Source organism: Micromonospora sp. NBC_00858 (genome assembly GCF_045207365.1).
GTDB lineage: Bacteria > Actinomycetota > Actinomycetes > Mycobacteriales > Micromonosporaceae > Micromonospora.
On the sequence record NZ_CP108828.1, the window covers coordinates 7,546,229 to 7,603,899 of the forward strand.

Consider the following 57,671-nt stretch of genomic DNA (forward strand, 5'->3'; position numbering starts at 1 on the left):
CCCGGTCACCCAGATCGCCGCGGTCACCGAGCGGCCCGAGGCGGTCGTCGGCACGCACTTCTTCTCCCCGGTGCCGATGATGCAGCTCTGCGAGTTGGTCCGCGGCTACAAGACCAGTGACGCCACGCTGGCCACCGTACGGGCCTTCGCCGAGGAGATCGGCAAGACGGTCGTGGTGGTCAACCGGGACATCGCCGGCTTCGTCACCACTCGGCTGATCTCCGCCCTGGTGGTGGAGGCGGTCAAGCTGGTCGAGTCCGGCGTGGTGTCCGCGGAGGACCTGGACACCGCCTGCCGGCTGGGCTTCGGGCACGCCATGGGCCCGCTGGCCACCACCGACCTGACCGGCGTGGACGTGCTGCTGCACGCCTCGAAGAACATCTACACCGACACGGCGGACGAGAAGTTCTTCCCGCCGGAGCTGCTCCAGCGGATGGTCACCGCCGGCGACCTGGGCCGCAAGACCGGCAAGGGCTTCTACACGTACTGAGCGGGACATGGAAAGGGGGCGGGCGCCGTGCGCGCCCGCCCCCTTTTTCAGCGTCAGCCGTCGCGCTTGGTGGTCCAGCGGAAGGTGGTCAGGCAGAGCACCAGGCCGATCACGCACCACAGGGCCAGCATCAGCGCGACCCGGCCCAGCTCGAACGAGCCGCCCGGCTCCTGGGCGCCGAAGCTGGACGGCAGGAAGACCGATCGCAGCCCCTGGCACATCCACTTGAGCGGGAACAGCGCGGCCAGCTGCTGCATCCAGGTGGGCAGGTCGGTGAAGATGAAGAACACGCCGGAGACGAACTGGAGCACCAGGGCGACCGGGGTGACCACCGCCGAGCCGCTGCGGGCGGTGCGGGCCAGCGACGAGATGGCGATGCCGCACAGGGTGCAGGCGGTGACACCGAGCACGGAGACCCAGCCGAAGGTGAACCACTTCCCGGCGGTGCCGGGCAGGTCGAGGTCGAACAGCCCCACCGCGACCGCCAGCAGCAGCGCGGTCTCGGCGATGCCGATCGCCACCACCATGATCACCTTGCCGGCGAACCACACCCACTTGGGCATCGGCGTGCCGCGGTAGCGCTTGAGCACGCCCCGGTCCCGCTCGATCGGGATCCAGATGCCGAGGTTCTGGAAGCTCACGGTCATCAGGCCGGTCGCGATCATGCCGGTGATGAAGTACTGGGTGTACTTGACCCCGCCGCCGATCTCCCCGCTGAAGATCGAAGCGAAGATCAGGATCATGATGATCGGGAAGCCCATCGTGAAGACCACGGACTCCCGGCTACGCAGGAACTGGGTGATCTCCAGCCGGCCCTGCCGCAGGGCGAGCGCGGCGACGCCCGGCCGGCGGCCCGGGGTCGCGGCGACCGGCGTCGCCGGCTTCGTCGTGGTCGTCATCGCGCGTGTCCGATCATCGTGAGGTAGACGTCCTCCAGGGTCGGCCGGGTCACGGTGAGCCCGGGGACCTCGCCGCCGTAGCGCGCGGCCAGCTCGGCCACGAGGGCCGTCGGCGTGGCACTCTGCGCGCTCTCCGGCGTCCCGTCCGGGGTACGCCAGGAGACCGTCGCCAGCGCCTCCTGCCGGTTGCCCAGCCGGTTCGGCGCGGCCACCTCGACCAACCGGCCGCCGCTGATCACGCCGACCCGGTCGGCCAGCGCCTCCGCCTCGTCCAGGTAGTGGGTGGTCAGCACGATGGTGGTGCCGGCCGCGGCGAGGTCGCGGATCAGCTCCCAGAACTCGCGGCGCGCCTCCGGGTCGAAGCCGGTGGTCGGCTCGTCGAGGAAGAGCAGCTCGGGGCGGCCGATGATGCCGAGCGCCACGTCGAGGCGGCGCTTCTGCCCGCCGGAGAGGGTGTGCGTGCGGGCCTTCGCCTTACCGGCCAGCCCGACCCGCTCGATCACCTTGTCCGGGTCGTCGGCGTCGGGGTAGAAGCCGGAGAAGTGCCGGATCACCTCGGCCACGGTCAGCTCGTCGAACTCGCCGGTGCCCTGGAGGACGATGCCCACCCGGGATCGCCAGCCCGGGTCCGGATGGGCCGGGTCCGCGCCGAGCACGGAGACCTCGCCGGCATCCCGGCGCCGGTAGCCCTCCAGGATCTCCACCGTGGTGGTCTTGCCGGCACCGTTCGGGCCGAGCAGAGCGAACACCTCGCCACGGTGGACGTCGAGGTCCACGCCCGCCACCGCCACGTTGCCGCCGTACGCCTTGCGCAACCCCCGGACGGAGATGGCCAGCTCGTCATCCATGGCGTCCAGTGTGCGTCCTTGCTGGGGCGGAGCGGCGCCCGGGGTGTGTCGGTCCGCGCCACTGCGGGCACTTCGCACCCGGACGTCCGCGACATGGACCTGTGTGGTTTTCCACAGCCCGTTTTACTGAACGGTAACTTAAACTCCGGCCATGGACGAGAAGGCACTTTCGGGGCGGCTGCCCGAGCGGGACCGCCCGTGGGTGATGCGCACCTACGCCGGCCACTCCTCGGCCGCCGCGACCAACGCCCTCTTCCGCCGCAACCTGGCGAAGGGGCAGACCGGGCTCTCGGTCGCCTTCGACCTGCCCACCCAGACCGGGTACGACCCCGACCACGAACTGGCCGCCGGTGAGGTCGGCCGGGTCGGCGTGCCGGTGGCCCACCTCGGCGACATGCGGGCGCTCTTCGACGGCCTCCCGCTGGCCGAGATGAACACCTCGATGACCATCAACGCCCCGGCGATGTGGCTGCTCGCCCTGTACGGCACCGTGGGGCTGGAGCAGGACGCCGAGCTGGCCCGCTGCGCCGGCACCACCCAGAACGACATCATCAAGGAATACCTGTCCCGGGGGACGTACATCTTCCCGCCGGCTGCGTCGCTGCGGCTCACCGCCGACGTGGTGGCGTACACGCTGCGCGAGATGCCGCGCTGGAACCCGGTCAACATCTGCTCGTACCACCTCCAGGAGGCCGGTGCCACGCCGGTGCAGGAGGTCGGCTTCGCGCTGGCCACCGCCGTCGCCGTGCTCGACGCCGTGCGCGACTCTGGCCAGGTGCCCGCCGAGCGGATGGGCGACGTGGTGCAGCGGATCTCGTTCTTCGTCAACGCCGGGGTGCGCTTCGTCGAGGAGATCGCCAAGATGCGCGCGTTCGGCGTGCTCTGGGACGAGATCACCCGCGACCGGTACGGGGTCACCGAGGCCAAGCAGCGCCGGTTCCGCTACGGCGTGCAGGTCAACTCGCTCGGCCTGACCGAGGCGCAGCCGGAGAACAACATCCAACGCATCGTGCTGGAGATGCTCGGCGTGACGATGTCCCGCGACGCCCGGGCCCGCGCCGTGCAACTGCCCGCCTGGAACGAGGCACTCGGCCTGCCCCGCCCGTGGGACCAGCAGTGGTCGCTGCGGATGCAGCAGGTCCTGGCGTACGAGTCGGACCTGCTCGAATACCCCGACCTCTTCGCCGGCTCGCACGTGATGACCGCGCTGGTCGACGAGATCGTCACCGGAGCCCGGGTCGAGTTGGACAAGGTGCTGGAGCTGGGCGGTGTGGTCGCCGCCGTGGAGACCGGCTACCTCAAGAGCGCGCTGGTCACCTCGCTGGCCGAGCGTCGCCGCCGGATAGAGTCCGGCGCCGACGTGGTGGTCGGGGTCAACCGGTTCGCCGAGACCGAGCCCTCCCCGCTGACCGGGGCCGGAGCGGAAGCGGTCGAGCAGGTGGACCCTGCGGTCGAGGCCGCCGCCGCCGAGGGCGTACGCCGGTGGCGAGCCGACCGGGACGGTGCGGCCGTCGACGCGGCCCTGGCCCGGCTCCGTGCGGACGCCGCGACCACCACGAACCTGATGCCGGCCACCCTGGAGTGCGTGCGGGTCGGGGTGACCACCGGCGAGTGGGCCGGCGCGCTGCGCCAGGTCTTCGGCGAGTACCGGGCGCCCACCGGGCTGGCCGGCGCCACCGGGACCGGCGGCGACCCCGGCCTCGCGGACGTCCGCGAGCGGGTCACCGCCACCGCCCGCGAGCTGGGCAGCGGCCGGCTGCGGCTGCTGGTCGGCAAGCCCGGCCTGGACGGGCACTCCAACGGCGCCGAACAGATCGCGGTACGCGCCCGCGACGCCGGCTTCGAGGTCGTCTACCAGGGCATCCGGCTGACCGCCGGGCAGATTGTCGCCGCCGCCGTGGAGGAGGACGTCGACCTGGTCGGGCTCTCAGTGCTCTCCGGCTCGCACCTGGCCGCCGTACCGGCGGTGCTCGACGGGCTGCGCGCCGCCGGCCGGGCGGACCTGCCGGTGGTCGTCGGCGGCATCATCCCCGCAGGCGACGCCGACACGCTGCGGGCCGCCGGGGTGGCCCAGGTCTTCACCCCGAAGGACTTCGCCCTCACCAGCATCATCGACGACCTGGTGACGGTCATCCGTCGCGCCAACGACCTGCCCTGAGCGGGTGGGTTTGGCAGGTCAGCGGCCGACGTAGGTCATACAGTCGGCCAGGTCGTTGTCCGGCCCGACCCTGATCGACGGCGCATGGCACTCCAACTGCTCGTTGTGCTGGCAGTCGGAACGCTGGCAGGCACCCACCTGGGCGATCAGACTCTCCATGCCGCCCCGGACCGGTGACTCGACGAAGGTGTGGCAGTGGGCGTGATCCATGCTGCCGATCGTGATCGCGTAGGCGTGGCAGTCGCCGGCGTTGTTGTACGCGCAGGCAGCTACCACGCACTCCTGAACTCGGGGCATCTCGATCGCTGTGGTCATGCCGACCTCCTCGGGCTCTTGCCCCGATCCTAGGCTTTTGTCGGCTTCCTGGGCTGGCTATGGCGTGCTGCCTGCCCCTTGCCTCCCGGGGTGGCGTCTGCCCCGATGGTGGGCTTGCGTCGTGGGTGGGGTGGGGCCCGCCGTGCCCGGCTCCGGGCGGTCAGGCTTGATCCCTGCGCCCGGGCACGGCGGGCCCACCCTGTCGGTGGTCGCCGTCGCTTCTGGCTCCTGCGCTGGACGGCGGCGGGCTCCACCCCGTGTCGGCTGTCGTCGTCGGTCCTGATGCCTGCGCTGGCAGGCGGGTCCGCCCTGGGAGTGGTCGTCTTTCCCGACCCATGGTTGGGTGCGGCCAGTCCATCGCCGCGTCGATGGTCACCGCCTGTCCCGATCGCGCGTCGGTGGTCGCCGTCTGCTCCGATCGCCTGGACGCAGCCCCAGCCCTCAGCCCCAGCCCTCGTCTCCCGGTCGGTCGCTGTTGTTGGCGTGATACCTGTGAGGCATGAATATGCCTGTGAGGTATCGCCGGTGTTGTCGACCCCGGGTCGGTTCGCGAGGTTTCGGGGTGATCGACTCGGTGTCGGCGATGTCGCGGTATCCCGCCGCGGTGATGCCCCCATGTCGGTGATCTGGAGTTGACCATCCCAGCCGGCCCGGTCTGACGCCGGGACGGTGGCGGGCGCGCGTCGAATGTCCGGCTGACGCCGGGACGGTGGCGGGCGCGCGTCGAATGTCCGGCTGACGCCGGGAGCGGGGCGGTCCGGGTGTCGAATGTCCCGGCGGACGCCGGGAGCGGTGGGCGGTCCGGGCCGAATGTCCGTTATCGGAGTCTCTGGGGTGTGACTGGCTGCACTCGTGCGGTGGAATGGGGGCCGGCCCGGGGTCGTTACATTCCCTGACGATCGCAGTACCGCCGGCCCGCCGCCCCGACCCAACGGGTTGGAATGCCAGGCCAAGCCCGGTCGTTACAGACCCCCGAACGACCACCCCAGCACTCCACAGGGTGCTGACGGATGGGCCAGGCCGGAATGACTTCGGCCCGCCGGTCGTTGCAGATCCCCTGAACGATCGCCCCCCGCACCCCCGCTCGACTGGGTGCCGGCGGATGGGCCAGGCCGGAATGATGTCGGCCCGGTGGTCGTTACACATGGACCCGGCGCCACGAGCCCCCGCTTGTAGGCCGCCGAAAAGACTTTGTTGTTAGCGCCGGACGAGGTGCTCGCACCCGGTAACGCCGATCCCCCGGTCGGCTGGGTGTTTACCCCCGTGAAGGAGCTACCCCCATGAACACGATCATGCGTAAGAGTGTGCTGTCTGTTGCTGGTCTGGCCTTCGCCGGTGGTGTGTTCGCCGGTCCGATCGCCGCGCACGCCGCCACCCCCGTCGACGGCAAGCCCGCCGCCGCCGCGGTGCAGTCGGTCTCGCCGCAGGGTGAGCAGTCGCGCATCGATTTGAACGGTGAGCAGACCGCCAACGTCAAGGCGATCATCGCCGCCACGAAGAAGGCTGGTCTGCCGGAGCGGGCCGCGGTCATCTCGATCGCGACGAGCCTGCAGGAGTCGAAGCTGGAGAACCTCGGCCACCTCGGCGACATGAACGACCACGACTCGCTGGGCCTGTTCCAGCAGCGGCCGAGCTCGGGTTGGGGTACGCCGGAGCAGATCACCGACCCTGAGTACTCGACCACCGCGTTCCTCAAGGGCCTGAAGCAGGTCGACGGGTGGCAGGACATGCCGCTGACCGACGCCGCGCAGACCGTGCAGGTGTCGGCCTACCCGGACGCCTACGCCCAGTGGGAGAAGCAGGCCACCGACCTGGTCGGCCAGTACTGGAACAGCTGACCCACCGCACCACAGCACCGCATGAACCGACCGCTGGCCGGCACCCCAACCCGGGGTGCCGGCCAGCGGCATGTCCAGGGTCACGACGAACCTGGACAACAGACGAACCTGGACAGCAGCCGTCAGACGCGGAAGCCGGCGGCGCGGGCTGCCTGGCGTTCCCGGCGACGTTCGGAGCGCCGGCGCAGGAACCAGTAGACGAACGCCACGAGGCCGAGCAGGAAGGCGAGCACCAACACCGGCAGGAGGATCGCCGCCAGTGAGACCAACACGCTGGTGGCGTCCTCGGCGGTGCTGGCCACCGGGGCACCGAACCCTGCGGTGGTGGCGTTGACCACCGGCCGCGCGGCGGACTTGAGCAGGTGTACGCCGAACGCGAGCAGAACGCCGACGACCACCGGCACCCACTGGTGGGATGAGAAGAAGCTCGCCGGGTCGCTGACCGTCACCGTCTCCGACGATGATCCGGCGCCGAAGGCCAGGCCGCCGGCGGTGGGTCGGACCACGGTCTGCACCACGTCGTTGACGTGGTCGACCACCGGCACCTTGTCCGCCACCATCTCCACGGCGAGCAGGGCGGCCAGGATGACGATGACCCAGCCGTTGCCGAGCCACGTCCAGCCGCTGGGCAGGTCGATCAGGTCGGTGTAGCGGGCGAGCAGACCGAGGGTGAGCAGGGGGATGTAGGCGTTCAGCCCCGCCGACGCGGCGAGTCCGGTACCGGTGAGGACTTCGAGCACGGCCTTAGCATCGCATCGACGCGCCAGTGCCGCTCGCTGGCGACCGGTGGGTGCTCGGCTACCCTCGTCGGGTGCGGTTGGTCATTGCGAAGTGCTCTGTGGACTACGTCGGACGGCTCTCGGCTCACCTGCCGCTGGCCACCAGGCTCCTGATGGTGAAGGCGGACGGGTCGGTGTCGATCCATGCCGACGACCGGGCGTACAAGCCGTTGAACTGGATGAGCCCCCCGTGTCGGCTCGAGGAGGCCCCCGGTGTGTGGCGGGTGGTCAACAAGGCCGGCGAGGAGCTGCGGATCACCCTGGAGGAGATCTTCCAGGACACCTCGTACGAGCTGGGGCTGGACCCCGGCCTGCGCAAGGACGGGGTGGAGGCGCACCTGCAGGAGTTGCTGGCGGCCAACCCGGGCACGTTGGGCGAGGGGTACACGCTGGTCCGCCGCGAGTACATGACGGCGATCGGTCCGGTCGACCTGCTCTGCCGGGATGCCAACCAGGGCGCGGTCGCCGTCGAGGTCAAACGGCGCGGTGAGATCGACGGGGTGGAGCAGCTCACCCGCTATCTCGAGTTGATGAACCGCGACCCGCTGCTCACCCCGGTCGCCGGGGTCTTCGCCGCGCAGGAGATCAAGCCGCAGGCGCGGGTGCTCGCCGCCGACCGGGGCATCCGGTGCGTGGTGGTGGATTACGACAAGCTGCGGGGCATCGAGAAGGACGAGCTGACCCTCTTCTGAGAGTCACCGCCCGTACAGCATCTTGATGGTCTTGACCAGTCGGGCGACGTCGGCCGGGGTCCGCTCGAAGGTCATCGACGGCAGCAGTGACCGGGCTCGCCGGCGGGTGATCGCCTTTGTCCGGCCGAACTCGCGCAAGCCGTCCTCGCCGTGGATCCGCCCGAAGCCGGAGTCGCCGACCCCGCCGAACGGCAGGGTGGACATCCCGGCGAAGGTCAGGGTGGAGTTGACCGACGCCATCCCGGAGCGCAGCCGTCGGGCGATGGTCACCGCGCGGCGCCGGCCGAAGACCGAACCACCGAGCCCGTACGGCAGCGCGTTGGCCCGGGCGACGGCCTCGTCGGCGTCGCGGACCCGGCTGATGGTCAGCGTCGGCCCGAAGGTCTCCTCGCGGACGGCGGCCGACTCTTCCGGTACGTCCACGAGCACGGTCGGGTGCACGTACGGCGGCTGCACCGCACTCGGGCCGCCGAGCACGGCGCGCCCACCGGAGCTGACCGCGTCCTCGATGTGGCGGCGGATCACGTCGATCTGACCGGGCATGGTGATCGGGCCGATGTCCTCGCCGTCCGGCCCAACGGTCAGCCGGCCCGCACGGGCCACCACCTTGTCGACGAAGGCGTCGAAGATCGGGTCGACGGCGTACACCCGCTCGATGCCGATGCAGGTCTGGCCGGCGTTGGTCATGCCGCCCCAGACGCACGCCGTTGCGGCGGCGTCCAGGTCGGCGTCGCTGTCGACGATCATGGCGTCCTTGCCGCCGCCCTCGATGACCACCGGGGTCAGCGTCTCGGCGCAGGCGGCCATCACCTTCCGGCCGGTCGCCGTGGAGCCGGTGAAGGCCACCTTGTTCACCCCGGAGCGGCACAGCGCGGCGCCCACGTCGCCCAGCCCGTGCACGGCGGTGAACACGGGCTGCTCGGGGACGACCTCGGCGAAGCTGTCCACCAGCCACTGGCCGATTGCCGGCGTGTACTCGCTCGGCTTGAACACCACGGCGTTGCCGGCGGCGAGGGCGTACGCCGCGGAGCCGATCGGGGTGAGGACCGGATAGTTCCACGGCGCGAGGACGCCGACCACGCCGTACGGCTGGTATTCGAGGTGCCCGGAGAACTCGGCGAGGATGAGCCGGGACCGCACCCGGCGTGGGCCGAGCACCCTGCCGGCGTTGCGGGCGGCCCAGTCGACGTGCTCGATCGCGGTGACGATCTCGACGATGGCGTCGGCGACGGGCTTGCCGCCCTCAAGGTGCATCAGCTCGGCGAGCTGCTCGATCCGCTTGGCGAGCAGAGCGCGCCAGCGCAGCAGCCGCGCCCGACGGCCGGTGAAGCCCAGACCGGCCCACCACTCGCCCGCGGCGCGGGCGCGGTCGACGGCCTGCCGCACGTCGGTGGCGACGGGGAAGCGACCGGCCTCGGCGCCGGTGGCCGGGCTGGTGGACACCAGCAGGCCCGCATCGATGACCGGGGTGCCCGGGACATGAACAGCCGTCATGGCGGAAGTCTAGACCCGGAGATTACTCGCCGGTAGGCCCTGATTCGGGCCGGCGGGACGGGAGTCGCATCGACCCGCCCACTCGTTGATCAGAGCAGTTCAGGGCCTTGGGGCCGGATGTCGCCCGTCCGAATCGTCGAGCGGGAGGTGGCCGGGAGGCGGCGCGGAGCTGACCGGCCGGTCAATATTGACGATTACCGTCTGGTGGCAGGCTGACGCGCGGAGTGACGGTGTGGGTGGAGGGATGACTGTCGATGGACGAACATCCGGAACTGAGGCCACTGTTGACGGTCGCAGGTGGGCCGATGCGCGGGGCGAGCTTTCGACTGCGGGCCGAGCCGCAGGTGATCGGTCGCGCCCCGACCGGTCATGTGGTCATCAACGATCCGCACCTGAGCCGTCGGCACGCGGAGGTGTGGCTGGCCCCGGAGGGCGCCTCGCTCCGGGACCTGGGCTCCACCAATGGCACCTGGCTCAACGACCGCCGGATCACCGAGGTGGAACGACTCTCCGACGGCGACCTGATCCGGATCGGCCGCACCGAGCTGCGCCTGTTCGACCCGGGGGTGGCCCACACCGATCCGGTCGGGCTCAGCTTCGGCCTGTCCCGGCGCGACATCCGGCCGACGCTGCCTCTGCCCCTGGCCACACCGCCCTCCGCGCGCCGCTGACCCCTCACTCGGATGCCGGTGGGCCACATTCGCGGCGGACCGCGGATGGGTGGCTGGCACATGGACCGGCGTCGGCGGGCGTGGCACCATCCCGCGAATGGAGACCGAGCAGCGGACCGTGACGGCGAACGGCATCACCCAGGCGGTACGGGTGGCAGGCCCGCCGGACGGCATCCCGGTGCTGCTGATCCACGGCAACTGCTCGTCCGCGTTGTTCTGGGAGCCGCTGGTCCGGCGGCTGCCGCCGACGCTGCGGGTGGTCGCCCCGGACCTGCGCGGCTACGGCGACTCCGAGACCGCCCCGGTGAACGCCACCCGAGGGCTGACGGACTTCGCCGACGACGTGGCCGCACTGCTGGACGACCCGACGCTCTTCGGCACCGCCGACGCCCGCCCGGTGGTGGTCGGGCACTCCCTCGGCGGGGGCGTGGCGATGCGGCTGCTGGTCGACCACCCACACCGGGTGGGCGCACTGCTGCTCGCCGCGCCGGTCTCCCCGTACGGCTTCGGTGGCACCCGCGACCTGGTCGGTACACCGACCACCGCCGACTTCGCGGGGACCGGCGCCGGCACGGCCAACGCGGACTTCGTCGCCCGGCTGGCCGCCCACGACCGGAGCGCGGACGCCCAGACCAGCCCACGCGCCGTGCTGCGGGCCACCTACGTGGCTGATCCGGCGTCGCTGGGCGCAGACGAGGAACTGCTGTTGGACAGCCTGCTCTCCACCGCGACCGGGGACGACAACTACCCCGGCACGGCGGCGTCCTCGGAGAACTGGCCGGGCATGGCGCCGGGGGAGCGCGGGGTGCTCAACGCGCTCGCGCCGACCTGGTTCCGGCTCGCCGACGAGCTGGTGGCCGTCGCCGACAAGCCCCCGGTCACCTGGGTACGCGGCGACGCCGACGTGATCGTGTCGGACACCTCGCTGTTCGACCTGGCGTACCTGGGCTCGCTGGGTGTGGTGCCCGGCTGGCCTGGTGAGGAGGACTGCCCGGCGCAGCCGATGATCGGCCAGACCCGGGCGGTGCTGGAGCGGTACGCGGCGGCCGGCGGCGCGTACCACGAGGTGGTGCTGCCCGGCTGTGGGCACAGTCCGCACCTGGAGCGGCCGGCGGCGTTCGTCTCGGAGCTGCTGGCGCTGACCACTGTCCCGGCGAGCTGAAGCGGAGCCTCGGCAACCCGGTCAGACGGTGTCGTCGTGGGTGAAATATGCCACGGCGCCTCGACAACTGTGCGTCACGTGGCAGACTCGCGCGCATAACCTTAGCGGCCGTTCAGTGGTCGTGCGGACTGTCTGGGGAGGCCGGTCGTGGCGCGCGAGTTCAGCACCGTAGGCGTTGTGGGGCTGGGCACCATGGGTGCCGGCATCGTCGAGGTCTTCGCCCGCAATGGCATCGACGTGGTGGCGGTCGAGATCTCCGAGCCGGCGCTGGAGCGAGGCCGGGTCACCCTCACCGGTTCCACCGACCGTGCGGTGGCCAAGGGCAAGCTCGCCGCGGCGGACCGGGACGCCCTGCACGAGCGGGTGCACTTCGCGGTCGGGCTGGACGCGCTGCACTCCGTCGACCTGGTCATCGAGGCGGTGCCCGAGCACCTGGACCTGAAGCAGCGGATCTTCGCGGAGCTGGACCGGGTCTGCCGGCCGGAGACCATCCTGGCCACCAACACCTCGTCGCTGAGCGTCACCGAGATCTCGGTGGCCACCACCCGGCCCAACCAGGTGATCGGCATCCACTTCTTCAACCCCGCGCCGGTGATGAAGCTGGTCGAGGTGGTCCGCACCGTGGTCACCGCGCCCGAGGTGGTCGCCGACGTGGAGGCGCTCTGCGCCCGGCTCGGCAAGGTCGACGTCACCATCAACGACCGCGCCGGCTTCATCGCCAACGCGCTGCTCTTCGGCTACCTCAACCACGCGGTCGGCATGTTCGAGTCGCACTACGCGACCCGGGAGGACATCGACGCCGCCATGAAGCTCGGCTGCGGCCTGCCGATGGGCCCGCTGGCGCTGATGGACCTGATCGGCCTGGACACCGCGTACGAAATCCTGGACACGATGTACCGGCGCGGCGGGCGGGACCGCCGGCACGCCCCGGTGCCGCTGCTCAAGCAGATGGTGACGGCTGGGCTGCTCGGCCGGAAGTCCGGCCGGGGCTTCTACACCTACGAGCGGCCCGGCTCGCCGGTGGTCGTACCGGACGAGGCGACGCCGCTGGCCTCGGAGGTCACGCTCGCCGACGGCGCGCGGGCCATCACCAAGGTTGGCGTGGTCGGCTCGGGGACGATGGCCACCGGGATCATCGAGGTCTTCGCGAAGGCCGGCTACGAGGTCGTCTCGGTGACCCGGGGCGCGGAGAAGTCCGCGAAGGTCTGCGAGGCGGTGAAGACCTCGCTGAACAAGGGCGTGGTGCGCGGCAAGCTCGCCGAGGCCGACCGGGACGCCGCGCTGGGCCGGATCAGCTGGTCGGCCGCGCTCGACCACCTCGCCGACGTCGACCTGGTGGTCGAGGCCGTGGTCGAGGAGTTGAGCGTGAAGAAGGCGCTCTTCGCCAGCCTCGACGAGATCTGCAAGCCGGGCGTGGTGCTGGCCACCACCACCTCGTCCCTGCCGGTGATCGACGTGGCGATGGCCACCCACCGGCCGGCCGACGTGGTGGGGCTGCACTTCTTCAACCCGGCGCCGATCATGCCGCTGGTCGAGGTGGTCCGCACCATCCGCACCTCCCCGGAGACCACCGCGACCGCCCGGGCGGTCTGCGCCGCGCTGGGCAAGACCGCCGTGGTCTGCGGCGACCGATCCGGGTTCATCGTCAACGCGCTGCTCTTCCCGTACCTCAACGACGCGGTGAAGATGCTGGAGGCCAGCTACTCCACGGCCGACGACATCGACCACGCCATGAAGCTGGGCTGTGGCTACCCGATGGGCCCGTTCGACCTGCTCGACGTGGTCGGGTTGGACGTCTCGCTGGCCATCCAGCGGGAGCTGTACCTGGAGCTGCGCGAGCCGGGCTTCGCGCCCGCGCCGCTGCTGGAGCACCTGGTCACCGCCGGCTACCTGGGCCGCAAGACCCGCCGGGGCTTCCGCGACCACTCGCACCGCTGACGGGTCAACGCCGATCTCAGCCGTCGGGCGGGACGGCCGTGGGGCCGTCCCGCCCGTCGGACCGTACGCTTGGTGACTGTGAGCCCCCGTCGCAATCGCCCCCGCCGGGACGAGAACGCCAACCTGGACGACGACCGGGTCCGGCAGGGCGTCGCCTCGGTGCAGCAGTGGACCGACGGCGCCTGGCAGGTACGCGGGATCGGCGCGGGGGCGTCGGTCAAGACGTACCGTTGCCCCGGCTGTAACCAGGAGATTCGGCCCGGCGTGGCGCACCTGGTGGCCTGGCCGGCGGACGGCCTTGGTGACCTCACCGACCGGCGGCACTGGCACAGCGGCTGCTGGCGCGCTCGCGACCGGCGTGGCCCGGCGGTGCAGCGCGGCCGGGGCACTCCGCGCTACTGAGCGACCTGGATCACCCTGTTCGTGCCTGGGCGGGCGGCGGCGGTGACTTCGCGACAGACTTGAGCGGTGAGCACAGCGATCCGCGCGTCGTCGATCCTGCCCGGCCGCCGGGAGGACATCGAGCTGCACACCGCCGATGGTCTGCGGCTGGTCGGCGAGTTGGCCGTGCCGGCCGACCGGCCGCCGGTGGCCACCCTGGTCTGTCTGCACCCGCTGCCGACCCACGGCGGGATGATGGACAGCCACGTGTTCCGAAAGGCGGCCTGGCGGTTGCCAGCGCTGGCCGACGTGGCCGTGCTCCGGTTCAACACCCGGGGGACCAGCAGCGTGCGCGGCACCAGCGAGGGGGCCTTCGACGGGGCCGTCGGCGAGCGCTTCGACGTGGCTGCCGCCATCGAGTACGCGGAGTTCGCCGAACTGCCGAACATCTGGCTGGTCGGCTGGTCGTTCGGCACCGACCTGGCGCTCAAGTACGGCTGCGACCCGGCGATCGCCGGCGCGATCCTGCTCTCCCCGCCGCTGCGCTTCTCGGCCCCCGAAGACCTGGCCACCTGGGCCGCCTCCGGTCGGCCGCTGGTGGCCCTGGTGCCGGAGTTCGACGACTACCTGCGCCCGGCGGAGGCCGAGGAGCGGTTCGCCGTGGTGCCGCAGGCCGAGGTCGTGGGGGTGCCGGGCGCCAAGCACCTCTGGGTCGGCGACGCGGAGAGGGTGCTCGACGAGATCGTCCGTCGGGTCAACCCGGCGGTCGCGGTGCCGCTGCCGACCACCTGGGACGGCCCGATGGAGGCCGGCGACGTCAGCGCGTACGCCGACCGGACGGTGGCGTCGTTCGCCGACGTCCCCGTCCCCGGACCGCTCGCCGGCCAGGCCGACTGACCCCAGGGGCCGGTCATCGGGTCTCCTGGCGGGGGAGCACCACCTCGCGCAGGATCAGTTGCAGCGCGGCCACCGTGGGGATGGCGATCAGCGCGCCCACCACGCCCAGCAGCGCCACCCCGAGCAGCGCGGCCAGCAGGGCGGCCACCTCGTTGACCTCGACCGAGCGTCGCATCACCTTCGGGTAGATCAGATAGTTCTCCACCTGCTGGTAGATGAGGAAGAACACCACGCAGGCGATACCCACCGGCAGGCTGGTGGCGAAACCGACCAGGCTCACGACCACCGCGCCCAGAGTGGCACCGATCTGCGGGATCAGGTCGGTCACCGCCACCACCACGGCCAGCGCGAAGGGGTACGGCAGCCCGACGATCAACGCGAACACGAAGGTGGTCGCGCCGGCCAGCACCGCGATGCTCAACGCGCCGACCATGTACGCGCCGACCTTGGCCAGGATCTCGTCACCGATCAGCTGTACGCGCTCCCGGCGTGAGCGCGGCACCAGCGCGTAGCCCAGGGAGCGCAGCCGGTTGAAGTAGGCCAGGAAGTAGATGGTCAGCACCAGCACGGTCAGCGTCCGGAACACCGTGCCGAAGATCAGTTGGGCGCCGCCGAGCACCCCGCCCAGCGCCCGGCCCACCGTCTGGGCGTTGGCCGCGCTCTGCACCCGCTCCATCACGTCGTACCGCTCCACCAGGTCATTGACCGTCGGGTTGCGGCGCAGGTCCTCGACCAGGCTGGGGATCTGGTCGATGAACTGCCCGGACTGGGTCACGATCGGCGGTACCAGCGCCACCACGCCGCCGCAGAGCAGCAGCACCACCGTCAGCGCCACCACCGCGACCGCCAGGCCGTGCGGCAGCTTCCAGCGGCGCAGCCGGACCACCGCCGGGTTGAGGCCGACCGCGAGGAAGAGCGCGATCACCACCAGCACCAGGATGCCGCCGGCGTTGCGGACCCCCAGATAAAGGGTGTACGCCAGCAGCACGCCGACCGCGCCGGTGAAGCCGATCAGGAAGCTGTTGCGCCGAAGCGGACGCCCCGGCGTGCCGAACTTTCCGGACGGGACGGCCGGCGGCTCGTCCGGGTCGACGCCCGGGTCGGGGATCGGCACGGGGCGTGGCGTCTCGGTTGGCGAGGGAGTGATCGGCGGGGGAGTGATCGGCGGGGGACTGGCCGGCGGGCGACCGGGCGTCGCGTCCGGGTTCTCGGCCGGCGGGCCGTTCTGCGGCAACAGGACCTCCGGGTCAGGCGTTGGGTCGGCGGGCGACGGCGACGAACGCGCGCCAGGCGGCCGGCGCGAAGACCAGCACCGGGCCGGTTCGGTCCTTGCTGTCCCGCACGCCCACCACCCCGGGAAGATTGTCCGCCACCTCGACGCAGTCGCCCCCGCTCACGCCGCTGCGGGTTGATTTGCGCCACTCGGCGCCGTTCAGCTCCATGTCGTCACGATCCTTTTCATCAGCTCGATGGAGTGTCGGCGGGACAACGCATCGCTCCGCACGCTCTCCCATCTTGCGAGCAGCGTAGCCAGACCATCCTCGGTGTCCACCACCGTGCCGCCGAGCTGGTTTTCCAGGTGCCCCACCCAGCCGCCGTCCGCGCCCCGAGCAAGGACGAACGGGCCCGACAGCCCTGGGTGCAGCCCGACCTCGGCCGGAACGATGTGCACGCTGACGTTTGGTTGCTCCGCGCAGGTGATCAGGTGGGTGACCTGCTCAACCATCAGCCCTAGGAATTCCGCACCGGTGCGACGCAGCACCAGCTCGTCGATGACGGCGACGAACTGCGGCGGCTCGGCTTGGATCAGCAGCGATTGGCGGTCCATCCGACCGGCGAGCAATCTGTCCAGGCCGTCCGTGCTGAGGGTCTCGTCGCCACGAAGGACGGCGCGGGCGTAGTTCTCGGTCTGGAGCAGGCCGGGGATCAGCGTGGGCTGGAAGCAGCGCAACTGGCGGGCGCTGCGCTCGGCGTCCAGCCAGGGCCGGAACCAGCTTGGCTGGCCGTCCCGCTCGGCGAGCTTGAGCAGGTAGACCAGCAGGCCGCCGGTGGCCAGCACCTCGTCGGCGCGGGCCAGGAAGAGCCGGTCCAGCGGGCGCTGACCCAGCTCCAGCGCGGACACCATCGAACCTGAGTAGTGCACCAGCCGGCCGAAGTCCTCCTGACTCATCCCGGCGGTGGTGCGCAGCCGGCGCAGTTGGGCGCGGATCATGTCGGCCGTCGGCGCGGCGTCGCCTTCCACAGTGCCTCCGCAGGTCGGGGGTCGTCTCCACCGGCCCGCCCGGCGGGTCGCGCAACCGACGCAGCTCCGCCGTCGGACGCGCCGACGCCTTCCGACCGTAGCGGTGTGATCAGCAGACTGTCACCTACCGGATCGCCGTCGGCAGCTCCGGTTGTCACCCCACCGGGCCCGCGCACCCGGCGGCGCGTTCCCGTCCCCAGTCGAGGAGGTACCCCATGCCCAGCTCAAGCCGCCCCGGCTGGCCCCGACGGTCGCGGGCGCGTACATCGATGGCCGGGCTGCCGCACCCGCGGCTCGGGCCGTACCCCGCACATCCCCGAGCCTGCGGTGAACGGACGCCGCACACCCCGCTGCGGCCGATGTGGTGCTGCCGGGCCGACGGCCGGCCGTGGCCGTGCGCGGAGGCCCGGTTGCTGCTCAAGGCGGAGTTCGACGCGGACCCGGCGGCCCTGACCATCTACCTGGCCGGGCTCTATCACGAGGCGGCACACGACCTGTACCAGCTCAACCCCTACGACGGGCCGACCCCTCGGGAACTGTTCGAACGCTTCGTGGCGTGGGGCCCGTTCCGCCGCCCGGTCATCGACCCGCCTCCGGGCCCTGACCTGCCGTGCCAGCCCGGCTGATCAGGCCGGTGCCCGATGCTCCGACGCCCTGTCGAGCTGCCCCAGATCTGGGGCAGCTCGACAACCAGATCTGGGGCAGCTCGACAGCGACGCGGTCGGGGCCGGGCTGTTGCCGTGCGGGTCAGTCCTTCTCGACGGTGACCTTGCTGGGCTTGGCACTGCGCTCGTCGGTGGTCGGCTTGGTCGGCCGCTTGCCGTTCTCGCCGGTGCTGGTGATCTTGGTCGGCTTGGCGCCCCGGCCACCCTCGCCCGGAACGGCGGCCACGGTCGGCTCGCCGTCCACCCCGGCGCTGGCCGCCCCGCCGTCGACGGTGGTCAACGGCTCGGCCACCGGCCGGGTCGTGGACTGCTCGGCGGGCTCGGCCTCGGCGTTCGCCGGCTGCCGGGCGTCGGCAGGCTCGGCCTTGAACCCGTTCGCGGCGGCTCCGGCGGTCGCCGGGGCAGCCTCGGTGATCGCCGTGGCCGGGGCGGTCACGCGGCCATCCCCAGCAACCGGTGCGGTCAGGCCGTCTCCAGCGACCGGCGCGGTCGGACCGTCTCCAGCAACCGGTGCGGTCGAGCCGTCTCCGCTGGCCGGCGCGCTCGCCGTCGCTCCGTCGCGCGTGGCCGGCGCGCTCGCGGCCCCGTCGACGGTCGAGACGGTGACGCTCTGCAACCGCAGCTCGGCCATCTGCCGCTGGAGTTCGTCGGACTCCTGCCGGGACTTCCAGGTTTCCTGCCGCAGGTCGGCGAGCTGCTGCTGGGCCTGGGCGATCTCCAGCATCACCTGGGCGAGCTGCTGCCGGCCGGCCGCCGACTCCTGCTGAGTGGCAGCCAGATGCTGCTGGGTGGTGGCCAGGTGCTGCTGGGTGGTGGCCGCGTACTCCTCGAACTGGCGGCGGGAGGCCGCGACATGCTCGTCGGCCTCGCGGCGCTTGTCGCCCGCCTCGGTCTCGGCCCGGCTCAGCATCTCGGCGGACTCTTCCTCGGCCTGCCGGCGCATGGTCAGCGCATCCTGCTCGGCCGCCTGGCGGATCGCGTCGGCGCCCTGCTCGACCTCGTTCTTGCGGGTGGTGTACTCGGTCTCCAGTGTGTCGCGCCGGGTGATGAAGCCCGTCTCCAGCTCCTGCTGGCGGCTGCTGAAGGTGGTCTCCAGCTCCTCCTGACGGCTGGTGAAACCGGTCTCCAGCTCGTGCTGGCGGGACTTGTACTGCTTTTCCAGCTCGTCGCGACGCTTGGCGAACTCCTGCTCGGCAGTGGACCGCCGCTGGGCCAGCTCCCGGTCGGCCGTCTCCCGCCGGGAGTTGACCTCCTGCTCCACGCCGGCCCGCCAGGCGCCCAGCTCCTGCTGGGTCTGCGCCCGGGCGTGCTGCACGTACGCCTCGGTCTCGCTGCGCATCCGCTGCACGTACGCTTCGGTCTCGCCCCGGCTGCGCTTGGCCGACTCGGTGGCCTGCGTTATCAGCCGCTCCGCCTCCTGCTGGGCCTTCGCCCGGGTGGCCCGGCCGGCCATCGACGCGTCGTCGATGATCTGCTTGGCCTCCTGCTGCGCCTTGGCGTGAGTGGCCCGGCCGGCCTCGGTCGCGGTGTCGGTGAGCCGCTTGGCCTCCTGCAGGGCCTTGGCGTGCACCTCCTTCGCGGCCTCGCGCAGCTCGCTGGCCTCCTGCCGGGCGGTGGTCAGCGTCTCGCGGGCCGCCTCGCGCAGCTTGGTGGCCTCCTGCTGGGCCCGGGTGTGGATCTCCTTGGCGGTGTCCCGCAGCTGGGTGGCCTCCTGCTGGGCCTTCGCCAGCGCGTCCTGCGCCGTCTTGCGCAACTGCGCCGACTCGTCCTTGGCCGACTGCAGAGTCTCTTCCGCCTCGGCGCGCCGGGCGGCGCTGTGCCGCTCCTCCTCCGCGCGTCGTGCGGCGAGGGTGATCTCGAAGTCCTTCAGTGCCCGCGCGGCCTGCTCGCGGGCCTCATCGATGATGTGCTCGGCGGCGGCGCGGCGGGCCTCGATCTCCTCGTTCGCCGCGGACAGGATCTCCTCGCCCTGCTCCTCGGCGAGGGCGAGGATCGACTCGACCCGGGGGCCGAGGTGCCGGAACGAGGCCCGGTCCACCACGTTCATCTGCTTGCGCACCTGGACGAGGTCCCGCTGAAGCACCTCGACCTGGCCGGCGAGCTTGTGGATCTGTGTGTACGCCTGTTCCCGTTCGGCGGCGAGGGTCGCGATCTCGTGCTCGGCACGCGCGACGTACCGGTCGACCTGTTTCTTCTCGTATCCCCGCAGAGCGGACTCGAAGCTGGGCTCCGTGGTCACGTCCCCGCCGAGTGCGAACAGTTCCTCGCCGTGCGACATGCCCCCATCCTCACACGCAACGGCCCCTGCTGGGGCGATACGGACGCCCCTTATGGGACCTACTTCACTCCGGACGCAACGGGTGAATGCCAAGGGGCGGGAAACGCACACGGCGCGAGGTCACACCGGTTACCCGGTGTCACCTCGCGCCGTCGTTGCCCCAACCTGACGCCTGGCGTCAGCCGGCAGTCTCCGCCGTCGCCCGCTCCTGACCGCCGTCGGCCTTCTTGGCCTCCGGCTTGGCCGCCGGAGCGGCCGCGGCTGGCATGCCGGGGACGATGCCGGCGAGCCCGGAGAGCATCTGACCGAGCTGCGAGGTGACCGCGTCCTTCTGCCGGGTGAGGTCCTCGACCTCGCGGCGGGCGGCCTGAGTGGTCAGCTCCGCCTCGGTGCGGGCCTCGGTGAGCAGGCGCTGCGACTCGGCCTTGGCCTCGTTGAGCGTCTTCTCCGAGTGCGCCTTCGCCTTGTCGAGCGTCTCGGCTGCGCTGCGCTCCGACTCGACCCGGCGGGCCTCAGCGCGCTGCTCGATCTCCTTGGCGCGCTCCTGCGCGGCGCGGGCCCGCTGCTCGGCCTCGCTGACCATCTTCTGGGTCTGCGCGACCTGGGCGGCGTGCCGCTCGGACTCTTCGCGCTCGGCCTTCTCCCGCCGCTCGGCGAGCTGCAGCTCCAGGGCCTGGAGGTCCTTGTCGCGCTTGTCCCGCGCGTCGGTGAGCAGCTTGGTCGCCTCGGCGCGCTTCTCCTCGGCCTCGCGGGCGGCCTTGGCCCGCTGCTGGGTGATCTCCCGCTCGGCGGTGGCCCGGAGGGTGGCCACCTCCCGCTCGACGGTCGACTTCAGCTCGGCCACCTCGTGCGCGGTGACGGTACGAAGCTGCTTGGTCTCGCGGTCGGCGTCGGCGCGCAGCGTGTCGGCCTCGCGGCGGGCCTGCACCCGGACCTCGGCGGCCTCGCGCTCGGCGGCGGTGCGCAGGTTGCCGGCCTCGCGCTCGGCGCTCGCCTTCATCGCGGCGGCCTCGGCGCGGGCCTTGTCCGTGATCTCACGGGCCTCGAGGCGGGCGGCGGAGAGGATGCCCTCAGACTCGCGCTTGGCCTCGTTGCGGTGGTCGTTGGCCTGCTCCTCGGCGAGCCGGAGGATCTGCTCGACGCGGGTGCCGAGCCCGGAGAGGGTGGGCCGGTTGTTCTCTTCGAGCTGCTTGTTCGTGTCGGTGAGCTTCTGCTCCAGCGCACTCATGCGCTGCTCGGCCTGGCGGAGGCGACGCTGGGCGTCGTTCATCCGCTGCTCGGCCTCGGCACGGGCCTGCTCGGACTGGGTCAGCGCGGCCGTCATCCGGCCGAGGAAGTCGTCGACCTGGTGAGTGTTGTATCCGCGCAGGCCAACGGTGAAATCTGGCTGCGAGTTCGCGTTATCGAAGAACGCGAGAGGGGAGGACTGCTGCTGGGGCATTGGGACATACTGGCAGACGCCCCAGGGTGCTTCGCAAGAGCGGTGCGCAGCTTTCGTGTCCTCTTTACATGGTCAACTCCCGCAATCGACGAGGCCGGACCAATCGGCGATCTTGGCAGGTCCCGGGCGGGTCGGACGCCACGGAGAGTGACACGAAAAAGGGCCACGGGACGTGCCCGTGGCCCTTTGTTCGATCCGGCTGGGTATCCCACAAATAGGGTGGAAGAACAATGGCCGTTCACCGCAATGGCCATCCGGTGCTCGTCCGTCCGGCCTGCGGCCCGGTCAGTGCCCCCGGAACCGGTTGATCGCGTCCTCGTGCCGGGCCCGCAACTCCCCGTCACGGACGCCCAGCCCGTCGGCGGGGGCGAGGCAGCGCACTCCGACTTTGCCCTGGTGGGCGTTGCGGTGCACCTCGTACGCCGCCTGGCCGGTCTGCTCCAGCGGGTAGGTGCGGGACACCGTGGGGTGCACCTTGCCGAGCGCGACCAGGCGGTTGGCCTGCCACGCCTCGTGGTAGTTGGCGAAGTGGCTGCCGACGATCCTCTTGAGGTGCATCCACAGGTAGCGGTTGTCGTACTGGTGCTGGAAGCCGCTGGTGGAGGCACAGGTGACGATGGTGCCGCCGCGCCGGGCCACGTAGACACTCGCGCCGAAGGTCTCCCGGCCGGGGTGCTCGAAGACGATGTCCGGGTCCTCACCCCCGGTCAGCTCGCGGATCCGCTCGCCCAGGCGCTTCCACTCGTCCGGGTCCTGGGTCTCCTCGTCCTTCCAGAACCGAAAGCCCTCGGCCGCCCGGTCGATGACCAGTTCCGCGCCCATCCGGCGGCACAGCTCGGCCTTCTCCGGCGACGAGACGACGCAGACCGGGATGGCGCCGCCGTTCAGCGCCATCTGGGTGGCGTACCCGCCGAGGCCGCCGGAGGCGCCCCAGATCAGCACCACGTCGCCCTGTTTCATGTTGGCCCCGTGGTGCGAGACGAGCTGCCGGTACGCGGTGGAGTTGACCAGCCCCGGGCTGGCCGCCTCCTCCCAGCTCAGGTGGCGCGGCTTGGGCATCAGCTGGTTGGCCTTGACCACGGCCAGTTCGGCCAGCCCGCCGAAGTTCGTCTCGAAGCCCCAGATCCGTTGCTGTGGGTCGAGCATGGTGTCGTCGTGTCCGGCCGCGTCCTCCAGCTCGACGGAGAGGCAGTGCGCGACGACCTCGTCGCCAGCGGCCCACCGGGTCACCCCGGGGCCGGTGCGCAGCACCACGCCGGCCGCGTCCGAGCCGACCACGTGGTACGGCAGGTCGTGGCGGCTGGTCAGCTCGGAGATCCGGCCGTACCGCTGGAGGAACTTGAAGGTGGGCAGCGGCTCGAAGATGCTGGTCCACACCGTGTTGTAGTTGATCGCGCTGGCCATCACCGCGATCAGCGCCTCGCCCGGCCCGAGCTCCGGTGTCGGCACCTCCTGCACGTGCAGCGCCTTGCGGGGGTCCTTGTCCCGGGTGGCCATGCCGTCGAACATCCGGGCCTCTTCGGCGCGGACGACCACGCCCCGGTAGCTCTCCGGTACGGGCAGCCCGGCGAGGCCGGCCAGTTCGCGGTCCGGGTCGCTCGATTCCTCCGCCGCCATGATTGCTTCGAGGATGTCCTGCACGGTGACCTCCGGTTCGTCCGCACCCGCACGGGCCCGGGTGCTGCCATCGTCGGCGCCGGTGGGCACGACCGCCATGTCGGCATTCGACACATCCGGCACCGGTCGCGCTCCTGTGGGCCGGGACGTTACTGAACGGTAGCTAAAGCCGGAAGTCCTCTGTGAAAAACTGCATCGGCCGATGCGTGAAGGTGTCCGGCGGCCCCGCCAACCGCGCACCCACGCGCTCTCGGGCCCGTTGCGCGGTCCCCGCGACGCTTGATCGTCTCCATTTCGCTGATGTGGCGGTGTCCGGACGATCGCGACACCGCCACATCGGCGATCTGGAGTTGATCAGAGCCCCGGCCGCCAGCGAGCGGCGCCGCGTGGCGGGCTCAGTGCGAGGCGGCGGGTTCGACGAGTTCGACCAGGACGCCGCCGGCGTCCTTGGGGTGCACGAAGTTGATCCGCGAGTCCGCGGTCCCGCGCCGTGGGGCGTCGTAGAGCAGCCGCATCCCCCGCGCGCGCAGCGCCGCGCAGGCCACGTCGATGTCCACCACGGTGTACGCGACCTGCTGCACGCCCGGCCCGTTGCGGTCCAGGAACTTGGCGATCGTCGACTCGGGGGTGAGCGGGGCGAGCAACTGCACGCAGCCGCCCTCGGCGGTCGGCCCGACGGCCAGCATCGCTTCCCGGACGCCCTGTTCGGCGTTGGTCTCGATGTGTACGCAGCGCATCCCGAACGTCCGCTGGTAGAAGTCGATCGCGGCGTCCAGGTCGGCCACGGCGATCCCGACGTGGTCAATCTTGCGAAGCCCGATGTCTGTGACGTAGTCCGCACCGGGCTCGGCGGGGGAGTTCTCAGCCATGGCGTTAGTCTGACCGAACAATCGTTAAGGCGTACAGCTCGGCACCCCCCTCGGAGGCAGGCATGGCTTCGGTGATCGTCAGCGGCGCGCGGACCCCGATGGGGCGGCTGCTGGGCAACCTCAAGGACCTCCCGGCCACGAAGCTCGGCGGGATCGCGATCAAGGCAGCGCTGGAGCGGGCCGGTATCAGCCCGGACCAGGTCCAGTACGTGATCATGGGTCAGGTCCTCCAGGCCGGCGCGGGCCAGATCCCGGCCCGGCAGGCGGCGGTCGAGGCCGGCGTGCCGATGTCCGTGCCGGCGCTGACCATCAACAAGGTCTGCCTCTCCGGCCTGGACGCGATCGCCCTGGCCGACCAGCTGATCCGGGCCGGCGAGTTCGACGTCGTGGTGGCCGGTGGCATGGAGTCGATGACCAACGCCCCGCACCTGCTGCTCGGCCAGCGCTCCGGCTACAAGTACGGCGACGTGGTGATCAAGGACCACATGGCGCACGACGGGCTCAGCGACGCCTGGGACTGCTGCTCCATGGGTGAGTCCACCGAGCGGCTCGGCACGAAGCACGGCATCTCCCGCACCGAGCAGGACGCCTTCGCCGCGGCCAGCCACCAGCGGGCCGCGGCCGCGCAGAAGAACGGCCACTTCGCCGAGGAGATCACCCCGGTGGTGATCCCGCAGCGCAAGGGCGACCCGCTGGTGATCAACGAGGACGAGGGGATCCGCCCGGACACCACCGTCGAGTCGCTGGCCAAGCTGCGTCCCGCCTTCGCCAAGGACGGCACGATCACCGCCGGCAGCTCCTCGCCGATCTCCGACGGCGCCGCCGCGGTGGTCGTGATGAGCAAGGCCAAGGCCAAGGAGCTGGGGCTGACCTGGCTGGCCGAGATCGGCGCGCACGGCAACGTGGCGGGCCCGGACAACTCCCTGCACTCGCAGCCGTCCAACGCGATCAACCACGCCCTGAAGAAGGGCGGCCTGAGCGTCGAGGACCTGGACCTCATCGAGATCAACGAGGCTTTCGCCCAGGTCGGCGTGCAGTCCACCCGTGACCTCGGGATCAACCCGGACAAGGTCAACGTCAACGGTGGTGCCATCGCGCTGGGGCACCCGATCGGCATGTCCGGTGCCCGGCTGGTGCTCACCCTCGCGCTGGAGCTGAGGCGGCGTGGCGGCGGCACCGGCGCGGCGGCGCTCTGCGGCGGCGGCGGCCAGGGCGACGCCCTGATCATCCATGTTCCGGGTAAGGCTGAGACCAACCAGTGAGCGCGAGAAGTGAGCCGGTTCTGCGAGCCCCGCAGCCGTGAACGAAAATGGCACAGTGAGCGAAGCGGTCGAGCACGTTCCGGCGGCGGGCGCCTCGTCGGTGCGCCGTAGCCGGGACGTACCGCTGCTGGTCGAGCGGGCCCGCGCGGGCGACCCCCGCGCGGTGGCCCGGCTGATCACGCTGGTGGAGAACGGCGACGATCTGCTGCCGGAGATCGCGGCGGCGCTCGCGCCCTACGCCGGGCAGGCCCAGGTGGTCGGGCTGACCGGTTCGCCCGGGGTGGGCAAGTCGACCACCACCAATGAGCTGGTCCGCGCGCTGCGGGCCCGGGGGCACCGGGTCGGCGTGCTGGCGGTCGACCCGTCCAGCCCGTTCACCGGCGGGGCGATCCTCGGCGACCGGGTGCGGATGCAGGACCACGCCACCGACCCGGGCGTCTACATCCGGTCGATGTCCAGCCGTGGGCACCTCGGCGGGCTGGCCGCCGCGACGCCGCAGGCGGTCCGGGTGCTGGAGGGCGCCGGCTGCGACGTGGTGCTGGTGGAGACCGTCGGCGTCGGGCAGGCCGAGGTGGAGGTCGCGTCGCTGGCCGACACCACGCTGGTGCTGCTCGCCCCCGGCATGGGCGACGCCATCCAGGCGGTCAAGGCCGGCATCCTGGAGATCGCCGACGTGTTCGTGGTCAACAAGGCCGACCGGGACGGCGTCGACGCCACGGTCCGCGACATCCAGGGCATGATCGCCCTCGGTGAGCGCGGCCCGGGGCAGTGGCGGCCGCAGGTGGTCCGCTCGGTCGCCGCGCGGGGCGAGGGCATCGACGACATCGCCGCCGCGATCGACAAGCACCGTGGCTGGCTGGTCGAGCACGGCGAGCTGCGCCGCCGCCAGGAGACGCGGGCCGCCGCCGAGATCGAGGCCATCGCGCTCGGCGTGCTCCGTGCCCGGATCGGCTCACTGCGCGACGGTACGGAGCTGCCCACGCTCGCCGCCAAGGTGGCTGAGGGCGCGCTCGACCCGTACGCGGCGGCGGATACCCTGCTCTCCCAGCTCGCCCGCTGACCGTCCACCAGGGACACCCCGACATCCCGGCGCCCTTGTAGGCTCGCACCGCCCCACGGCGGTGGGGGTCGGGCGTGTGCCAGTGCGGTGGCGCGAAGAGCAGGGGAGCGGGACGTGAGTGACGAGGCGACGCGAGAGCTGACCACGGTGTCGGCGGCGGCCGGTGGGTCGACGCAGGTCTCCGACGAGGTGATCGAGAAGATCGCCGTAGCGGCGGCCCGCGCGGTGCCCGGGGTGGCCGAGCTTGGTGGGGACGTCGCCCGGTTCTTCAACTCGTTCCTCGACAAGGTGGGGCTGGATGAGGTGGGCGATGCCCGACGGGGCTGCTCTGCCCACGTGACCGGAAACGCGGCTGTGGTCAACCTGGTGCTGGTGATCCAGGCCGGCCAGCCGGTGCCGGAGGTGACCGGCCAGGTGCGGGCCCGGGTCACTGAGGCGGTCGAGGCGTACGGGCTGCGGGTCGACGAGGTCAACATCCGGGTCGACGACGTGGAGATGGGCGGGGCCGCGGCTCCGACGGCCTGACCTCCGACAGGGCGGCCGCAGAGGTAGACGCCCGGCGTGCGCGTCCCGGTGGGTGCCTTAAGCTCCTGGTGTCAAGATCCATAATGGACGGTTCACCAGGAATGGAGTAAGGATGGCGAAGAACTCGCGTCACCCCCGCCCCCGCACCCTCATCGCTGCGGTCGCCTTGGCTGGCGGCTTGGTGCTGGGCACCGCCTCGCCCGCTCTTGCGGACTACAACAGCCCGATGTACCCGACGATGTCGGCGTGCAAAGCGGCGAGGCCGACGTACGTCTCGTCGTGGACGTCGCCCCAGCAGTGCTGGCCGATGTACAACTACAACGGCACCAAGTTGCTTGGTTACCAGTTCCTCGTGAAGACCCGCTACTGAGATCAGTCTCCTGACCTCGGCTGGCGGTGGGCCGCAGGTGGCCATCGTAGGGGGATGACAATCGCCCGCCGTGCCACCGGCGGCCTCTCATTCCGGTGCGACGGTGGCAACGGCCACCGTCGCGCCGGCACCCTCACCGACTCGGTCCACGTACTCGGCCTGCCGTCGAATGGAAACCGCCCAGCTCACGTTACCCACGGGTACGGCGTGACTTAGCGATCGTTCAGGCGAGGGCTCTACACTCGATGTGCAGTCGAGGACCCGAGGAGGAGCCCTGCGCATGGACGCCGACGAGATCGCCGCCGGACGGGCACGCTGGCAGGCCCGGTACGACTCCGCGCGCAAGCGGGACGCGGACTTCACGACGCTCTCCGGGATGCCGGTCGACCCGGTCTACGGACCGCCGGAGGGTGCCGCGTACCCGGGCTTCGAGCGGATCGGCTGGCCGGGCGAGTACCCGTACACCCGGGGTCTCCATCCGACCGGCTACCGCGGGCGGACCTGGACGATCCGGCAGTTCGCCGGCTTCGGCAACGCCCAGCAGACCAACGAGCGCTACAAGATGATCCTCGGTGCCGGCGGTGGTGGCCTCTCGGTCGCGTTCGACATGCCGACCCTGATGGGCCGCGACTCGGACGACCCGCAGGCGCTCGGCGAGGTCGGCCACTGCGGCGTCGCCATCGACACCGCCACCGACATGGAGGCGCTCTTCGACGGCATTGACCTGGCCAGCGTCACCACCTCGATGACCATTTCCGGCCCGGCCGTGCCGGTGTTCTGCATGTACCTGGTCGCCGCCGAGCGGCAGGGCGCCGACCTGTCCAAGCTGGATGGCACCCTGCAGACCGACATCTTCAAGGAGTACATCGCGCAGAAGGAGTGGCTCTTCGACCCCGAGCCGCACCTGCGCCTCATCGGCGACCTGATGGAGTACTGCGCCGGAGAGATCCCCCGCTACAAGCCGCTGTCGGTCTCCGGCTACCACATCCGCGAGGCCGGTTCGACCGCCGCGCAGGAGCTGGCGTACACGCTGGCTGACGGGTTCGGCTACGTGGAGCTGGGGCTGAGCCGAGGGCTCGACGTCAACGTCTTCGCGCCGGGGCTGAGCTTCTTCTTCGACTCGCACCTCGACTTCTTCGAGGAGATCGCCAAGTTCCGGGCCGCCCGCCGGATCTGGGCCCGCTGGCTGCGCGAGGTCTACGGCGCGACCAGCGAGAAGGCCCTCTGGCTGCGGTTCCACACGCAGACCGCCGGGGTTTCGCTGACCGCCCAGCAGCCGGTCAACAACGTCGTACGCACCGCCGTCGAGGCGCTGGCCGCGGTGCTCGGCGGGACCAACTCGCTGCACACCAACGCGCTGGACGAGACCCTGGCGCTGCCCACCGACGAGTCCGCCGAGATCGCCCTGCGTACCCAGCAGGTGTTGATGGAGGAGACCGGTGTGGTCAACGTGGCCGACCCGCTCGGCGGCTCCTGGTACGTCGAGGCGCTCACCGACAAGATCGAGGCCGAGGCGGAGGAGATCTTCGCCCGGATCAGGCAGCTCGGCGGCGAGGGCCCGCACCAGATCGGCCCGATGACCTCCGGCATCCTGCGCGGCATCGAGGACGGCTGGTTCACCGGGCACATCGCCGAGTCGGCCTTCGTCTACCAGCAGGCGCTGGAGAAGGGCGACAAGAAGATCGTCGGCGTCAACTGCCACACCGGCACGGTCGCCAAGGAGCTGGAGATCCTGCGCATCTCGCACGAGGTGGAGCTGGAGCAGCGCCGGGTGCTCGCCGAGCGCAAGGGCGCCCGGGACGAGTCGGCGGTCCGCGCGGCGGTGGCCCGGATGGTCGAGGTCGGCCGCACCGACCAGAACATGATCCCCGCCATGCTGGACGCGGTCCGCGTCGAAGCCACCCTCGGCGAGATCTGCGACGCTCTGCGCGCCGAATGGGGCACCTACCGCGAACCCGCCCGCTTCTGACCCTTCACCGCCCCCGACCCCCATCGATCTTGCATTTTCTGCCCCGACATATGCCGCGTCTCGGGGACAGAAAGTGCATGATCACGGGGGTTGGGGGCGGCGCGGGTTGGTGGGCGTGAGAGTTGCAACGTCGGGGTTGCGGGTGAGCTGAGATCGCGGGCTCACGTGCGAGACTAGGTAACCATGAGCGACCCACGGATCACCTCGTCGATCTTCACCCGCGGCGCGGTCGACCTCAGCACGCTGCGCGGCCCCGCACCAGCCAGTACCCGTCCCGGCGCACCCCCGCAGGGCGGCCCGTCCGCAGGCGCCCCCGGCGCGCCCACCGCTGGCGGTAGCGCCGCCATCGTCGACGTCACCGAGGCCACCATCCAGGCCGACGTGCTCGAACGGTCGATGGCCCTGCCGGTCATCGTCTTCTTCGGCGCGGCCGGCTTCCCGGAGAGCGACGAGTTCGCCCCGGTGCTGGAGCGGCTGGCCGCCGAGAGTGGCGGCGCGTGGGTGCTCGCCCGGGTCGACGTGCAGGAAAGTCCGCGGATCGCCCAGATGTTCCGGGTCCAGGGCATCCCCATGGTCTACGCGGTGGTCGGCGGCCAGCCGATCGACGCCTTCTCCGGCGTGGTGCCCGAGGCGCAGTTGCGCCAGTGGCTCCAGGCGGTGCTCAAGGCCGGTGGCGTGGCTGTCGCCGAGCCGGAGGACCCGCGCCTCGACGAGGCGGACGACGCGCTGATGAGCGGCGACCTGGACGCCGCCGAGCGGGCGTACCGCAAGATCCTGGCCGACTCCCCGGCGGATGCCGCGGCCGAGGCCGGTCTGGCCCAGGTCGGGGTGGCCCGCCGGGTGGCCGGCGCCGACCCGACCGCCGCGCTGGCCGCCGCCGAGAGCGCTCCCGACGACGTGGCGGCCCAACTGCTGGCCGCCGACATCGAGGTGCTCAGCGGCATGGCCGAGCAGGCGTACGCCCGGCTGGTCGGCCTGGTTCGGCGCACCGCCGGCGAGGACCGCGAGACGGCACGCCAGCACCTGGTCTCGCTGTTCACCATCGCCGGCCCCGACGATCCGGCGGTCGCCTCGGCGCGCCGGGCTCTGGCTAGCGCCCTGTTCTGAGTTCGTAGCACGCCAGCGCGGGCCGGCGTTCCGGCCGGCCCGCCCGACCACCGAGGACGGGAGCTCATGATGCGCCGGATCGCCGTCCTCGACGCGCCGACAAATCTTGGTCTGCGGCCGCCCACGTCCACCTCGGTCCCGGGCTGCGGCAAGGCGCCCGGTGCGCTGCGGGACCATGACCTGCTGGCCCGGCTGCGGGCCCGCGACGCCGGCTGCCTCACCCCGCCCCGGTACGACCCGGGCGACTGGCGGCCCGGCGACGGGGTGTGCCACGCCCGGGAGATCGCCGACTACTCGATGGCGCTCGCCGAGCGGATCGGCTCGATCATCGACCGGGGCGAGTTCCCGGTGGTGCTGGGCGGCGACTGCTCGGTGCTGCTCGGCTCGGCGCTGGCCATGCACCGCCTCGGTGAGGCGGTCGGCGGGCGGATCGGGCTGGTCTTCGTGGACGGGCACTCCGACTTCCGGCACCCCGGCAACGCCTCCTACGTGGGTGCCGCGGCCGGCGAGGACCTGGCCCTGGTCACCGGGCGGGGGCAGGCCGACCTGGCCGCGCTGGAGGGACGTCGACCCTACTTCCGTGACATCGACGTGGTGGTGCTCGGCATCCGGTCGCAGGACGAGTACCGGCTCGACCTCCAGGCGGCCGGGATCATCACCCGGCCGGTGCCCGCGCTGCGCGCCGAGGGCGCCGCCCGGACGGCTCAGTGGGCGCACGAGCAGCTCGCCGACTGCGCGGGCTACTGGGTGCACATCGACGTGGACGTGCTCGACCCGGCCGTGATGCCCGCCGTGGACGCGCCCGACCCGGGCGGGATCGCCTTCGCCGAGCTGGAGATCCTGCTCGCCGGCCTGGTGGACACTCCGCACTGCCTGGGCGTCGAGCTGACCGTCTTCGACCCCGACTACGACCCGGACGGCTCCTACGCCGCCGAGATCGTCAACACCGTGGTGGCCGGCCTGGCCCCGGTCACCGCCCCGGAGGCGGTACCGCCCCGGTTGCTGTCGGCCCGCCCCGCCACCCCCGCCCCGCGGCGCGGGAAGGGGCGGCCAGCGGTTGCCCCCGAGCGGCCCGACGGAGCGCGTCCCGCGCCCGTCGACGAGGCGCAGTCCGCCGCGCTCGACCTCGCCGTCGCTGCCGGTTCGCCCGCCGACGGCCCCTCCGGCGTCCGCCCGTCGGGCCGGCCGCGCGGCGTTCCGGCCCCCGCCGAGCCGGAGCCGCTCGGCACCCTGGCGTCGGTGCACGCGGAGCCGGCGGGCGTCGCGGCTCCGGTCGAGCGGGAACCGGTCGGCCCGCCCGCATCGGCCGGCCCGGGTCTGCTGCGGCGGCCCTCGCCAGCCGCCCCGGACACCGACCGCCCCAACGTCGACACGGCCTGATCCACCGACCGCCCGAACGCGGGGGCGGCCTGACCTACCGACCGCCCGAACGCCGACACGGCCTGACCCACCGACCGCCCCAACGCGGGGGCGGCCGGTGCCCGTGATCGACACGGTATCGGCGATGTTGGGGTGTCCAGTGGCTCGGACACCCCAACATCAGCGACCTTGCGAGTGGATCACCGCAGTGCCTGGGCGGGTCAGCGGGCCGGCAGGGCGCGCAGGAAGCGCTCGGCGATCGGCACGGCCGAGGCGGTGCTGGCGCCGCCCTTCTCCACGAAGACGGCGAACGCGACGTCGCCCCGCCAACCGACGAACCAGGCATGCGTGTGGGCCGGGTTGTCGTCGTACTCGGCGGTGCCGGTCTTGCCGTACACCTCGCCGCCCGGCACGTCCTTGAGCGCGCTGCCGGTGCCGACGGTGACCACCTCGCGCATCATCGTGCGCAGCGCCGCGACCGACTCCGGCTTGAGCTGCTCGCCGGCTGCGGCGGGCTTGGCCGGTGCCGGGTCGATCAGCAGCTTCGGCTGCTCGAACCGGCCTCGGGCGACCGCGGCGGTGGCGCCGGCCATGGCCAGCGGGCTGACCAGCGTGGTGCCCTGCCCGAACGAGGCGGCGGCCTGCTCGGCCGGGCTGCCGCCGGTCGACACCTTGCCGGTGAACGCGTCCGCGCCGAGGTCCCACTGCCCCTCCAGGCCCAGCGAGCGGCCGGCAGCGGCCAGCCCGTCGCCGCCGAGCTTCGGCGCCAGCGCCGCGAACGCGGTGTTGCAGGACTTGGCGAAGTCGGTGCGGAACGGCACCGAGCCGAGCTGGAAATTGTCCGAGTTCTTGAACGAGCGACCGTCGACGGTGAAGGTCTTCGGGCAGTTCACCGGCCCGTCCAGCGTCACCGCGCCCCGGTCCAGCAGGCCCAGCGCGCTGACCATCTTGAACGTGGAGCCCGGCGGCACCTGGGCGGTGAAGGCCAGGTTCTCCCCGGCCGGCCCGGGGCCGTTCGCCACGGCGAGCACCGCACCGTCGCTGATCCGTACTGCCACCAGGGACGATCGGCGGGGCTCCGCACGCAGTGCCCCGTCGGCCGCGTTCTGAGCGGCCACGTCCAGCGTGGTCTTCAGCGCCTGCCCGGGCTGCGGCTCCCGACGGAACAACTCGGTGCCGGTGGGTGCCAGCTTGCCGCCCTCGTCCGGGCGTTCGACCACCACGGTCAGCCCGGGGTTGCCGCGCAGCCGCTCGTCGTAGCGGCCCTGCAAGCCGCCGTGCCCGACCAGGTCGCCGGCGACGTACCGGTCCGGGTGCGCGGCGAGGTCGTCGGCCTGCGCCTGATCGACCGAGCCGAGCAGCGCCCGGGCGAACTCCCGGGTGGGCGCCAGGTCGATCTTGTCGGACTGGAACTTGGTGCCGGGCAGGTCGTAGATCCGGGGCTTGATCTGGAGGTACGCCTCCTCGCGCAGCGACACCACCTCGACGAAGGCGCCCGGCTCGGCCTTCGCCACCCGCGAGGGCAGATCGGTCAGGTCGATCGCGGGGACCAGCGCCGGGCGGATCGCCTTGAAGGCCGCGTCGAGATCCTTGACCAGCTTATTGATGTCGGCGACCCCGTTCGGCTGCACGCCCACCCGGATCACCGGACGCGGTGACACGATCGGCTGCCCGGCGGCGTCCAGCAGCCCGGCCCGGGGACCGGTTTCGCGGCGCAGCCCCAGCCGGTCACCCTTCGTGAGCTGCTCGTGTAGCACCCGGGGCTCCCACGTCACCTGCCACTGGTCGTCGTCGCCCTGGACGAGCCGCACCTCCCGGTCGTACGCCCAGCGGGTCTGACCGGGCAGGGTCCACTCCACCCGGATCGGCACGGTCGCGATGTCGGCGGTGACCTTCGGCTCGCCCCGGCGGGTCAGCGTGGGCGGGGTGGCCGCCAGCTCACCGGAGAGCTCCTTGATCTCGCGGCTCACCTCGGCCGCCGGCACCTTGGCGCCGGTCGTGTCGACCAGGCCGACCGCCTGGAGGTCGCCACTGCGCCAGCCGGCCAGAAACGCGTCGACGCTGCGCTGCGGCCCGTCGTCGCCGGAGCAGGCGGCCAGGAGACCGGCGGCGACCAGGGTCGCGGTGAGGGCGGCGATGCGCCGGCGGGCATGGTTCGGCCGGTGGGGCCGGGGGTACGACAGGGGCATGAAGCGGGTCCTTCCAATCTCGGACTGCCCTGCACGGTAGTACGCGGATGGTGTCCTCAACGTCCCGTGATGCGGCCCTACGTGCGGAAAGACGGTCCGTGCCGGTGTGATGAACATCGCGTGGCGGGGTATCCCGCAACCGGCCAACCTCATGACCCGCAACGGGTGAAAGGACAGAGTCCCGATCCGGACGTCTGGCCGGTGGTCCGCCGACGATCGTGCAGAACGGCAGGGCCTAGGCTTGGGCTGAGTGACCCACAACGTGGTGGGTCGAGGGGAGTGGCACCGATGGACCGGCGTCCGGCGATCAAACCGGAACCCGACCTCCGGCAGGATGACTCTGGCCGGGACGACGACAGCTTCGATTCGGCGACCGACGGGGACGGCTACGGCCGACTCGACACGGGAGTGACCGGGCTGACCGGGTCGAGTATCGACACGATCTACGATCTGGGCCTGCCGACAGAGGCGTTGGCCGACGATGTGGAGGACGCCGAGCTCGACGAGCCGGTGCCCAACGCGGAGCGCCTGGTGGCCCAGGCCGTCGCGCTCGCCGGAGACGATCACGACGCGGCGACCCTGGTAGGCCGCTTCTGGCGGTTCGCCCCGGACGAGGAGCTGGTCGGCTTCACGGCGGAGGAGATGCTCGACGCGGCCCGCGCGCACCGGGACCTCGCCCAGCAACGGGTGCCGGGAGAGCTCAAGCTGCGGATCCACGAACCGCACGCGGACCAGCACCACACCGTCGTCGAGTTCGTCACCGACGACATGCCGTTCCTGGTCGACTCGGTGACCGCGCTGCTCAACTCGTACCACCTGGACGTGCACCTGCTGGTGCACCCGCTGGTGGTGGTCCGGCGCGAGCCGCTGGGCCGGCTCACCGAGGTTTCCGCGGACGTCGAACCGGACGACGCGATCGCCGGTGACATCATCGAGAGTTGGATGCGGATCGAGATCGATCCGGTCCGGGACGCCGCCGAGCGGGATCGGTTGCGCCGCGAGCTGCAACGGGTGCTCACCGACGTGCGGGAGGCGGTGGAGGACTGGCCGAAGATGCGTCAGCGGGCCCTCGCGCTCGCCGACGAGCTGGCCTCGGCCCGCACCTCGGACAACCGTCCGCCGGTGCCGGAGAAGGACATCACCGACTCGGTTGAGTTGCTGCGCTGGCTCGCCCAGGACCACTTCACCTTCCTCGGCTACCGCGAGTACCGGTTGGTGGACGCCGCTGGTGGCGGCGGCGCGGACATGGTCGACGGCAAGGCCCTGGAGGCGGTGCTCGGCACCGGTCTGGGCATCCTGCGTTCGGATTCGCCGGAGGCCCGGTCGCTGTCGTCGATGACGCCCGAGGCGCACGAGAAGGTGCTGGAGAAGCGCCTGTTGATCATCACGAAGGCCAACTCGCGCGCTACCGTGCACCGCTCTGCGTACCTGGACTACATCGGCTTCAAGATCTTCAACGAGGCCGGCGAGGTGATCGGCGAGCGGCGCTTCCTGGGCCTGTTCTCCACCGCCGCGTACCGGACCAGCGTGCGAGAACTGCCGGTGGTACGCCGCAAGGTGGCCGAGGTGCTGGACCGCTCCGGCCTGAGCCGGCGCAGCCACTCCGGCAAGGACCTGCTCCAGATCCTGGAGACGTACCCGCGCGACGAGCTGTTCCAGATCAAGACCGACGACCTGTACCACGCGGTGATCGGCGTGCTGCGGATGGCGGGCCGGCGGCAGCTGCGGGTCTTCCTGCGTCGGGACGCGTACGGGCGGTTCATCTCCTGCCTGATCTACCTGCCCCGGGACCGGTTCACCACGCAGAACCGGCTCCGCATGCAGGACATCCTGCTGCGCGAGCTGAACGGTGTCGGGGTGGACTACACCACCCGGGTGACCGAGTCGATGCTGGCGCGGGTCCACTTCATCGTCCGTACCGACCCGACCCGGCCGCCCGGTGAGATCGACGCCGACCTGCTCGCCGAGGAGTTGGCCGACGCGACCCGGCTCTGGGACGACGACTACCGGCTGGTGCTGGAGCGCAAGCTCGGCGACGAGCAGGCCAAGCACCTCTTCGCCCGGTACGCCGACGCGTTCCCGGAGGGCTACAAGGACGGGCACACGCCGTACGAGGCGATGAAGGACCTGGCCAAGCTGGAGCTGCTGGAGGAGCCCGGCCAGCTGGAGATGCACCTGTTCCGCAAGCAGCTCCCGCCCCGGCCCGGCACCCGCGTGCCGGGGGCGGACCCGACCGAGGCGATGGACGTCCGGTTCAAGGTCTACCGGTACGGCGAGCCGATGATGCTCTCCGCCGTACTGCCGGTGCTGCACTCGCTCGGTGTCCGGGTGGTCGACGAGCACCCGTACGAGGTGGACCGGATCGACGGCCGGGTGTACCTCTACGACTTCGGCCTGATGCTGCCCGAGGCGCACCAGGAGCTGGCCGAGGTACGCCCGCACGTGGAGAACGCGTTCGCGGCCGCCTGGCGTGGCGAGGCCGAGGTGGACCGGTTCAACGAGCTGGTGCTGCGCGGCGGGCTGACCTGGCGGCAGGTGGTGGTGCTGCGGGCGTACGCGAAGTACCTGCGGCAGGCCGGCACGGTCTTCTCGCAGGACTACATGGAGCAGACCTTCATCGCGTACCCGAAGCTCGCCGCGCTGCTGGTGGAGCTCTTCGAGACCCGGTTCGCGCCGGGCGAGCTGAGCACCGAGCAGCGTCAGCAGCGCAGCGGTGAGCTGGTGGAGACGATCCGGGGCGCGCTGGACGACGTGGCCAGCCTCGACCAGGACCGGATTCTGCGCTCGTACCTGACGCTGATCGAGGCGACCCTGCGGACCAGCTTCTACCAGAAGCGTGCCGACGGGCGGCCGAAGGCGTACGTGGCCTTCAAGCTCGACCCGCAGGCCATCCCGGACCTGCCGGCGCCGCGACCGAAGTTCGAGATCTTCGTCTACTCACCCAGGTTCGAGGGCGTGCACCTGCGGTTCGGGCCGGTGGCCCGGGGCGGGCTGCGCTGGTCCGACCGGCGGGAGGACTTCCGCACCGAGGTGCTCGGCCTGGTCAAGGCGCAGATGGTGAAGAACACCGTGATCGTGCCGGTGGGTGCCAAGGGCGGCTTCGTGCTGAAGCAGAAGCCGGGCGACCGGGACGAGGCGGTCGCCTGCTACCAGGCGTTCGTCGGCGCGATGCTGGACGTCACCGACAACATCGTCAGCGGGCAGATCGTGCCGCCCGAGGACGTGGTCCGGCACGACGGCGACGATCCGTACCTGGTCGTGGCGGCGGACAAGGGCACCGCGACGTTCTCCGACATCGCCAACGAGATCTCCAAGACCCACAACTTCTGGATGGGTGACGCGTTCGCCTCCGGCGGTTCGGCCGGCTACGACCACAAGAGGATGGGCATCACCGCCCGGGGCGCCTGGGAGTCGGTCAAGCGGCACTTCCGGGAGCTGGGCCTGGACACCCAGACCCAGGACTTCACCGTGGTCGGCGTCGGCGACATGTCCGGTGACGTGTTCGGAAACGGGATGCTGCTCTCCGAGCACATCCGGCTGGTGGCCGCCTTCGACCACCGGCACATCTTCCTCGACCCGACCCCGGACGCGGCCACCTCGTACGCCGAGCGCAGGCGGCTGTTCGAAATGCCCCGATCATCCTGGGAGGACTACAACCCGGAGCTGATCTCGGCCGGCGGTGGCATCTTCTCGCGTACCGCCAAGTCCATCCCGATCACCCCGCAGGTCCGCGCGGCGATCGGCTTGGACGACGACGTCACGCAGATCTCGCCGCAGGAGCTGATGAAGGCGATCGTCACCGCGCCGGTCGACCTGTTCTGGAACGGCGGCATCGGCACCTACGTCAAGGCGTCGAGCCAGACCAACGCCGAAGTGGGCGACAAGTCCAACGACGCGATCCGGGTGGACGGGCGTAGCCTGCGCTGCCGGGTGGCGGGCGAGGGCGGCAACCTGGGCTGGACCCAGCTCGGCCGGATCGAGTACGCGTTGACCGGTGGCCGGATCTACACCGACTTCATCGACAACGCGGCCGGCGTGGACACCTCCGACCACGAGGTGAACATCAAGATCCTGCTGAACACCGCGGTCGCCGACGGGGAGCTGACCACGGCTGCACGGGACGAGTTGCTGGCCGAGATGACCGACGAGGTCGCGGAGTTGGTGCTGCGGGACAACTACGACCAGGCCCGGGCGATCAACAACGCCCAGGCCCAGGCCGCCTCGCTGCTCCCGGTGCACCGCCGGATGATCAACGACCTGGAGCGCTCGGGCGCGTTGGACCGGGCACTGGAGGCGTTGCCGCCGGACGAGGAGCTGGCGGTCCGCAGCGAGTCGGGGCTGACCGCGCCGGAGTTCGCGGTGCTGCTCGCGTACGTGAAGATCGTCCTGGAGCGGGAGATCCTCACCGAGGGGCTGGCCGACGAGGAGTGGACGACCGAGGTTCTGGTCAACTACTTCCCGACGCCGATGCGCGAGCGGTTCGCCGACCGGATGGGCCGGCACCGGCTGCGCCGGGACATCGTCACCACCGTGCTGGTCAACGAGGCGATCAACCGGGGCGGCATCTCGTTCGTCTTCCGGGTGGTCGAGGAGACCGCGGCCAGCGCGGCCGACGTGATCCGGGCCTACGTGGTGGTCAGCGAGGTGTTCGGGCTGCGCGAGCTGTGGGACGCGGTCGAGGCGCTGGACAACAAGGTTGCGCCGGAACTGCAGACCAGCGTCTACCTGGACACCCGGCGGCTGCTCGACCGCGCGGTGCGGTGGCTGGTGTCCAACCGGCGCTCGCCGATCGACGTGCCGGCCGAGATCGCCCGGCTGCGCGACGGGGTGGCCCGGCTGCTGCCGGGGCTGGAGGAGCTGTTCTACGGCACCGAGCGGCAGGGCATCGTGGCGCACATCGACTCGATGACCGAGCGTGGCCTGCCCCGGGAGCTGGCGGAACGCGCGACCCGGCTCATGTACAGCTTCGGTCTGATGGACGTGGTGGAGACCGCGACCGGCAGCGGGCGGGACGTCAGCGAGGTGGCCTCGGTCTACTTCGTGCTCTCCGACCTGTTCCGGGTGGATTCGCTGCTGTCGAAGATCTCCCTGCTGCCGCGGGAGGACCGCTGGCAGACGTTGGCCCGGATGGCGCTGCGCTACGACCTGTACGCCGCGCTGGCCGCGCTCACCGCGGAGGTGCTCGACTCGACCCCGGACGAGCTGCCGCCGCACGAGCGGGTGCAGCAGTGGGAGCAGTCGAACGCCACCTCGATCCACCGGGCCCGCCGAGCCATGGGGGAGTTCGACGAGTCGAGGGCGGATCTCGCCGCCCTGTCCGTGCTGCTGCGCCAGATCCGCACCCTGGTGCGGACCTCCGCCGCAGCCTGAGTCGGTACGCCGGACGCGGTCCGGCCGGTCGGGTAACCCCGACCGGCCGGACCGCGTTGGTATTGGCTGGTCATTCCACCAGGGTGGCGAAGACGACCACGTTGTCCGGGTAGCTCTTGACGGTCTCGTCGAACTGACCGCCGCAGGTCACCACGCGCAGACCGGCCCGGTCGTTCGGCCCGTAGACCAGCTCGGTGGGGAAGGACGTCTTCGGGTACGACTTCACCGAGTCGACCCGGAAGGCGACCGGTTTTCCGTCCGCCCGCCCCACGGTGATCCTGTCGCCCGGGACGAGGGAGCCGAGGTCGAAGAAGACGGCCGGGCCGAGCTTCGCCGAGTCCACGTGCCCGACGATGACCGCGTTACCGGTCTCGCCGGGGCTCACGCCCGGCTCGTACCAGCCGGCCTGGTCGGCCTTGCTCAGCGGAGGGACCTGGACGGTGCCGTCCGGGTTGGTGCCCAGCGACATGATCGTCGCGTTGACGCCGATCCGGGGGATCTCGATCGTGGTCGCTGCGGAGCGGGCCAGTCCGGCCGGAGCCTCTGCCTGCGCGACGGATTCCCCGTCGACCGGAGGGACGCCGGTGGCGGTGACCGTCGGCCCGGTGACCTCGGGACCGGCCTGGGCCAGTGGCTGCGGCGGGCGGGGTGCGGGCGTGGTCTTCAGGGAGGCGCCGATCATGCCGGCGCCGATCATGGCCAGGGTGACGACGGCGACGGCCGCGCCGGCGGCGCGCCACGGTTTCCCGTGACGGCCGCCGGCCCGTGTCGTCGTCACGTCAGACGAGCGAACCATCGGTCCGCCGACGACGCATCAGCACGATCCCGCCCAGCGCGGCAGCGCCGAGCAGGCTCGCCCCACCGGTAGCCAGGCCACGGTCGGTGCCGGTGCTGGCGCCACCGTCACCACCGTCGACCCCGCCGCGGGGCAGGACGACGAGCTCACCCTCGCCGCACGAGCCTTTGAGCTCGTGGCGACCCGGACGGGCGTCCTTGTCGACCTTGGCCTCGCCGTAGTAGACGAAGTCCTTCTTGTGCTCCCAGTCCTTCTTGTCGTGGTCCTTGGAGTCCCGGTCCTTCTTGTCTTCGTCCTTGGACTCCCAGTCCTTCTTGTCCTGGTCCTTGGAGTCCCAGTCCTTCTTGTCGTGGTCCTTGGAGTCCCGGTCCTTCTTGTCTTCGTCCTTGGACTCCCAGTCCTTCTTGTCCTGGTCCTTGGAGTCCCAGTCCTTCTTGTCGTGGTCCTTGGAGTCCCGGTCCTTCTTGTCCTCGTCCTTGGACTCCCAGTCCTTCTTGTCGCGGCTGTCCTCCGCGTCCTGGCCGTGCTCCTCGCCCTTCCAGTCCTTGCTGCCCTCGTCGGCGGCAGCGCCGCCGCCCTGGCCGTACCGCTCACCGTTGGGCGGCTGCGGCTTGCCCGTGCCGTTCTCGTCCTTGCCGTCGTGGTCCTTGCCCTTGTCGTCCTTGCCGTGCTCGTCCTTGTCCTTGTCCTTGTCGTCCTTGCCGTGCTCGTCCTTGCCTTCGTGGTCCTTGCCCTTGTCGTCCTTGCCGTGCTCGTCCTTGTCCTTGTCGTCCTTGCCGTGCTCGTCCTTGCCCTTGTGGTCCTTGTCCCTGTCGTCCTTGCCGTGCTCGTCCTTGCCGTGCTCGTCCTTGTCCTTGTCGTCCTTGCCGTGCTCGTCGTGCACCGGCTTGAGCTTGACCTTGCCGGTGACCTTGGACCACACGAACGCGTGCTCCTGTCGCTCCGAGCAGATCTCGAGGAGCTTGACCTCGTCGCCGGCCTTGACCACGTGCGGCTTGGCGAACACCTTGCCGTCACGGTCCTTGCCGTCGTCGTGGTGACCGTCAGCGAACGCGATCCCCGGCGCGAACACCAGCAGCGACGCGCTCCCGAGCGCGGCGCCCGCAACGACCTTCCCGAGCATCTTCTTAGCCATGACCTGCGTCACTCCATCCCTGTTGTCCTGAGCCCGGCGACAACCGAGCTACGACCGACGTTAGACCGTTTCATGACCTTTGAAGCGAAAGATTCGTGTTTTGGCGTTTGCTGTTGGTAGGTGGCAAAGGAAGCACTGCGCGGCTTTCGCCGCAGTGAGTGCCGTCTCAGGCACGGCACGCCGTTGCGAGCGGCCCGCGCTGTTCCGCGCTCGCTGTGCCCTGCCCGTCGTGCTCATCCGGTAGCGGTGAGCACGGTGCCGCTCGTGCCGCTCGGGCCCGGCTCGGCGGTATCGTCCGACTCGGGTCACGGGCCTCACCACGGGAACGCATCGAGCCATTGCCATGGAAGCGCTCCCATGTAAGAATCGGCGCACGCGGTTCGGGGAGCCACACCGCGCAGGCAGGGAGTCGAGGGCATCCGGTCCACCGGACGACGTCCCGCCGCCGATTGACCGCCCGGCCGCGTGCCGGTCGTTCACCACCACCACGCCCGTCCGGGTCGGGCACCCCCGAAGAATCCCGTTTGGCGCCGGCGGCCGTCCGTCCAGGACGCCCACCGGGCCGTCTCGCCGGGCCGTACGCGAGCCCGGTCTCGCCCAAGGAGATCAGTGGCATGAATGTGTGGAGAAGGCTGTCCGGCCAACGCCGGGCCCTCGCGCTCGCCGGCGCGGGCGTCCTGGTCGCCGGCGGGTTGGTGACCATTCCGGTCACCGTGGCGCACGCCGCGACGCAGTGCGACGTCGCTTACACGACGAACGACTGGCCCGGTGGCTTCACCGCGAGCATCACCCTCAAGAACCTCGGCGACCCGGTCAACGGCTGGACCCTCGGCTGGACCTTCCCGAACGCGGGCCAGCGGGTTCAGCAGGGCTGGTCGGCCGAGTTCACCCAGTCCGGCAGCCAGGTCACCGCACGCAACCTGTCCTACAACGGCAGCCTCGCCACCGGTGCCTCGATCAGCCTCGGCTTCAACGGCGCTTGGAGTGGCAGCAACCCCAAGCCGACGTCGTTCACCCTCAACGGGGTGACCTGCAACGGCGGCACCACGCCGCCGACCACGCCACCCCCGACCACGCCGCCCCCGACCACCCCGCCGCCGACCACGCCGCCGCCCGCCGGCAGTAAGGTGGACAACCCGTACGCCGGGGCGCGGGGGTACGTGAACCCGGAGTGGAAGGCCAAGGCGGACGCCGAGGCGGGTGGCAGCCGGATCTCCAACAACCCGACCGCCGTCTGGCTGGACCGGATCGCCGCCATCAACGGCACCCCGGACAGCAGCTCCAACGGCGCCTTCGGGGTGCGGGACCACCTGGAGGAGGCGCTGCGCCAGGGCGCCGGCTACATCCAGTTCGTGATCTACAACCTGCCCGGCCGGGACTGCGCCGCGCTCGCCTCCAACGGTGAGCTGGGCCCGAACGACCTGCCCCGCTACAAGGCCGAGTACATCGACCCGATCGCCGCGATCCAGGCCGACCCGAAGTACCGGAACCTACGCATCATCAACATCATTGAGATCGACTCGCTGCCGAACCTGGTGACCAACACCTCGGGACAGCCGGGCGGTACGGCCATGTGCGACACGGTCAAGGCCAACGGCGCGTACGTCAACGGCGTCGGCTACGCCCTGACGAAGCTGGGCGCACTCGGCAACGTCTACAACTACATCGACGCCGCGCACCACGGCTGGATCGGCTGGGACAGCAACTTCGGCCCGACCGCCGACATGCTCAAGAGCGCCGCGGTCGCCTCCGGCAGCACGGTGGCGAACGTGCACGGCTTCATCGTCAACACGGCCAACTACTCGGCTCTCCGCGAGCCGTACGTCAAGATCACCGACTCGGTCAACGGCCAGTCGGTGCGGCAGTCCAAGTGGGTCGACTGGAACTTCTACGTCGACGAGCTGTCCTTCGCCCAGGCGTTCCGGCAGAAGCTGGTCCAGGTCGGCTTCGACGCCAACATCGGCATGCTGATCGACACTTCCCGCAACGGCTGGGGCGGCTCCGCGCGGCCCACCGGACCGGGCGCGACGACCAGCGTGGACACCTACGTCAACGGGGGTCGGATCGACCGCCGGATCCACGCCGGCAACTGGTGCAACCAGTCCGGTGCGGGCCTCGGCGAGCGGCCCCGGTCGGCGCCGGAGTCCGGCATCGACGCGTACGTCTGGGTGAAGCCTCCGGGCGAGTCGGACGGCTCCAGCGAGCTGATCCCGAACGACGAGGGCAAGGGCTTCGACCGGATGTGCGACCCGACCTACGGCGGCAACCCCCGCAACGGCAACAGCGCGACGGGTGCTCTGCCGAACGCGCCGATCTCCGGTGCCTGGTTCTCCGCCCAGTTCCAGGAGTTGATGCGCAACGCGTACCCGGCGCTCTGACCGGCTCGCTCCCGCACCCACCCGCCGCCGGCAGTAGGTGAGGCACTGCCGGCGGCAGGTTCCCCCGGGTCCCCGGTCCGACCGTTGTGGTCGGGCCGGGGACCCGCCCTCGTGCGCCGGGATCAGGGCACGGTGCGTTCGATCGCCGCCCGACCCTGCTCGGCCAGATCGCGGCGGGCCTTGTCCAGGTTCTCCGGGGTGAGGTCCTGCCCGCGGGCCATCACCAGATCCTCCGGCTCCCAGGGTTGCTCCGCCCCAGTCCGGATGTTGTCCCCGCCGGCGCCGGTACCCGTCCCGGTCGCTCCGGTGCCCGCCGCGTACGGGTCGCCGATCAGGTCGTCGGTGTCCGGCGCGAGGTCGTCCGGCCGGTCGCGGGGCTCGGCGAAGGCCGGGGTGTCCCGGTCGGGGCCGCCGCCGGTCCGCAGCTCCGGGACGGTGCTGTCATCGTCCACCGCAGAGGCCACCTCCGGGCTGTCCTCCAGCGGCGGTCGGCGATCGCGATCGGTCATGGTGCTGCCTCCTGTGTCCGACACGTTGCCTGATCCCCCTCGCGTACCCCCTCGGGCCGCGCTCATGCCCCGCGCCCCCGACACCGGCGTACACCGGTGCGCGGCCGATGGTCAGCGACCGGGCTCCTCCTCGGTGGGGGCGGGTGGTTCCGCCGGGCGCAGCCGCTGCCAGAGCAGCATGAGCAGGCCGAAGACGAGCATCACCAGGCCGGCCCACAGGTTGATCCGGAGGCCCTGGGCCTTGTCCCACCCGGCTTCGCCCGCCCGGAGGGTGCCGCGGGCGCTTTGACGGATGTGCGCGGGCGCCCCGGCCGGTCGGCCGGGGCGCCCGTGGTTCGTCGTCGCTCAGCGACCCAGCACGCGGTCCAGGAAGTCCCGGTAGCGGCGCACCGCCACCCGCAGGTGCTCGGTGTCCGCCGAGCCGGCGTCCTGCCATCCGCCCAGGGTGGTCTTCTGCGCGGCCAGCGCCGAGGCGAGTGCCTGGATGGCCTCCTCCACCAGCGCCTGCGCCTCGGCGGCCGCGGCCTGCGGATCGTCCACGAAGCGCAGCTGCACGTCCCGCCAGCGATCCCGGAACGCCTGTGCCGTGTCCGCGTCGAGGAGCGCGGCCGCCTCGGCCGCCACGGTCGAGCCGGCCGGTCGCGACGTCCCAGCGGACTCCAGCGAGGTGCCGGCGCCACGTCCGGCGAGCACCGGGTCGGCGTCCGGCGAGACCGCGTCCGGGTCGACCATCTCCGGCGTCGCGCTGCCGTAGGCGGCCGCGTCCGGATCGCCACCGGCCGCGGTCAGATCGCTGCGCCGCTCGGGCGCACCGTCCGTGCTTCCCGGCGCTACGACGGTCCGCGAGGTGTCCGCGTCGGCCCGCCAGTCGTCGTCAGTGTCCGCGTCCTCGTCCGCGTCGGTGTTTCGGCGGTGCAGCTCGGCCGTGGGGTCGGCGCGCAGACCCTCGCGTTCGCCGTCCTCGGCACCGTCGCCCGGCTGGGCGGTCCGCTCGCCCCGGGGGTCCGGCTTGTCCTGCGGGCGCGGGCTGGCCAGCGCGGAAGCCGCCACCGCGTCGGCCACCGTGGTGGCACCGAACGTTGTCGGCAGCGGCCCCGGCTCGTGGAACCCGCCCTCGTCGGCGGACCGGTCGTCCGGGTCGGCGGACCGGTCGTCCGGCCGGTCGTGCCGGGACCCGTCGGCCCGCTCGTCAGCGACGGACGGGTCGTCGAACGTGCCCCGGTCGTCCAGGGCGTCCTCGGGTATGTCCGAGCGGCCGGCCCGGTCACCGGCCGGCGGCACCGGGACCGGCGCGGACCGGACGGCCTCCGGGTGGTCGTTGCTCACCTGCTGCTCTTCCTGGCGCATCGGTGGCCTCCTCAGCGGCTCGTGGCGTCGTGCGGGGTGTCCGGATGGCGCTGCTCGGGCGGATGGTGGCCGACCGGCTCCTCGCCGAGCAGGTCGGCGAAGAGTGCCCGGTAGTGCACGACCGCCTGGCGCAGCTCCTCGGTGCTGGCCTCGCCCCGGGAGTTGCGCAGGTGGATCTCGTGCGCGTCCCGGTAGTTGGCCAGCGTGCGGGCGTGGTCGACGGAGAGGTGGGCGGTCTGGTCGGAGAAGTCCCCGGTCGGGTAGCCCTGCTCCTCGATGAGCCGGGTGACCAGTTCATCCGCGTCACCCACGGTCTCGCTCGGCGAGTCGATGAAGCGGACCTGGAGCTCCTCCCAGGCGGCGGCGTAGCGGGCCCGGGACTCCGGGCTGAGCGGGGTGAGCGCGAGTTCGGCGTGCCGGCGTTCCCGGTCGCGCAGTTCGCGCTCCGCGGCAGACCGGCTGTCCTGCTCGGCAACCACCCGGTCGTACTCCGGCCCGAACCGGCTGCGCAGCTCGCGGCGCCGGATGAGCGACCGGGCGGCCACGGCCAGCGCCGCGATCACCAGCACGACGAGCACGATGACGATTATCTGCGTGGGCGACATGGGCTCCTCCTTCGTTACCCGGTATTCCCTCCGCGTACTGATCGCCAATCCCCATCCGGGGCACTTTCCTTGCCGGCCCGCGTCCGATGTCGGGATTCCTCCCGGCGATGACGAGGCACACAGTGCCGCACCCGCCTAAAACTTGACTCATTCCAGAAAACGAGCTTGGGTGGGGTGATGCCGCTCGGAACCGACGTCGAACGCCTGCGGGCCGCTGGGCTGCGGGTCACGCAGCCTCGACTCGCGGTGCTCGCGACGGTGCGTGAGCGGCCACACCTGGATGCCGACACGATCACCCGGCGGACCCGGGTCCGCCTCGACCGGGTCTCCGGCCAGGCGGTCTACGACGTCCTGCACGCACTGACCGACGCGGGTCTGCTGCGCCGGTTCACCCCGGCCGGCGGGCCGGCCCGGTACGAGGTGGGCGGGGACGACCACGACCACCTCGTCTGCCGGGAATGTGGGGCGATCGTCGACACCGGCCGGAGCGCCGCCCCCGGGCCCTGCCTGGACCCGGGAGCCGCCGCGTTCGAGGTCGACTACACCGAGGTCACCTACTGGGGCCGCTGCCCCGACTGTCAGTCCCAGCACCGATCAGAAGCGCCGCACCAGCCACCTGGAGGAGAGCGATGAGCGACCAGGCCAACAAGCCGATCCTCACCACCCGGCAGGGTCACCCTGTCAACAACAACCAGCAGCAGCGGACGGTCGGCTCGCGCGGCCCCGCGACGCTGGAGAACTACCACTTCCTGGAGAAGATCAGCCACTTCGACCGGGAGCGGATCCCGGAGCGGGTCGTGCACGCGCGCGGTTTCGTCGCGCACGGCGATTTCGAGGCGTACGGGACGATCGGTGACGAACCGGCGGCGAAGTACACCCGCGCCAAGCTGTTCCAGACCAAGGGCAAGAAGACCCCGGTCACCATCCGGTTCTCCACCGTCATCGGCGGCCGGGACTCCTCCGAGGCCGCCCGCGACCCGCGCGGCTTCGCGGTCAAGTTCCGCACCGAGGACGGCAACTGGGACGTGGTGGGCAACAACCTCCAGGTCTTCTTCATCCGCGACGCGATCAAGTTCCCCGACGTGATCCACTCGCTGAAGCCGGACCCGGTGACCTTCCGCCAGGAGCCGAACCGGATCTTCGACTTCATGTCGAACACGCCGGAGTCGATGCACATGCTGACCTGGCTCTTCTCCCCGTACGGAATCCCGAAGAACTACCGCACCATGCGCGGCTCCGGGGTGAACACCTACCGTCTCGTCAATGCCCAGGGCGAGGGCGTGCTGGTCAAGTTCCACTGGATCACCCAGCAGGGCGAGCACAACCTGACCCAGGCCGAGGCGGACGCGATCCAGGCCACCGAGCTGGGTCACGCCTCCAAGGACCTCTACGACGCCATCGAGAGCGGCGAGTACCCGCAGTGGGAGCTCAACGTGCAGGTGATGAGCGACGACGAGCACCCGGAGCTGGACTTCGACCCGCTCGACGACACCAAGATCTGGCCGGAGGAGCAGTTCCCCTACCTGCCGGTCGGCATGATGACGCTCAACCGCAACATCACCGACCACCACAACGAGAACGAGCAGATCGCCTTCGGCACCGGCGTGCTGGTCGACGGCATCGACTTCTCCGACGACAAGATGCTGGTCGGCCGGACCTTCTCCTACTCGGACACCCAGCGCTACCGGGTCGGCCCGAACTACCTCCAGCTGCCGGTGAACCGGCCGCGCGAGGACGTCCAGGTCAGCACCAACCAGGGTGGCGGCCAGATGTCGTACGGGGTGGACAACCGGGGCGGCAACCCGCACATCAACTTCGAGCCGTCCTCGGTCGCCGGCCTCCAGGAGGCTGACGAGTCCTACCGGGAGTACCGTCCGTTCGTCTCCGGGCAGGTCATGAAGGCCCCGATCGAGCGGCAGAACAACTACTCCCAGGCGGGCCGCCGCTTCCGCGAGATGGCGGACTGGGAGCGCGACGACCTGATCCTCAACCTGACCACGCTGCTGGCCCAGTGCGACAAGCACATCCAGGAGAAGATGGTCTGGCACTTCAGCCAGTGCGACGAGAACTACGGCCGTCGGGTCGCCGAAGGGCTCGGCATCTCCGCCAACGCCTGACCCGTACCGCACCACCACGAGCGCCCCGCCGGTCCGCCGGCGGGGCGCTCGCCGTACCGCTCGGGTGCATTCCGGAGCGTCGATCTCGGCGCGACAGGCGGTAGTGCAACGGCCCGCGATTACGTATCCTGCCCAAGGCGCCCGCGCCGGTGCCCGGCGTCATGGCCGGGCGCAGCCGGCCGGCGCGTTGCCCGGCGGTGCCGGCGCCCCTCCTGCCACCCCTGTACGGGCGAGGTCTGATGAGAACCCGCGACTGGCCGATCCGTTCGAAGTTGACCGCGCTGGTCGTCGCGCCGGTCACCGCGCTACTGGCGTTATGGATCTTCGCGACCACGCTGACCTTCGGTCCCGCCCTGAACCTGCTCTCCGCCCGGACCCTGCTGTACGACCTGGGTCGCCCCGGTGAAGTCGTGGTCACCGAGCTGCAACGGGAACGCCGGCTCTCGGTGGTCCAACTCGCCGGCACCACCGAGCTGCCCGCGCTGACCGAGCAACGGCAGCGCACCGATCGGGCGGTCACCGAGCTGCGCCGCCGGGTCGACGGGGAGGAGCTGCGCGACGCTGCCAACGATCTGCTCGACACCCGGGTCGACCAGTTGGTCACCGCCCTGGCGGCGCTCCCGGCCGGCCGGGACTTCATCGACGACCGCAAGGTGGACCGGGCCGGCGCGATCGGCCTCTACAGCGGCATGATCTCCTCGGCCTTCCAGGCGTTCGCCGGCATGGCGACCCTGGCCGACCCCGACCTCAACCGGCAGGCGTTGGCGCTCACCGCGCTGGGCCGCTCCCGCGAGCTGCTCGGCCAGACCGACGCCCTGCTGGCCGGCGCGCTGACCGCCGGCCGGTACGCCGAGGGGGAGCACACCCAGCTGGTGCAGGCCATCGGCAACCAGCGGTGGCTCACCGAGAGCGCGGTGGCCGACCTGCCCGAGGCCGGCCGGGCCGCGTACCAGCGGTTGACCGAGAGCGAGGCGTTCACCCAGCTGCGCACGATGCAGGACGCGCTGGTCGTGGCCGACCGGTCCAGCCGGCCGCAGGTGGACGCGGCGAGCTGGCAGGCCAGCCACGACGCGGTGCAGCAGCAGTTGCGTGACTTCGAGCTGGCCGAGGCCGACGGGCTCACCGACCGCTCGGTGCCGATGGCGGTTCGGATCCTGATCCGCCTGGCTGCCGCCGGGGTGCTCGGGCTCGTCGCCGTGGTGGTCTCGGTGCTGGTGGCGGTGCGGGTCGGCCGCACGCTGGTCCGACGGCTCAGCGGGGTCCGCACCGCCGCCCTGGAGTTGGCCGAGCACCGGCTCCCGGACGTGGTGGCCCGGCTGCGCCGAGGCGAGCAGGTCGACGTCGCGCGGGAGGCACCCCCACTGGAGTACGGCCACGACGAGATCGGCGAGGTCGGGCGAGCCTTCACCGAGGTGCAGCGCACCGCGGTCCAGGCCGCGGTGGACGAGGTCACCCTGCGTCGTGGGCTCAACGAGGTCTTCCTCAACATCGCCCGGCGCAGCCAGAGCCTGGTGCACCGGCAGTTGCACCTGCTGGACCGGATGGAGCGACGCGCCGAGGACCCGGACGAGCTGGCCGAGCTGTTCCAAGTCGACCACCTCGCCACCCGGCTCCGCCGGCACGCCGAGGACCTGGTGATCCTCGCCGGCTCCGCGCCGGGCCGGGGCTGGCGCAACCCGGTCGCGATGGTCGACCTGGTCCGCGGCGCGATCTCCGAGGTCGAGGCCTACGACCGGGTGGACATCACCTCCGTACAGCCGGCTGGTGTGCTGGGCCGGGCCGTCGGCGACGTCATCCACCTGCTCGCCGAGCTGATCGAGAACGCCACCGCCTTCTCCCCGCCGGACACCCGGGTCACCGTGACCGGGGAGCAGGTGGCCAACGGCTACGCCCTGGAGATCACCGACCGTGGGCTGGGGATGTCCGCCGCCGCGTTGGAGACCGCCAACACCCGGCTGGCCAGCTCGCCCGAGTTCGACCCGGCGCAGAGCGCCCGGCTCGGCCTGTTCGTGGTGGCGCGGCTGGCCGCTCGGCACGGCGTGCGGGTGCGGCTACGCCCGTCCGGGGAGGGCGGGGTGACCGCCGTGGCGCTGGTTCCCACCGACCTGGTCACCGCCGAGCCTCCGGCCGGCCCCGACCCTGCCGCACCGGGTGCCGCGCCGGCCGGCCCGGACCGGCGGCTGACCCGGACCAGTCGTCGGGGCGCCGTGCCCCGGCCCCGGATGGGCCGCAGTCGACCGACCACCGCGGCGTCCGCCGCGGGTGCCCCGTCCGCTCCAGCCACCGGCACCCCGGCTCCAGGCAGCCTGGCTCCGGCCGTGCCTCCCGCGATCGGGTCGGACGCCACCGAGCTGGGCGATCACGGGTCGCCGGTCACCGCGCCGGCCGCGGTCGATGGGCCAGGTGACGGTGTCGCCGACCGGGTGCCACCCGCTGACGAGTCGGTGGACGAGCTGGACGGGCTGCCTCGCCGGGTGCGGCGGCGTACCCCCACCACCCGGCCCCGGTCGACCGTCGCCGACACCGCGACGCCCCGATCGCCGGAGGAGGTACGCCGGGTGATGTCGGCCCTCCAGGCCGGCACCGCCCGGGGCCGCGCCACCGTCATCACCCCGGCCACCCCGGCGGCCCCGACCACCCCGGCGGCCCTGACCACTCCGGCGGCCCCGACCGCTCCGGTCAGCCCGGCCGCTCCGGCGGACGGGGCGGCTCCGGTGAGTTCGGCCGCGCCGGTGACCCCGGCCAGCCCGGTCGGCGCGGACCCCCGTACCGGGCCGGCTGCCGACCCTGGGCCTGCCTCGCCCACCGCCGCGCCCGGACCGGCGGCGGCCCCCGAACCCCTGACCGCGAGTGAGAGGGACGCCTAGTGCGGCATTCGACGAAGCAGAGCGCCGGCCTCGACTGGCTGCTCGACGAGTTGGTTGTACGGGTACCGGCCGCCCGGGAGGCGGTGGTGCTCTCCGCCGACGGGCTGCTGCTCGGCTCGTCGGCCGAGTTGGAGCGTTCCGACGCCGAGCACCTTTGCGCGCTCGCCGCCGGATTCTCCAGCCTGGCCAGGGGCGCGAGCCGGCACGTGGACGGTGGCCCGGTCCGGCAGACCGTGGTGGAGATGGAGTCGGCGTACCTCTTCGTCACCGCCGCCGGACAGGGCGCCTGCCTGGCCGTGGTGAGCGATGCCGACGCGGACATCGGTCTGGTCGCGTACGAGATGGCGATGCTGGTGATCCGGGTGGGGGAGAACCTCACCGCGCCAGCCCGATCGTCGGCCGGTGCCGGTGATGCGGGCTGAGCCGCCCGGGCCGCAGCACGAGTGGCTGGACGGCGACGCCGGCCCGGTAGTGCGCCCGTACACACTCACCGGCGGCCGGGTACGCTCCGCCGTCGACGGTTTCGACCTGGTCGCGTTCGTACTGGCCAGGTTGGACCTCGATCCGGCGGGCGACCCGCGGCTGCTTCCGGAGCACCGGCGGCTGGTCGAGCTGGCCCGCCAACCTGTTTCGGTGGCCGAGTTGGCGGCCGAGTTGGACCTCGCGGTCGGGGTGGTCCGGGTGCTGCTCGGTGACCTCCTCGCCCAGGGCCTGGTCGCGGTGCACGAACCGCCGGCCGCCGGCAACCTTCCCGACGACGACATCCTCAAGGCGGTGGTCAGTGGACTCCGTGCGCTATGACCATGTGGGATCTGGCACCACCATCCCGCTGGCACTGAAGATCCTCATCGCCGGAGGCTTCGGAGCAGGCAAGACGACGCTGGTGAGCGCGCTCAGCGAGGTCCGGCCGTTGCAGACCGAGGAGGTGCTGACCGGTGCCGGGATCGGCACCGATGACGTCTCCGGGGTGGAGGGGAAGTCGACCACCACGGTGGCGATGGACTTCGGACGGATCACCATCACCGAGGATCTTCAGGTCTACCTGTTCGGCACCCCGGGCCAGGACCGGTTCTGGTTCCTCTGGGACGAGCTGGCCTTCGGCGCGCTCGGCGCGGTGGTGCTCGCGGACACTCGGCGGTTGGCCGACTGCTTCCCCTCCATCGACTACTTCGAGCAGCGCGGCATCCCGTTCGTGGTCGGCGTGAACTGCTTCGACGACTCGCGCCGGTTCAACCTGGAGACCGTACGCCGGGCGCTCGACCTCGACCCGGACGTGCCGATGGTGCTCTGCGACGCCCGGGACCGGCAGTCCGGCAAGTTGGTGTTGATCTCCCTGGTCGAGCATGTTGCCCGGCAGCGCGGGGAGCCGGTGCCGGCCGCCTGAGCGGGGCGCCGCCCGCGTTCGGCAGCGCCGACGCCGTCGTGGGCGAAGGCGTCGACGATGCCGATCCGCCGCCGGAAAGCCGGTTAACGGGCCGGCATCGCGGGCAGCCTCTGGTTGGATCGACGGAGGATGCCGGCGGAGGGGTTGCACGTGAGTGGTCAGGGCGAGATCGTCCACATCGGGGGTTACACGGCGCAGAGCGGCGGGCGGGGCAGCGGCATCGTGGCGGCCCGCCGCGACCCGGCCACCGGGGCGCTGACTCCGGTCGGCACGGTGGCGGTCACCCCGTCGCCCTCCTTCCTGGTTCGGCATCCCACCCAGCCGGTGCTCTACGCGGTCAACGAGCTGACGGACGGCGAGATCAGCGCCTGGCGGGTCGGGCCGGACGGCGCGCTGGACCCGCTCGGCAGCCGGTCGACCGGCGGCGCCGAGCCCTGCCACCTGGCCGTGCTGCCCGACGGCGCCCACCTGGTGGCGGCCAACTACGGCGGCGGCAGCGTCGCGGTCTTCCCGCTCGACCCGCAGGGTTCGCCCGGCGAGCGCACCGACCTGGTGGTGCACGAGGGTCACGGCCCGGACCCGGAGCGCCAGGAGCGGGCGCACACCCACATGGTCTCCCCGGGGTCGGGCCGGGGGCCGTTGCTCGCGGTGGACCTCGGCACCGACTCGGTCTACCGGTACGACCTGGACGGCGCGAGCGGGCGGCTGGTCCCACGCAGGCCACGGATCCGGACGGCGCCCGGCACCGGGCCCCGGCACCTGGCCCGCCACCCCGACGGACGGCGCTGCTATCTCGTCGGCGAGCTGGACGCCTCGGTCGTCGCGTACGAGCTGACCGACGACGGCGCGCTGCACCAGCGTGGTCGGGTCGAGGCGAGCGAGCGGACCGGCCACGTCCAGCCGTCGGAGCTGGCGGTCGCCCCGGATGGTCGATTCCTCTACGTCGCCAACCGCGGGGTGGGCACCCTCGCCGTCTTCAGCCTGGCCGGCGAGTTGCCCGAGCTGGTGGCCGAAGTGGACACCGGTGGCGAGTGGCCCCGGCACTTCGCGCTGGTCGGGGACCACCTCTACGTCGCTGATGAGCGGGCGGACATGGTGCGGGTCTTCCGGCGGAACGCCGACACCGGCGTCCCGGCGCCCGTCGGGGAGCCCGTGCTGGTGCCGAGCCCGACCTGCGTGCTGCCGTGAGCCTCGGCGTCGATGGACGGGATGCGAGGGCGGCGCGGGTTTGGCAACACGACGGGGCCGCATCATCACTGTGTGTTGCTAAACAGTGATCAACTGTTTCTCCTGCGTAACTTTAGTCCGAACGGTTGTGGCAAGGACGGCATCTTGTACGCAAGATGGTCACCGTGTCAGCAGGCCGCCATCGCATGCGTTCGAAACTTCATCTAGCCGCCGCCGCCGCGACGGCGACGGTTCTCGTCGTCACGACCGGCGTCTGGTTCGGCTATCGAGAGCTGATCCAGCCCAACTGTTCGGGCGAGATCCGGCTCTCGGTGGCAGTCGCGGCCGAGCTCGCGCCAGCGGTGGACGCCGCCGCGTCCCAGTGGGTGAAGGACGGCGCCGCGGTAGGCGGCACGTGCATCCGGGTGGACGTCTCAGCGTCCGACCCGGTCGACGTGGCCGCCGTGGTGGCGGCCAAGCACGGGGTCATCCTGGCCGGCGTGGGGCAGGCCAGTGGCACCGCCGTCACCCCGGACGTCTGGGTGCCGGACTCCTCGACGTGGCTGCTGCGGTTGAAGAAGGACGCGACCGCGTTCGCTCCGACCAACGGCGCGTCCATCGCGCGCAGCCCCATCGTGGTCGCGATGCCCGAGCCGGTGGCAACCCGGCTCGGCTGGCCCAACAAGAAGTTCACCTGGACGGACCTGCTCAAGCAGGTCAACAGCAGCAAGCCGCTGCGCACCGGGATCGTCGAGCCCACCCGGGACGCGGCCGGCCTGTCCGGTCTCCTCTCGCTGACCACGGCCGCCAGCGCGGCTGGGGGCGACGCCCAGCGCAACACCGTCGGCGCGCTGCGTGCGCTGGCCACCGGCCGTTCCTCGCTCCGTAACGACCTGCTGGCCCGCTTCCCGACCTCCAAGGACGCGACGTCCATCGCCAGTGGTCTCGGCGCGGCGGCCCTGTCCGAAGAAGACGTGATCGCGTACAACAGCAAGGAGCCGCCGGTCAAGCTCGCCGCGCTCTACATGGAGCCGGCGCCGATGCCGCTGGACTACCCGTACGCGGTGCTGCCCGGCCTGGAGCCGTCCAAGGCGTCCGCGGCCCGGGTGCTGTTCGAGCTGCTCACCACCCCGACCTTCCGCAACCGGCTCGCGGCGCAGTCGCTGCGCGCACCGGACGGCAACTGGGGCTCCGGCTTCAAGGCGCCGCAGGGTGCACCGAGCCCGGCCGGCGGCGCGTCGACCGCGCCGGCGACCGGCGGCACCGCCGCAGGTGGCCTGGACCCGGCCGCCATCCAGCGCGTCGTCACCACCTGGTCGGTCGCCACCCAGTCGGGTCGGATGCTCTGCGTCATCGACGTGTCCGGCTCGATGAAGGAAGAGGTGCCCAGCGCCAACAACCGCAGCCGGGAGGAGGTCACCGTGGACGCGGCCCGCCGCGGCCTCGGCCTCTTCGACGATTCCTGGTCGATCGGGCTGTGGACCTTCTCCACCAAGCTGGTCGGCAACCGGGACTACCGCGAGCTGGTCGGCATCGGCCCGCTCTCCGGCCAGCGGGCCCAGCTGGAGGCGGCGCTCGGCAACATCAAGCCATCCGACGGCGACACCGGCCTCTACGACACGATGCTCGCGGCCTACAAGACGGTGCAGGCGGACTGGCAGCCCGGCCGGGTCAACTCGGTGGTGCTCTTCACCGACGGCAAGAACGAGGACGACAACGGCATCTCCCAGGCCGAGCTGCTCGCCCAGCTGAAGCGGCTCGCCGACCCGGAGCGGCCGGTCCAGGTCGTCATGATCGGCATCGGTGAGGGCGTCAGCAAGACCGAGCTGGAGTCGATCACGAAGGTGACCGGTGGCGGTAGCTTCGTCACCAAGGACCCGACCGAGATCGGCTCCATCTTCCTCAACGCCATCGCGCTCCGTCCCCCGGCGCCGCGCTGAGTCGACGCTCAGCACGAAAGGGCCCGCCGTACCGCAATCCGGTACGGCGGGCCCTTTTTCGCCCTCAACGCTAAAGAAAAGTGACGGCAATGCGTCGTAAGTAATCGCTCACCACAGTTGTCGGGGCAGGATGTCGACGTGTCCGACAATGTCGGCCCGCCTCCGGTCCGACCCGTCGGCCGAGGCCGTCCTGAGCGGAGTGGGAGGGCCGGTGACCACTGCGACACTGTTGACCCCCGCCAGCACGTCGGCGAAGCCGGAAGGCCGTCCGGCCGGGCTGGTGGCGCGCGCCGACGAACGGTCCTACATCCGGATCCTGGTGGTGCTGGACACCACCGTCCTCATCCTCGCGCTGCTCATCGGGTACGTCTCCCGCTTCGGTAACGAGGAGCCGAGCGGCTCGAAGATCCCGTACGTGCTGGTGGCCCCGGGGCTGGTGCTGGCCTGGCTGGTCTCACTCAAGGCGCTCGGCTGCTACGACGACCGGGTGATCGGCTACGGGGCGGACGAGTACCGGCGGGTCAGCACGGCCAGCCTGCGGCTGGCCGGTGCGATCGCCATCGCCGGCTACATCGCCGACGTCGCGGTGTCCCGAGGCTTCCTCGGCATGTCCTTCGCGGTGGGCACCGTCGGGCTGGAGGTTGTCCGCTTCGCCGCCCGCAAGCGCCTGCACCGGGCCCGCTCTCGGGGCGCCGGCTGGTCCCGGAAAGTGCTGGTGGTCGGCGGCACCGCGCACGTGCTGGAGCTGGTGCAGACGTTGCGCCGAGAGCCGTACGCGGGCTACCAGGTGGTCGGCGCGTGCATCCCCGACGCGCTGCTGGCGCCGGTGGCGCAGCGGCTGGGTGACGTGCCGGTGGTGGGATCGTTCCGTGGCATCCCGGAGGCCGCGACCGCGATCGGCGCGGACACCGTCGCGGTCACCGCCTCCGGTGAGCTGACCGCCACCCGGCTGCGCCGACTCGGCTGGCAGTTGGAGGGGACCGGCATCGACCTGGTGGTGGCACCCGCGCTGACCGACGTGGCCGGCCCGCGGATCCACACCCGCCCGGTCGCCGGGCTGCCACTCATCCACGTCGAGGCGCCCGAGTTCCGCGGTGCGCGGAAGCTGGTGAAGGGCTTTGTCGACCGGTCCGTCTCATCGATGGCGCTGTTGGCGCTGCTGCCCCTGATCGCGGTCATCGCGCTGGCCATCAAGCTGGACAGCCGAGGCCCGGTGCTCTTCCGGCAGGTCCGGGTCGGCCGGGGCGGGCAGGAGTTCGGCGTGTTCAAGTTCCGCACCATGGTGGTGAACGCCGACGTACTGCTCGGTGAGTTGGCCGCCCGCAACGAGACCGACGGTCTGATGTTCAAGATGCGCGACGACCCCCGGGTCACCCGGGTTGGCCGGCTGCTGCGGAAGTGGTCGCTGGACGAGCTGCCGCAGCTGGTCAACGTGCTGCTGGGGCAGATGAGCCTGGTCGGGCCGCGGCCGCCGCTGCCCTCCGAGGTGGCCCGCTACGACGGTGATGTGGCCCGGCGGCTGCTGGTCAAGCCAGGAATGACGGGTCTGTGGCAGGTCAGTGGCCGGTCCGACCTGAGCTGGGAGGACGGCATCCGGCTCGATCTCTACTACGTGGAGAACTGGTCCCTCGCCGCCGACCTCACCATCCTCTGGAAGACCTTCGGCGCCGTGCTGAAAAGCCGCGGCGCGTACTGACCGTCCGCCGGCGGTGATCCCCGGCGACGACACGCCGGGCCGGCTACGGCTGCGGGCCGGTCCAGTCCAGGCAGACCACCACCGCGTCGTCGACCAGGTCACCGGACACGAACGCGCGCAGGTCCCCGATCAGCGACCGGACGGCGTCCAGCGGCTCCATCGGGCCGGTCCGCCGAAGGAACCGGTCCAGCGCCGTCTCGCCGTAGCGCACGTCCTGCCCGGTGGCGTCCACCACCCCGTCGCTGACCACGAAGAGCCGGTCGCCGCGCTCCAGCGGAAACCGCTGCTCGTGGTAGTCGGTCGCCTCGAACATGCCGAGCGGGAACTGCGCCTCCAGCGGCTGCTCGGTGACCTCTCCGTCACGCAGCAGGACCAGGCGGGGCGAGCCGGCGTCGACCACGGTCATCACCCCGGAGCGCAGGTCCAGCTCCATCAGCAGCGCGGACAGGTGCCGTTCACCCCGGTACTCGTCGTACAGGGCCTGGTCGGCGAGGGCGGCCTGGTCGGCCAGGCCGAGCCCGCCCCGGCGGGCGTTGCGGAGCGCGTGGGTGGCCAGTGAGGTGAGCAGGGAGGCCGCGACACCTTCGCCGGTGCCGTTGATGGTGGACAACCAGAGCCGCTGCCCGTCGTCGGACCAGTCGAAGCCGTCGCCGCGCACCGTGTACGCCGGCTCCAACTGCCCGGCCAGACTGAACGAGGGCCGGATCCGGCTGCGGCCCGGCAGCAGGTCCCACTGCATCTCGGCGGCCAGGGTGAGCCGCTGGCTGCGCCGCGCGGCGCGGTAGACGTCGGTGCCCGCGGAGACGGCGGCCAGCTCGTGGGCGAGCGCGGTGGTGATGTCGGCC

General features: G+C 71.4%; 47 protein-coding genes (2 of these 47 running past the window's edge). 28 read left to right on the plus strand and 19 right to left on the minus strand.

Features of this window, described 5'->3' with window-relative positions; genetic code table 11:
- Window positions 1-490 carry the 3' portion of a 3-hydroxyacyl-CoA dehydrogenase family protein gene (locus OG990_RS35200; protein WP_328419821.1) on the plus strand. The gene continues 359 nt to the left of window position 1, outside the view, so only the last 490 of its 849 coding nucleotides appear in the window; the start codon falls outside the window, past its left edge; the stop codon is at window positions 488-490.
- A 53-nt stretch (window positions 491-543) separates the two neighbouring features.
- On the opposite strand, the gene OG990_RS35205 is transcribed toward OG990_RS35200, so the two are convergent.
- Together OG990_RS35205 and OG990_RS35210 are read right to left on the minus strand one after the other, a co-directional pair.
- On the minus strand, window positions 544-1,389 hold the full coding sequence (locus OG990_RS35205; RefSeq protein ID WP_355608711.1) for an ABC transporter permease: 846 nt from the start codon (window positions 1,387-1,389) through the stop codon (window positions 544-546).
- Window positions 1,386-2,237 carry an ABC transporter ATP-binding protein gene (locus tag OG990_RS35210; RefSeq protein ID WP_328419817.1) on the minus strand — a complete coding sequence of 284 codons (852 nt, stop codon included), beginning with the start codon at window positions 2,235-2,237 and terminating at the stop codon, window positions 1,386-1,388. Before OG990_RS35210 ends, OG990_RS35205 begins: the two co-directional genes overlap by 4 nt.
- Window positions 2,238-2,388: 151 nt before the next feature.
- Here OG990_RS35210 and OG990_RS35215 point away from each other — a divergent pair, with 151 nt between their 5' ends.
- Entirely contained in the window at window positions 2,389-4,395 is a 2,007-nt protein-coding gene (locus OG990_RS35215; protein ID WP_406078442.1) for a protein meaA, read from the plus strand.
- 18 nt (window positions 4,396-4,413) lie between these two features.
- Here the strand turns inward: OG990_RS35215 and OG990_RS35220 are convergent, their stop codons facing one another.
- Window positions 4,414-4,710 (minus strand): DUF1540 domain-containing protein, encoded by a 297-nt coding sequence (locus tag OG990_RS35220; RefSeq protein ID WP_406078443.1) that lies wholly within the window; start codon window positions 4,708-4,710, stop codon window positions 4,414-4,416.
- Between the two features lie 1,280 nt (window positions 4,711-5,990).
- Between OG990_RS35220 and OG990_RS35225 the strand changes: the two genes are divergently transcribed.
- Window positions 5,991-6,548 (plus strand): hypothetical protein, encoded by a 558-nt coding sequence (locus tag OG990_RS35225; protein ID WP_406078444.1) that lies wholly within the window; start codon window positions 5,991-5,993, stop codon window positions 6,546-6,548.
- 122 nt (window positions 6,549-6,670) lie between these two features.
- Here OG990_RS35225 and OG990_RS35230 read toward each other — a convergent pair whose 3' ends face one another.
- The gene (locus tag OG990_RS35230; RefSeq protein ID WP_355609447.1) at window positions 6,671-7,288 is read right to left on the minus strand and encodes a DUF4126 domain-containing protein; all 618 of its coding nucleotides are present in this window, start codon (window positions 7,286-7,288) and stop codon (window positions 6,671-6,673) included.
- A gap of 71 nt (window positions 7,289-7,359) precedes the next feature.
- Here OG990_RS35230 and nucS point away from each other — a divergent pair, with 71 nt between their 5' ends.
- Window positions 7,360-8,019, plus strand: a complete 660-nt coding sequence (gene nucS / locus OG990_RS35235) for an endonuclease NucS (RefSeq protein WP_328419807.1) — start codon at window positions 7,360-7,362, stop codon at window positions 8,017-8,019.
- Between the two features lie 3 nt (window positions 8,020-8,022).
- On the opposite strand, the gene OG990_RS35240 is transcribed toward nucS, so the two are convergent.
- Window positions 8,023-9,513, minus strand: coding sequence for an aldehyde dehydrogenase family protein (locus tag OG990_RS35240; protein ID WP_328419805.1), 1,491 nt, complete (start codon window positions 9,511-9,513; stop codon window positions 8,023-8,025).
- A 305-nt stretch (window positions 9,514-9,818) separates the two neighbouring features.
- On the opposite strand from OG990_RS35240, the gene OG990_RS35245 reads away from it, so the two are divergent.
- From OG990_RS35245 to OG990_RS35265, 5 genes are all read left to right on the plus strand, one after another.
- A complete protein-coding gene (locus tag OG990_RS35245; RefSeq protein WP_406078445.1) occupies window positions 9,819-10,184 on the plus strand; it encodes an FHA domain-containing protein in 366 nt (121 codons plus the stop codon).
- Window positions 10,185-10,281: 97 nt separating this feature from the next.
- Complete coding sequence (locus OG990_RS35250) at window positions 10,282-11,346, plus strand: alpha/beta hydrolase (protein WP_406078446.1); 1,065 nt, start codon at window positions 10,282-10,284, stop codon at window positions 11,344-11,346.
- Window positions 11,347-11,493: 147 nt separating this feature from the next.
- The gene (locus OG990_RS35255) at window positions 11,494-13,284 is read left to right on the plus strand and encodes a 3-hydroxyacyl-CoA dehydrogenase family protein (RefSeq protein WP_406078447.1); all 1,791 of its coding nucleotides are present in this window, start codon (window positions 11,494-11,496) and stop codon (window positions 13,282-13,284) included.
- Window positions 13,285-13,362: 78 nt separating this feature from the next.
- Window positions 13,363-13,686 carry a hypothetical protein gene (locus OG990_RS35260; RefSeq protein ID WP_355609432.1) on the plus strand — a complete coding sequence of 108 codons (324 nt, stop codon included), beginning with the start codon at window positions 13,363-13,365 and terminating at the stop codon, window positions 13,684-13,686.
- A 66-nt stretch (window positions 13,687-13,752) separates the two neighbouring features.
- Window positions 13,753-14,562 carry an alpha/beta hydrolase gene (locus tag OG990_RS35265; RefSeq protein WP_406078448.1) on the plus strand — a complete coding sequence of 270 codons (810 nt, stop codon included), beginning with the start codon at window positions 13,753-13,755 and terminating at the stop codon, window positions 14,560-14,562.
- Window positions 14,563-14,575: 13 nt separating this feature from the next.
- Here the strand turns inward: OG990_RS35265 and OG990_RS35270 are convergent, their stop codons facing one another.
- Genes OG990_RS35270 through OG990_RS35280 form a run of 3 tightly spaced genes read right to left on the minus strand, consistent with a single transcriptional unit; the run spans window position 14,576 to window position 16,774 of the window.
- On the minus strand, window positions 14,576-15,796 hold the full coding sequence (locus tag OG990_RS35270) for an AI-2E family transporter (protein WP_406078449.1): 1,221 nt from the start codon (window positions 15,794-15,796) through the stop codon (window positions 14,576-14,578).
- A gap of 13 nt (window positions 15,797-15,809) precedes the next feature.
- Window positions 15,810-16,004: a DUF397 domain-containing protein gene (locus OG990_RS35275; RefSeq protein ID WP_406078450.1), complete on the minus strand. Its 195-nt coding sequence runs from the start codon at window positions 16,002-16,004 to the stop codon at window positions 15,810-15,812.
- The gene (locus OG990_RS35280) at window positions 15,995-16,774 is read right to left on the minus strand and encodes a helix-turn-helix domain-containing protein (RefSeq protein ID WP_406081976.1); all 780 of its coding nucleotides are present in this window, start codon (window positions 16,772-16,774) and stop codon (window positions 15,995-15,997) included. Before OG990_RS35280 ends, OG990_RS35275 begins: the two co-directional genes overlap by 10 nt.
- A 299-nt stretch (window positions 16,775-17,073) precedes the next feature.
- Between OG990_RS35280 and OG990_RS35285 the strand changes: the two genes are divergently transcribed.
- A complete protein-coding gene (locus OG990_RS35285; RefSeq protein ID WP_355609462.1) occupies window positions 17,074-17,430 on the plus strand; it encodes a hypothetical protein in 357 nt (118 codons plus the stop codon).
- 121 nt (window positions 17,431-17,551) lie between these two features.
- On the opposite strand, the gene OG990_RS35290 is transcribed toward OG990_RS35285, so the two are convergent.
- From OG990_RS35290 to mce, 4 genes are all read right to left on the minus strand, one after another.
- A complete protein-coding gene (locus OG990_RS35290; protein ID WP_406078451.1) occupies window positions 17,552-19,747 on the minus strand; it encodes a hypothetical protein in 2,196 nt (731 codons plus the stop codon).
- 178 nt (window positions 19,748-19,925) lie between these two features.
- On the minus strand, window positions 19,926-21,188 hold the full coding sequence (locus OG990_RS35295; protein WP_328419787.1) for a DivIVA domain-containing protein: 1,263 nt from the start codon (window positions 21,186-21,188) through the stop codon (window positions 19,926-19,928).
- A 285-nt stretch (window positions 21,189-21,473) separates the two neighbouring features.
- Window positions 21,474-22,829 (minus strand): crotonyl-CoA carboxylase/reductase, encoded by a 1,356-nt coding sequence (ccrA, locus tag OG990_RS35300; RefSeq protein WP_386988451.1) that lies wholly within the window; start codon window positions 22,827-22,829, stop codon window positions 21,474-21,476.
- A gap of 371 nt (window positions 22,830-23,200) precedes the next feature.
- Window positions 23,201-23,674, minus strand: coding sequence for a methylmalonyl-CoA epimerase (gene mce / locus OG990_RS35305; RefSeq protein WP_328419785.1), 474 nt, complete (start codon window positions 23,672-23,674; stop codon window positions 23,201-23,203).
- A gap of 62 nt (window positions 23,675-23,736) precedes the next feature.
- On the opposite strand from mce, the gene OG990_RS35310 reads away from it, so the two are divergent.
- The 7 genes from OG990_RS35310 to OG990_RS35340 all read left to right on the plus strand — a co-directional run bounded on the left by OG990_RS35310 (window position 23,737) and on the right by OG990_RS35340 (window position 31,347).
- Complete coding sequence (locus tag OG990_RS35310) at window positions 23,737-24,936, plus strand: acetyl-CoA C-acetyltransferase (RefSeq protein WP_355609417.1); 1,200 nt, start codon at window positions 23,737-23,739, stop codon at window positions 24,934-24,936.
- Between the two features lie 55 nt (window positions 24,937-24,991).
- A complete protein-coding gene (gene meaB, locus OG990_RS35315) occupies window positions 24,992-25,996 on the plus strand; it encodes a methylmalonyl Co-A mutase-associated GTPase MeaB (RefSeq protein ID WP_355609414.1) in 1,005 nt (334 codons plus the stop codon).
- 114 nt (window positions 25,997-26,110) lie between these two features.
- Window positions 26,111-26,521, plus strand: a complete 411-nt coding sequence (locus tag OG990_RS35320) for an Asp23/Gls24 family envelope stress response protein (RefSeq protein WP_328419779.1) — start codon at window positions 26,111-26,113, stop codon at window positions 26,519-26,521.
- 112 nt (window positions 26,522-26,633) lie between these two features.
- Window positions 26,634-26,891, plus strand: a complete 258-nt coding sequence (locus tag OG990_RS35325; protein ID WP_328419777.1) for a hypothetical protein — start codon at window positions 26,634-26,636, stop codon at window positions 26,889-26,891.
- 280 nt (window positions 26,892-27,171) lie between these two features.
- On the plus strand, window positions 27,172-28,860 hold the full coding sequence (locus tag OG990_RS35330; protein ID WP_386987124.1) for a methylmalonyl-CoA mutase: 1,689 nt from the start codon (window positions 27,172-27,174) through the stop codon (window positions 28,858-28,860).
- Between the two features lie 183 nt (window positions 28,861-29,043).
- Complete coding sequence (locus OG990_RS35335) at window positions 29,044-29,967, plus strand: tetratricopeptide repeat protein (RefSeq protein ID WP_406078452.1); 924 nt, start codon at window positions 29,044-29,046, stop codon at window positions 29,965-29,967.
- A 66-nt stretch (window positions 29,968-30,033) separates the two neighbouring features.
- The gene (locus OG990_RS35340; RefSeq protein ID WP_406078454.1) at window positions 30,034-31,347 is read left to right on the plus strand and encodes an arginase family protein; all 1,314 of its coding nucleotides are present in this window, start codon (window positions 30,034-30,036) and stop codon (window positions 31,345-31,347) included.
- 200 nt (window positions 31,348-31,547) lie between these two features.
- On the opposite strand, the gene OG990_RS35345 is transcribed toward OG990_RS35340, so the two are convergent.
- Complete coding sequence (locus tag OG990_RS35345; RefSeq protein WP_406078455.1) at window positions 31,548-33,515, minus strand: penicillin-binding transpeptidase domain-containing protein; 1,968 nt, start codon at window positions 33,513-33,515, stop codon at window positions 31,548-31,550.
- Between the two features lie 288 nt (window positions 33,516-33,803).
- Here OG990_RS35345 and OG990_RS35350 point away from each other — a divergent pair, with 288 nt between their 5' ends.
- Window positions 33,804-38,885, plus strand: coding sequence for an NAD-glutamate dehydrogenase (locus OG990_RS35350; RefSeq protein ID WP_386987116.1), 5,082 nt, complete (start codon window positions 33,804-33,806; stop codon window positions 38,883-38,885).
- 70 nt (window positions 38,886-38,955) lie between these two features.
- Here the strand turns inward: OG990_RS35350 and OG990_RS35355 are convergent, their stop codons facing one another.
- Together OG990_RS35355 and OG990_RS35360 are read right to left on the minus strand one after the other, a co-directional pair.
- Entirely contained in the window at window positions 38,956-39,663 is a 708-nt protein-coding gene (locus OG990_RS35355) for a class F sortase (protein ID WP_328419767.1), read from the minus strand.
- Between the two features lies 1 nt (window position 39,664).
- Window positions 39,665-40,816: a hypothetical protein gene (locus OG990_RS35360; protein WP_406078456.1), complete on the minus strand. Its 1,152-nt coding sequence runs from the start codon at window positions 40,814-40,816 to the stop codon at window positions 39,665-39,667.
- Between the two features lie 614 nt (window positions 40,817-41,430).
- Between OG990_RS35360 and OG990_RS35365 the strand changes: the two genes are divergently transcribed.
- A complete protein-coding gene (locus OG990_RS35365; protein WP_406078457.1) occupies window positions 41,431-43,194 on the plus strand; it encodes a glycoside hydrolase family 6 protein in 1,764 nt (587 codons plus the stop codon).
- Window positions 43,195-43,316: 122 nt separating this feature from the next.
- On the opposite strand, the gene OG990_RS35370 is transcribed toward OG990_RS35365, so the two are convergent.
- From OG990_RS35370 to OG990_RS35380, 3 genes are all read right to left on the minus strand, one after another.
- Window positions 43,317-43,703: a hypothetical protein gene (locus tag OG990_RS35370; RefSeq protein WP_328419762.1), complete on the minus strand. Its 387-nt coding sequence runs from the start codon at window positions 43,701-43,703 to the stop codon at window positions 43,317-43,319.
- A gap of 345 nt (window positions 43,704-44,048) precedes the next feature.
- Window positions 44,049-45,050 (minus strand): hypothetical protein, encoded by a 1,002-nt coding sequence (locus OG990_RS35375; RefSeq protein ID WP_406078458.1) that lies wholly within the window; start codon window positions 45,048-45,050, stop codon window positions 44,049-44,051.
- A gap of 11 nt (window positions 45,051-45,061) precedes the next feature.
- Window positions 45,062-45,655 carry a hypothetical protein gene (locus OG990_RS35380; protein ID WP_386987104.1) on the minus strand — a complete coding sequence of 198 codons (594 nt, stop codon included), beginning with the start codon at window positions 45,653-45,655 and terminating at the stop codon, window positions 45,062-45,064.
- A 177-nt stretch (window positions 45,656-45,832) separates the two neighbouring features.
- Here OG990_RS35380 and OG990_RS35385 point away from each other — a divergent pair, with 177 nt between their 5' ends.
- The 9 genes from OG990_RS35385 (at window position 45,833) to OG990_RS35425 (ending at window position 56,826) form a co-directional block, all read left to right on the plus strand.
- Window positions 45,833-46,288, plus strand: coding sequence for a Fur family transcriptional regulator (locus OG990_RS35385; protein ID WP_328419753.1), 456 nt, complete (start codon window positions 45,833-45,835; stop codon window positions 46,286-46,288).
- Window positions 46,285-47,772: a catalase gene (locus tag OG990_RS35390; protein WP_355609384.1), complete on the plus strand. Its 1,488-nt coding sequence runs from the start codon at window positions 46,285-46,287 to the stop codon at window positions 47,770-47,772. The genes OG990_RS35385 and OG990_RS35390 overlap by 4 nt, the downstream gene beginning before the upstream one ends.
- 239 nt (window positions 47,773-48,011) lie before the next feature.
- A complete protein-coding gene (locus OG990_RS35395) occupies window positions 48,012-50,639 on the plus strand; it encodes a nitrate- and nitrite sensing domain-containing protein (RefSeq protein ID WP_406078459.1) in 2,628 nt (875 codons plus the stop codon).
- Entirely contained in the window at window positions 50,639-51,061 is a 423-nt protein-coding gene (locus OG990_RS35400) for a roadblock/LC7 domain-containing protein (RefSeq protein ID WP_386987092.1), read from the plus strand. Before OG990_RS35395 ends, OG990_RS35400 begins: the two co-directional genes overlap by 1 nt.
- On the plus strand, window positions 51,051-51,440 hold the full coding sequence (locus OG990_RS35405; RefSeq protein ID WP_386987089.1) for a DUF742 domain-containing protein: 390 nt from the start codon (window positions 51,051-51,053) through the stop codon (window positions 51,438-51,440). Before OG990_RS35400 ends, OG990_RS35405 begins: the two co-directional genes overlap by 11 nt.
- Window positions 51,421-52,023 (plus strand): ATP/GTP-binding protein, encoded by a 603-nt coding sequence (locus OG990_RS35410; RefSeq protein ID WP_355609373.1) that lies wholly within the window; start codon window positions 51,421-51,423, stop codon window positions 52,021-52,023. The genes OG990_RS35405 and OG990_RS35410 overlap by 20 nt, the downstream gene beginning before the upstream one ends.
- Window positions 52,024-52,173: 150 nt before the next feature.
- Complete coding sequence (locus OG990_RS35415) at window positions 52,174-53,211, plus strand: lactonase family protein (RefSeq protein ID WP_406078460.1); 1,038 nt, start codon at window positions 52,174-52,176, stop codon at window positions 53,209-53,211.
- 164 nt (window positions 53,212-53,375) lie between these two features.
- A complete protein-coding gene (locus OG990_RS35420) occupies window positions 53,376-55,130 on the plus strand; it encodes a substrate-binding domain-containing protein (RefSeq protein ID WP_406078461.1) in 1,755 nt (584 codons plus the stop codon).
- 211 nt (window positions 55,131-55,341) lie between these two features.
- Window positions 55,342-56,826 (plus strand): sugar transferase, encoded by a 1,485-nt coding sequence (locus OG990_RS35425; protein ID WP_406078462.1) that lies wholly within the window; start codon window positions 55,342-55,344, stop codon window positions 56,824-56,826.
- 43 nt (window positions 56,827-56,869) lie between these two features.
- Here the strand turns inward: OG990_RS35425 and OG990_RS35430 are convergent, their stop codons facing one another.
- Window positions 56,870-57,671: the 3' portion of a PP2C family protein-serine/threonine phosphatase gene (locus OG990_RS35430; RefSeq protein ID WP_406078463.1), read on the minus strand. The gene runs 329 nt beyond the window's last position; only the last 802 of its 1,131 coding nucleotides appear in the window; the start codon falls outside the window, past its right edge; its stop codon occupies window positions 56,870-56,872.

Excerpts from the sequence above, each read along its gene's own strand:
- OG990_RS35205 (WP_355608711.1), bottom strand. The coding sequence starts at position 1,389 with ATGACGACCACGACGAAGCCGGCGACGCCGGTCGCCGCGACCCCGGGC.
- OG990_RS35280 (WP_406081976.1), bottom strand. The coding sequence starts at position 16,774 with ATGATCCGCGCCCAACTGCGCCGGCTGCGCACCACCGCCGGGATGAGT.
- OG990_RS35350 (WP_386987116.1), top strand. The coding sequence starts at position 33,804 with ATGGACCGGCGTCCGGCGATCAAACCGGAACCCGACCTCCGGCAGGAT.
- OG990_RS35215 (WP_406078442.1), top strand. The coding sequence starts at position 2,389 with ATGGACGAGAAGGCACTTTCGGGGCGGCTGCCCGAGCGGGACCGCCCG.
- OG990_RS35240 (WP_328419805.1), bottom strand. The coding sequence starts at position 9,513 with ATGACGGCTGTTCATGTCCCGGGCACCCCGGTCATCGATGCGGGCCTG.
- OG990_RS35395 (WP_406078459.1), top strand. The coding sequence starts at position 48,012 with ATGAGAACCCGCGACTGGCCGATCCGTTCGAAGTTGACCGCGCTGGTC.
- OG990_RS35295 (WP_328419787.1), bottom strand. The coding sequence starts at position 21,188 with ATGCCCCAGCAGCAGTCCTCCCCTCTCGCGTTCTTCGATAACGCGAAC.
- OG990_RS35360 (WP_406078456.1), bottom strand. The coding sequence starts at position 40,816 with ATGGCTAAGAAGATGCTCGGGAAGGTCGTTGCGGGCGCCGCGCTCGGG.
- OG990_RS35225 (WP_406078444.1), top strand. The coding sequence starts at position 5,991 with ATGAACACGATCATGCGTAAGAGTGTGCTGTCTGTTGCTGGTCTGGCC.
- OG990_RS35390 (WP_355609384.1), top strand. The coding sequence starts at position 46,285 with ATGAGCGACCAGGCCAACAAGCCGATCCTCACCACCCGGCAGGGTCAC.
- OG990_RS35285 (WP_355609462.1), top strand. The coding sequence starts at position 17,074 with ATGGCCGGGCTGCCGCACCCGCGGCTCGGGCCGTACCCCGCACATCCC.
- OG990_RS35380 (WP_386987104.1), bottom strand. The coding sequence starts at position 45,655 with ATGTCGCCCACGCAGATAATCGTCATCGTGCTCGTCGTGCTGGTGATC.
- OG990_RS35330 (WP_386987124.1), top strand. The coding sequence starts at position 27,172 with ATGGACGCCGACGAGATCGCCGCCGGACGGGCACGCTGGCAGGCCCGG.
- OG990_RS35220 (WP_406078443.1), bottom strand. The coding sequence starts at position 4,710 with ATGACCACAGCGATCGAGATGCCCCGAGTTCAGGAGTGCGTGGTAGCT.
- OG990_RS35245 (WP_406078445.1), top strand. The coding sequence starts at position 9,819 with ATGCGCGGGGCGAGCTTTCGACTGCGGGCCGAGCCGCAGGTGATCGGT.
- OG990_RS35210 (WP_328419817.1), bottom strand. The coding sequence starts at position 2,237 with ATGGATGACGAGCTGGCCATCTCCGTCCGGGGGTTGCGCAAGGCGTAC.
- OG990_RS35310 (WP_355609417.1), top strand. The coding sequence starts at position 23,737 with ATGGCTTCGGTGATCGTCAGCGGCGCGCGGACCCCGATGGGGCGGCTG.
- OG990_RS35345 (WP_406078455.1), bottom strand. The coding sequence starts at position 33,515 with ATGCCCCTGTCGTACCCCCGGCCCCACCGGCCGAACCATGCCCGCCGG.
- OG990_RS35375 (WP_406078458.1), bottom strand. The coding sequence starts at position 45,050 with ATGCGCCAGGAAGAGCAGCAGGTGAGCAACGACCACCCGGAGGCCGTC.
- OG990_RS35365 (WP_406078457.1), top strand. The coding sequence starts at position 41,431 with ATGAATGTGTGGAGAAGGCTGTCCGGCCAACGCCGGGCCCTCGCGCTC.
- OG990_RS35325 (WP_328419777.1), top strand. The coding sequence starts at position 26,634 with ATGGCGAAGAACTCGCGTCACCCCCGCCCCCGCACCCTCATCGCTGCG.
- OG990_RS35340 (WP_406078454.1), top strand. The coding sequence starts at position 30,034 with ATGATGCGCCGGATCGCCGTCCTCGACGCGCCGACAAATCTTGGTCTG.
- OG990_RS35290 (WP_406078451.1), bottom strand. The coding sequence starts at position 19,747 with ATGTCGCACGGCGAGGAACTGTTCGCACTCGGCGGGGACGTGACCACG.
- OG990_RS35385 (WP_328419753.1), top strand. The coding sequence starts at position 45,833 with ATGCCGCTCGGAACCGACGTCGAACGCCTGCGGGCCGCTGGGCTGCGG.
- OG990_RS35370 (WP_328419762.1), bottom strand. The coding sequence starts at position 43,703 with ATGACCGATCGCGATCGCCGACCGCCGCTGGAGGACAGCCCGGAGGTG.
- OG990_RS35335 (WP_406078452.1), top strand. The coding sequence starts at position 29,044 with ATGAGCGACCCACGGATCACCTCGTCGATCTTCACCCGCGGCGCGGTC.
- OG990_RS35250 (WP_406078446.1), top strand. The coding sequence starts at position 10,282 with ATGGAGACCGAGCAGCGGACCGTGACGGCGAACGGCATCACCCAGGCG.
- OG990_RS35405 (WP_386987089.1), top strand. The coding sequence starts at position 51,051 with ATGCGGGCTGAGCCGCCCGGGCCGCAGCACGAGTGGCTGGACGGCGAC.
- mce (WP_328419785.1), bottom strand. The coding sequence starts at position 23,674 with ATGGCTGAGAACTCCCCCGCCGAGCCCGGTGCGGACTACGTCACAGAC.
- OG990_RS35275 (WP_406078450.1), bottom strand. The coding sequence starts at position 16,004 with ATGGAGCTGAACGGCGCCGAGTGGCGCAAATCAACCCGCAGCGGCGTG.